This window comes from Mycoplana sp. ABR4_002, from assembly GCF_056159645.1.
In genome coordinates, this window is the sequence record NZ_JBSWVO010000003.1 from 55,872 (window position 1) to 113,542 (window position 57,671).

The 57,671-nt window shown below is 59.1% G+C and carries 52 protein-coding genes and 3 pseudogenes (2 of these 55 cut by a window edge); 28 read left to right on the plus strand and 27 right to left on the minus strand.

Annotated features, from left to right (window positions below; all coding sequences use genetic code 11):
- A protein-coding gene (gene traA, locus ACXAGF_RS22625; RefSeq protein ID WP_475019807.1) for a Ti-type conjugative transfer relaxase TraA crosses the window boundary here: on the minus strand, positions 1-374 show its 5' end (the start). It extends 2,935 nt beyond the left edge of the window; the window shows 374 of its 3,309 coding nt (coding positions 1-374); it begins with the start codon at positions 372-374; the stop codon falls past the left edge of the window.
- Between the two features lie 257 nt (positions 375-631).
- Between traA and traC the strand changes: the two genes are divergently transcribed.
- Genes traC through traG form a run of 3 tightly spaced genes read left to right on the plus strand, consistent with a single transcriptional unit; the run spans position 632 to position 3,069 of the window.
- Positions 632-928, plus strand: a complete 297-nt coding sequence (gene traC / locus ACXAGF_RS22630; RefSeq protein ID WP_475019808.1) for a conjugal transfer protein TraC — start codon at positions 632-634, stop codon at positions 926-928.
- A 4-nt stretch (positions 929-932) separates the two neighbouring features.
- Positions 933-1,145, plus strand: a complete 213-nt coding sequence (gene traD, locus ACXAGF_RS22635) for a type IV conjugative transfer system coupling protein TraD (protein WP_475019809.1) — start codon at positions 933-935, stop codon at positions 1,143-1,145.
- Complete coding sequence (traG, locus tag ACXAGF_RS22640) at positions 1,132-3,069, plus strand: Ti-type conjugative transfer system protein TraG (protein ID WP_475019994.1); 1,938 nt, start codon at positions 1,132-1,134, stop codon at positions 3,067-3,069. Before traD ends, traG begins: the two co-directional genes overlap by 14 nt.
- Before the next feature lie 139 nt (positions 3,070-3,208).
- Here traG and ACXAGF_RS22645 read toward each other — a convergent pair whose 3' ends face one another.
- From ACXAGF_RS22645 to ACXAGF_RS22660, 4 genes are all read right to left on the minus strand, one after another.
- The gene (locus ACXAGF_RS22645; protein ID WP_475019810.1) at positions 3,209-4,378 is read right to left on the minus strand and encodes a DMT family transporter; all 1,170 of its coding nucleotides are present in this window, start codon (positions 4,376-4,378) and stop codon (positions 3,209-3,211) included.
- Positions 4,379-4,382: 4 nt separating this feature from the next.
- Positions 4,383-5,621, minus strand: a complete 1,239-nt coding sequence (locus tag ACXAGF_RS22650) for a type III PLP-dependent enzyme (protein WP_475019811.1) — start codon at positions 5,619-5,621, stop codon at positions 4,383-4,385.
- Between the two features lie 26 nt (positions 5,622-5,647).
- On the minus strand, positions 5,648-8,245 hold the full coding sequence (locus ACXAGF_RS22655; RefSeq protein WP_475019812.1) for a bifunctional diguanylate cyclase/phosphodiesterase: 2,598 nt from the start codon (positions 8,243-8,245) through the stop codon (positions 5,648-5,650).
- Positions 8,246-8,556: 311 nt separating this feature from the next.
- Positions 8,557-9,462, minus strand: coding sequence for a LysR substrate-binding domain-containing protein (locus ACXAGF_RS22660; protein WP_475019813.1), 906 nt, complete (start codon positions 9,460-9,462; stop codon positions 8,557-8,559).
- 128 nt (positions 9,463-9,590) lie between these two features.
- Between ACXAGF_RS22660 and ACXAGF_RS22665 the strand changes: the two genes are divergently transcribed.
- On the plus strand, positions 9,591-10,421 hold the full coding sequence (locus tag ACXAGF_RS22665; RefSeq protein WP_475019814.1) for a pirin family protein: 831 nt from the start codon (positions 9,591-9,593) through the stop codon (positions 10,419-10,421).
- A 69-nt stretch (positions 10,422-10,490) separates the two neighbouring features.
- Positions 10,491-11,117: an isochorismate family cysteine hydrolase YcaC gene (ycaC, locus tag ACXAGF_RS22670; protein WP_475019815.1), complete on the plus strand. Its 627-nt coding sequence runs from the start codon at positions 10,491-10,493 to the stop codon at positions 11,115-11,117.
- 519 nt (positions 11,118-11,636) lie between these two features.
- On the opposite strand, the gene ACXAGF_RS22675 is transcribed toward ycaC, so the two are convergent.
- The 5 genes from ACXAGF_RS22675 to ACXAGF_RS22695 all read right to left on the minus strand — a co-directional run bounded on the left by ACXAGF_RS22675 (position 11,637) and on the right by ACXAGF_RS22695 (position 18,268).
- Complete coding sequence (locus ACXAGF_RS22675; protein ID WP_475019816.1) at positions 11,637-12,296, minus strand: hypothetical protein; 660 nt, start codon at positions 12,294-12,296, stop codon at positions 11,637-11,639.
- 616 nt (positions 12,297-12,912) lie between these two features.
- Positions 12,913-14,796, minus strand: coding sequence for a PAS domain-containing sensor histidine kinase (locus ACXAGF_RS22680; RefSeq protein WP_475019817.1), 1,884 nt, complete (start codon positions 14,794-14,796; stop codon positions 12,913-12,915).
- 383 nt (positions 14,797-15,179) lie between these two features.
- On the minus strand, positions 15,180-16,688 hold the full coding sequence (locus ACXAGF_RS22685; protein ID WP_475019818.1) for a sensor histidine kinase: 1,509 nt from the start codon (positions 16,686-16,688) through the stop codon (positions 15,180-15,182).
- A gap of 132 nt (positions 16,689-16,820) precedes the next feature.
- Complete coding sequence (locus tag ACXAGF_RS22690; protein ID WP_475019819.1) at positions 16,821-17,078, minus strand: hypothetical protein; 258 nt, start codon at positions 17,076-17,078, stop codon at positions 16,821-16,823.
- A gap of 977 nt (positions 17,079-18,055) precedes the next feature.
- A complete protein-coding gene (locus ACXAGF_RS22695; protein WP_475019820.1) occupies positions 18,056-18,268 on the minus strand; it encodes a hypothetical protein in 213 nt (70 codons plus the stop codon).
- Positions 18,269-18,593: 325 nt separating this feature from the next.
- Here ACXAGF_RS22695 and ACXAGF_RS22700 point away from each other — a divergent pair.
- A protein-coding gene (locus ACXAGF_RS22700; RefSeq protein WP_475019821.1) for an IS5 family transposase occupies positions 18,594-19,348 on the plus strand; the annotation gives its coding sequence in 2 pieces (ribosomal slippage) (positions 18,594-18,924 and positions 18,924-19,348; 756 coding nt in all).
- Positions 19,349-19,426: 78 nt separating this feature from the next.
- Positions 19,427-19,684, plus strand: a complete 258-nt coding sequence (locus tag ACXAGF_RS22705) for a DUF982 domain-containing protein (RefSeq protein ID WP_475019822.1) — start codon at positions 19,427-19,429, stop codon at positions 19,682-19,684.
- Here the strand turns inward: ACXAGF_RS22705 and ACXAGF_RS22710 are convergent.
- The gene (locus tag ACXAGF_RS22710; RefSeq protein WP_475019823.1) at positions 19,681-19,956 is read right to left on the minus strand and encodes a DUF982 domain-containing protein; all 276 of its coding nucleotides are present in this window, start codon (positions 19,954-19,956) and stop codon (positions 19,681-19,683) included. The genes ACXAGF_RS22705 and ACXAGF_RS22710 overlap by 4 nt on opposite strands.
- Before the next feature lie 330 nt (positions 19,957-20,286).
- Between ACXAGF_RS22710 and ACXAGF_RS22715 the strand changes: the two genes are divergently transcribed.
- Positions 20,287-20,553 carry a WGR domain-containing protein gene (locus ACXAGF_RS22715; protein WP_475019824.1) on the plus strand — a complete coding sequence of 89 codons (267 nt, stop codon included), beginning with the start codon at positions 20,287-20,289 and terminating at the stop codon, positions 20,551-20,553.
- Between the two features lie 385 nt (positions 20,554-20,938).
- On the opposite strand, the gene ACXAGF_RS22720 is transcribed toward ACXAGF_RS22715, so the two are convergent.
- The 4 genes from ACXAGF_RS22720 to ACXAGF_RS22735 form a co-directional block, all read right to left on the minus strand.
- A complete protein-coding gene (locus tag ACXAGF_RS22720; RefSeq protein WP_475019825.1) occupies positions 20,939-21,250 on the minus strand; it encodes a DUF736 domain-containing protein in 312 nt (103 codons plus the stop codon).
- 725 nt (positions 21,251-21,975) lie between these two features.
- Complete coding sequence (locus ACXAGF_RS22725) at positions 21,976-22,902, minus strand: ArdC family protein (protein WP_475019995.1); 927 nt, start codon at positions 22,900-22,902, stop codon at positions 21,976-21,978.
- 282 nt (positions 22,903-23,184) lie between these two features.
- Complete coding sequence (locus tag ACXAGF_RS22730) at positions 23,185-23,769, minus strand: hypothetical protein (RefSeq protein WP_475019826.1); 585 nt, start codon at positions 23,767-23,769, stop codon at positions 23,185-23,187.
- Between the two features lie 808 nt (positions 23,770-24,577).
- Positions 24,578-26,314 carry a ParB N-terminal domain-containing protein gene (locus ACXAGF_RS22735; protein ID WP_475019827.1) on the minus strand — a complete coding sequence of 579 codons (1,737 nt, stop codon included), beginning with the start codon at positions 26,312-26,314 and terminating at the stop codon, positions 24,578-24,580.
- Between the two features lie 531 nt (positions 26,315-26,845).
- On the opposite strand from ACXAGF_RS22735, the gene ACXAGF_RS22740 reads away from it, so the two are divergent.
- Complete coding sequence (locus tag ACXAGF_RS22740) at positions 26,846-27,151, plus strand: hypothetical protein (RefSeq protein WP_475019828.1); 306 nt, start codon at positions 26,846-26,848, stop codon at positions 27,149-27,151.
- A 191-nt stretch (positions 27,152-27,342) separates the two neighbouring features.
- Here ACXAGF_RS22740 and ACXAGF_RS22745 read toward each other — a convergent pair whose 3' ends face one another.
- Both ACXAGF_RS22745 and ACXAGF_RS22750 read right to left on the minus strand, forming a co-directional pair.
- Entirely contained in the window at positions 27,343-27,984 is a 642-nt protein-coding gene (locus ACXAGF_RS22745; RefSeq protein WP_475019829.1) for a DUF1419 domain-containing protein, read from the minus strand.
- Positions 27,985-28,169: 185 nt separating this feature from the next.
- A complete protein-coding gene (locus tag ACXAGF_RS22750) occupies positions 28,170-29,081 on the minus strand; it encodes a DUF3991 and toprim domain-containing protein (protein WP_475019996.1) in 912 nt (303 codons plus the stop codon).
- Between the two features lie 897 nt (positions 29,082-29,978).
- Here ACXAGF_RS22750 and ACXAGF_RS22755 point away from each other — a divergent pair.
- The 7 genes and pseudogenes from ACXAGF_RS22755 to ACXAGF_RS22785 form a co-directional block, all read left to right on the plus strand.
- Positions 29,979-30,584: a septal ring lytic transglycosylase RlpA family protein gene (locus ACXAGF_RS22755; protein WP_475019830.1), complete on the plus strand. Its 606-nt coding sequence runs from the start codon at positions 29,979-29,981 to the stop codon at positions 30,582-30,584.
- Between the two features lie 306 nt (positions 30,585-30,890).
- Complete coding sequence (locus tag ACXAGF_RS22760; protein WP_475019831.1) at positions 30,891-31,100, plus strand: dodecin; 210 nt, start codon at positions 30,891-30,893, stop codon at positions 31,098-31,100.
- Positions 31,101-31,293: 193 nt separating this feature from the next.
- On the plus strand, positions 31,294-31,749 hold the full coding sequence (locus ACXAGF_RS22765) for a transposase (protein ID WP_475019832.1): 456 nt from the start codon (positions 31,294-31,296) through the stop codon (positions 31,747-31,749).
- A gap of 103 nt (positions 31,750-31,852) precedes the next feature.
- Positions 31,853-32,422: a hypothetical protein gene (locus tag ACXAGF_RS22770; protein ID WP_475019833.1), complete on the plus strand. Its 570-nt coding sequence runs from the start codon at positions 31,853-31,855 to the stop codon at positions 32,420-32,422.
- Positions 32,423-32,658: 236 nt separating this feature from the next.
- Positions 32,659-33,081, plus strand: coding sequence for a SyrB-like regulator (locus ACXAGF_RS22775; RefSeq protein ID WP_475019834.1), 423 nt, complete (start codon positions 32,659-32,661; stop codon positions 33,079-33,081).
- Positions 33,082-33,267: 186 nt separating this feature from the next.
- Entirely contained in the window at positions 33,268-33,738 is a 471-nt protein-coding gene (locus ACXAGF_RS22780) for a hypothetical protein (RefSeq protein ID WP_475019835.1), read from the plus strand.
- A 15-nt stretch (positions 33,739-33,753) separates the two neighbouring features.
- Positions 33,754-34,066: pseudogene (locus ACXAGF_RS22785) on the plus strand (aldehyde dehydrogenase family protein); the annotation flags it as partial.
- A gap of 31 nt (positions 34,067-34,097) precedes the next feature.
- Here the strand turns inward: ACXAGF_RS22785 and ACXAGF_RS22790 are convergent.
- Entirely contained in the window at positions 34,098-34,778 is a 681-nt protein-coding gene (locus tag ACXAGF_RS22790) for a GntR family transcriptional regulator (protein WP_475019836.1), read from the minus strand.
- A 55-nt stretch (positions 34,779-34,833) separates the two neighbouring features.
- Between ACXAGF_RS22790 and ACXAGF_RS22795 the strand changes: the two genes are divergently transcribed.
- From ACXAGF_RS22795 to ACXAGF_RS22845, 11 genes are all read left to right on the plus strand, one after another.
- Entirely contained in the window at positions 34,834-35,478 is a 645-nt protein-coding gene (locus ACXAGF_RS22795; RefSeq protein ID WP_475019837.1) for an amino acid synthesis family protein, read from the plus strand.
- Positions 35,453-36,244 carry an alpha/beta fold hydrolase gene (locus ACXAGF_RS22800; RefSeq protein WP_475019838.1) on the plus strand — a complete coding sequence of 264 codons (792 nt, stop codon included), beginning with the start codon at positions 35,453-35,455 and terminating at the stop codon, positions 36,242-36,244. Before ACXAGF_RS22795 ends, ACXAGF_RS22800 begins: the two co-directional genes overlap by 26 nt.
- A 35-nt stretch (positions 36,245-36,279) precedes the next feature.
- Positions 36,280-37,200 (plus strand): flavin reductase, encoded by a 921-nt coding sequence (locus ACXAGF_RS22805; protein WP_475019839.1) that lies wholly within the window; start codon positions 36,280-36,282, stop codon positions 37,198-37,200.
- Positions 37,201-37,203: 3 nt separating this feature from the next.
- Positions 37,204-38,241 (plus strand): LLM class flavin-dependent oxidoreductase, encoded by a 1,038-nt coding sequence (locus ACXAGF_RS22810; RefSeq protein WP_475019840.1) that lies wholly within the window; start codon positions 37,204-37,206, stop codon positions 38,239-38,241.
- An 8-nt stretch (positions 38,242-38,249) separates the two neighbouring features.
- Positions 38,250-39,713 (plus strand): aldehyde dehydrogenase, encoded by a 1,464-nt coding sequence (locus ACXAGF_RS22815; RefSeq protein ID WP_475019841.1) that lies wholly within the window; start codon positions 38,250-38,252, stop codon positions 39,711-39,713.
- A gap of 5 nt (positions 39,714-39,718) precedes the next feature.
- Positions 39,719-40,048 carry an NIPSNAP family protein gene (locus ACXAGF_RS22820; protein ID WP_475019842.1) on the plus strand — a complete coding sequence of 110 codons (330 nt, stop codon included), beginning with the start codon at positions 39,719-39,721 and terminating at the stop codon, positions 40,046-40,048.
- Between the two features lie 33 nt (positions 40,049-40,081).
- Entirely contained in the window at positions 40,082-41,092 is a 1,011-nt protein-coding gene (locus tag ACXAGF_RS22825; RefSeq protein ID WP_475019843.1) for an ABC transporter substrate-binding protein, read from the plus strand.
- Between the two features lie 68 nt (positions 41,093-41,160).
- Entirely contained in the window at positions 41,161-42,012 is an 852-nt protein-coding gene (locus ACXAGF_RS22830; RefSeq protein ID WP_475019844.1) for an ABC transporter permease, read from the plus strand.
- Positions 42,013-42,014: 2 nt separating this feature from the next.
- Positions 42,015-42,815 carry an ABC transporter permease gene (locus ACXAGF_RS22835; protein WP_475019845.1) on the plus strand — a complete coding sequence of 267 codons (801 nt, stop codon included), beginning with the start codon at positions 42,015-42,017 and terminating at the stop codon, positions 42,813-42,815.
- Positions 42,812-43,888: an ABC transporter ATP-binding protein gene (locus ACXAGF_RS22840; protein WP_475019846.1), complete on the plus strand. Its 1,077-nt coding sequence runs from the start codon at positions 42,812-42,814 to the stop codon at positions 43,886-43,888. Before ACXAGF_RS22835 ends, ACXAGF_RS22840 begins: the two co-directional genes overlap by 4 nt.
- Before the next feature lie 247 nt (positions 43,889-44,135).
- Positions 44,136-45,914 (plus strand): SLC13 family permease, encoded by a 1,779-nt coding sequence (locus ACXAGF_RS22845; protein ID WP_475019847.1) that lies wholly within the window; start codon positions 44,136-44,138, stop codon positions 45,912-45,914.
- Between the two features lie 810 nt (positions 45,915-46,724).
- Here ACXAGF_RS22845 and ACXAGF_RS22850 read toward each other — a convergent pair.
- The 7 genes and pseudogenes from ACXAGF_RS22850 to ACXAGF_RS22880 all read right to left on the minus strand — a co-directional run bounded on the left by ACXAGF_RS22850 (position 46,725) and on the right by ACXAGF_RS22880 (position 55,501).
- The gene (locus ACXAGF_RS22850; RefSeq protein ID WP_475019848.1) at positions 46,725-48,326 is read right to left on the minus strand and encodes a DUF1254 domain-containing protein; all 1,602 of its coding nucleotides are present in this window, start codon (positions 48,324-48,326) and stop codon (positions 46,725-46,727) included.
- Between the two features lie 62 nt (positions 48,327-48,388).
- Positions 48,389-49,996: a DUF1254 domain-containing protein gene (locus tag ACXAGF_RS22855; protein ID WP_475019849.1), complete on the minus strand. Its 1,608-nt coding sequence runs from the start codon at positions 49,994-49,996 to the stop codon at positions 48,389-48,391.
- Between the two features lie 788 nt (positions 49,997-50,784).
- Positions 50,785-52,413: a chaperonin GroEL gene (groL, locus tag ACXAGF_RS22860; RefSeq protein ID WP_475019850.1), complete on the minus strand. Its 1,629-nt coding sequence runs from the start codon at positions 52,411-52,413 to the stop codon at positions 50,785-50,787.
- 62 nt (positions 52,414-52,475) lie between these two features.
- Positions 52,476-52,778: a co-chaperone GroES gene (locus ACXAGF_RS22865; RefSeq protein WP_475019851.1), complete on the minus strand. Its 303-nt coding sequence runs from the start codon at positions 52,776-52,778 to the stop codon at positions 52,476-52,478.
- A gap of 221 nt (positions 52,779-52,999) precedes the next feature.
- Positions 53,000-53,120: pseudogene (locus ACXAGF_RS22870) on the minus strand (IS30 family transposase); the annotation flags it as partial.
- A 287-nt stretch (positions 53,121-53,407) separates the two neighbouring features.
- Positions 53,408-54,174 (minus strand): IS5 family transposase gene (locus ACXAGF_RS22875; RefSeq protein ID WP_475019997.1). Its coding sequence is split into 2 segments (ribosomal slippage): positions 53,408-53,571 and positions 53,571-54,174, totalling 768 coding nucleotides; the frame shifts between segments, so codons are not numbered across the junction.
- A gap of 289 nt (positions 54,175-54,463) precedes the next feature.
- Positions 54,464-55,501 (minus strand): annotated as a pseudogene (locus ACXAGF_RS22880) (IS110 family RNA-guided transposase).
- A 530-nt stretch (positions 55,502-56,031) separates the two neighbouring features.
- Here ACXAGF_RS22880 and ACXAGF_RS22885 point away from each other — a divergent pair.
- Positions 56,032-56,316 carry a hypothetical protein gene (locus ACXAGF_RS22885; protein ID WP_475019852.1) on the plus strand — a complete coding sequence of 95 codons (285 nt, stop codon included), beginning with the start codon at positions 56,032-56,034 and terminating at the stop codon, positions 56,314-56,316.
- A gap of 162 nt (positions 56,317-56,478) precedes the next feature.
- On the opposite strand, the gene ACXAGF_RS22890 is transcribed toward ACXAGF_RS22885, so the two are convergent.
- Together ACXAGF_RS22890 and ACXAGF_RS22895 are read right to left on the minus strand one after the other, a co-directional pair.
- Positions 56,479-56,700 (minus strand): hypothetical protein, encoded by a 222-nt coding sequence (locus ACXAGF_RS22890; protein WP_475019853.1) that lies wholly within the window; start codon positions 56,698-56,700, stop codon positions 56,479-56,481.
- Between the two features lie 15 nt (positions 56,701-56,715).
- On the minus strand, positions 56,716-57,671 hold the 3' end of the coding sequence (locus ACXAGF_RS22895; protein ID WP_475019854.1) for a S8 family peptidase. Its footprint extends 1,420 nt past the window's final position; 956 of the gene's 2,376 nt are visible here — the last part of the coding sequence; its start codon lies off the right edge, out of view — the gene reads right to left on this strand; it ends in the stop codon at positions 56,716-56,718.

Consider the following 57,671-nt stretch of genomic DNA (forward strand, 5'->3'; position numbering starts at 1 on the left):
GCTGTGATGTGCCTTGCGACAAAATCCCGGACAAGCTCGATGTTCTGCTCGACAGAGAGTTCGATCGGCAGGGCGATGGTCACGTCCTTGGCAAGCTGCGCATCGGAGCGCTTCTCGAAGTCCTCGACCCTGTTCCAGAACGCTTCCGAGGCGCCCGACACCGAGCGATCAGCCATCATCGATCGCAGCCACGCCGGCGCATCGGATGGAATGACGAACTCCTCGTGAAGCAATCCCTGCTTTCGGGTGTAGTCGATCGTGCGGGCTTCGCGCTCGTAGTCCATCCTGGCGCAGTGCCGGTAGGCCGCCGACAGCACGGCGCTGCGGCCGGAGCCGCGGGCGACGATGCTGACGGAGAAGTGCGGGACGGCCATGGGCGGCAACGGCTCCTTTGATCGAGCGAACTCAATGCGTTCGTCGGGAGCGGCGAGCCCGCCAGGGAGCAAAACAGAGCGTCGCCACCAGCGACGTATAATTGCGCCCTTCGGATCCGCTCCTTCGGAACGGCCGGGATCATTCACCAGGCCATCGCCCTTAGCGATTGCAGGATTGACCGTAGTGCGCTCCGCCCTCGGCCCTGAGACCCTGTGCCTCAGCAGCACCGAGTTCAGAACCGGGGAGACGTTCCGACATGAAGAAGCCATCCTCCAGGATCCGTGAAGAGATCGCCAAACTGCAGGAGGCGCTCAAGGCCGCGGAGGCCCGTGAAGCTGAACGGATCGGCCGGATCGCGCTCAAGGCCGGCCTCGGCGATATCGAAATTGACGAGGGCGAGCTTCTGGCCGCCTTCGAGGAGATCGCAAAACGGTTTCTCGCAGGCAAGGGAAATGCGACCGGAAAGAAAGACGCCGGCGCAGCAGGCTGTGCCGTTGTTCCCCCCTCGGCGCTCGCGTCTGGCGCGCCTCAGGGCAGCGGTGGTGAGGCTTGAGCGGATGGCACGAACCATGACCTCCGACGTCCGCAAGAAGGACACACGCGACAAGATCGAGCTTGGTGGCCTGATCGTAAAGGCGGGTCTTCGATATGAGAAGCGGGCGGTCCTGCTCGGTGCCCTGATCGAGCTTGGTCGTCGTTTGAAGGACGATGCAGATGAGCGGGCAAGGCTTATGGCAATCGGTGCGGAGGCTTTCGGTGGCGGCAAATAGGATCGTTCTTGCCATCGTGCCCCTGGTGCTGATGACCGTCACGGTGTTTGCGATGACCGACATGGAAACATGGCTGGCCAGCTTCGGGAAAACCGAAGCGGCAAAGCTCACGTTAGGACGAATTGGGATCGCGGCACCGTACGTTTCTGCGGCCGCAACCGGACTGGTATACCTCTTTGCATCTGCTGGATCACCGAGCATTCGCATCGCCGGCTGCGGCGCGAGCATTGGAAGTGCCGGAGCCCTCCTGATTTCAGTCTCAAGAGAGGCGATGCGGATTGCAGCGTCTTCCGCACATGAGCCGGAAGGAAGGTGGGCGATCTCTTGCCTCGACCCGGCAACCATCATTGGCGCGTCCGCTGTTTTTGTATTGGGGTGCTTTGCGTTACGTGTAGCGATGGTCGGCAACGCCGCCTTCGCCCATGCTGCGCCGAAGCGGATCAATGGCAAGCGGGCGGTCCATGGCGAGGCCGATTGGATGAAGCTCGAAGAGGCCGGAAAGTTGCTTTCCGACGCTGGCGGGATCGTGGTCGGCGAACGGTACCGGGTCGATCACGACAGCGTCGCCGGCATCTCTTTCCGACCCGACAATCAAAAGACCTGGGGGGCAGGGGGACTGTCGCCACTTCTCTGCTTCGACGGTTCGTTCGGATCATCGCACGGAATCGTATTTGCCGGATCGGGAGGTTTCAAGACAACGTCGGTGACCATCCCGACATCGCTCAAATGGGGCGGCTCCCTCATCGTTCTTGATCCTTCGAACGAGGTTGCTCCGATGGTATCGAAGCACAGGGAAAGCGCCGGACGCCGGATCCGGATCCTTGACCCGCGCAAGCCTTCCACGGGTTTCAATGCACTCGACTGGGTGGGGCAGCATGGCGGCACGAAGGAGGAAGACATCGCATCGGTCGCGTCCTGGATTGTGAGCGATAGCGGCCGTCCCAGCGGCGTCCGGGACGATTTCTTCCGCGCATCCGGATTGCAGCTTCTGACAGCGATCATCGCCGACATTTGCCTCTCCGGCCACACACCGAAGGAGCGGCAGACACTGCGCCAGGTGCGCGCCAATCTTTCCGAGCCCGAGCCGCAGCTTCGTCAGCGGCTTAAGGATATCTACAGCAATTCGGGATCCGCTTTCGTCAAGGAAAACGTTGCGGCATTCGTCAATATGACGCCGGAGACATTCAGCGGGGTCTATGCCAACGCGATCAAGGATACGCACTGGCTCTCTTATCAGAACTTTGCCGCACTGGTGTCGGGCTCGACGTTCCGAACGGAGGACATTGCCTCGGGCGAGACCGACGTCTTCATCAATATCGACCTGAAGACACTGGAGACCCATGCTGGCCTCGCGCGCGTCGTCATAGGCTCGTTTCTCAACGCCATCTACAATCGCGGCGGCGCAATGGAAAGCCGCGCGCTGTTTCTCCTCGACGAGATTGCGCGGCTTGGATACATGCGCATCCTTGAGACGGCCCGAGACGCAGGCCGCAAGTACGGCATCTCGCTGACGATGATCTACCAGTCGATCGGGCAGCTGCGAGAGACCTACGGTGGTCGTGACGCTTCAAGCAAATGGTTCGAGAGCGCAAGCTGGATAAGCTTCGCCGCTATCAATGATCCGGAAACCGCCGATTACATCTCCCGACGCTGCGGCATGACGACTGTCGAGATCGACCAGGTCAGCCGAAGTTTCCAGTCGCGCGGATCGTCTCGGACACGTTCGAAGCAGCTGGCAGCACGACCGCTCATTCTACCCCATGAAGTTCTCTGCATGCGAGCGGACGAGCAGATCGTCTTCACAGCAGGCAACCCGCCGCTCAGATGCGGCCGGGCGATCTGGTTTCGACGGAGCGACATGAAGGCTTGCATGCAGCGAAGTCGATTCAGTCGGCTTAACGTGGCCCCTGAACCCACGCGATAGCAATCGCCACCCACAAAGGCGCTTTCGGGCGCGAGTTTCCTCCAGGCGATCCTTGCATGATTGCCCCCTTTTTTTGCCTGCCCATCCAGCAGTGTGAGAGGTTATCCTACAGGAGGCCCAGGACGGGCGGGCAAAAGGTTTATGCCGCCAAAGTTGGGTGATCAACCGGCTCACTACCCGGCAGTTGCCGCGATTGAGCCAGGCCGTCTTCGATCGCAAGCAGGTACCGAAGAGCCAAGAGTAACTCGTCAAGTTCTCGATCATGTAGTTTCCGACCAGCGGTTGCTTGGCCGAACTCGGCAAGTCTTTGGCAGACTAGAACCTTGATTGCTGTAAATTCGCTCTCAGTCGAAATTTTGCCTACCTGCTCAAGCCATGCCAAACTCTTCGAACCCGATGTTTCCTCCACTTTGGCGCGAACGCCTTGTCCCCAAAGGCTGGCGCTGGCGATTACGGCTCCTGTCACCACCAATATGCCGGACCAAAAAAGAGACAGCGTCAGGGCTGCACCGGTGAACAGGGCCACGATGACGGCGCCGATGAATGGCTCGACATAGGAGAATGCGCCCAGTGCCTGCATATCCCCCTTCTTGAGCCCGTAGTCCCAGAAGTAGATCGCCAGTCCCATTGGAAATATTCCGAGCCCTGCCATTGCGGCCCACTCCATGATCCCGGGTGGGACCCACGTCTCAAGAAGCAAGTGCGCACTAAATGTAGCAAGGCCAGACGCCGCATAGAACATTCCCAGCGCGGTCGACGGAACATCCGGCAGCAGCCGTGCAACGACAGAGTACAGGCCCCACATGGCAGCTGCGATTCCGATGAGCGCTAGATAGAACATTGGCGAGTCTGTTTCCGCAGCGTCGCCCCCTGTTTCCACGAGAAACATTACCCCTATGAATCCTAGAGCCGCACCCACGATGTGCCACCATCGCAAGCGCTCTCCTGGCAGAAACGCGGAGGCTAGCACGATCATCAGAGGCGTCGTCGACTGTAAGAGCGCAGCAGCAGCGGGCGGAGCCTGCTGGGTCGCATAATAAATGCAGCTATGGTACCCCACGAGCGAGCCGACGGTTAAGAACCAGACCCGAGGGGGTTGCCTGAACGCCTCCAGCGGGTGAGAGCCGGTGATCAACCAGACAATCGGTGACATGGCTGCAGCAAAGAAGAATGCTATTGCCACGGTTTGTAGTGGAGGCACCGATGTCGTCAGAGTGACCAGCATTGTCTCGGTAGCCCAGAGCACGACGCCCGCTGCACCGACGATAGTGGCCATAAGTCTTTTAGTGTTGATCGAGCCCATAGACATAGGCCTATTCTCCCAAGGCTACGATCTGGTCGGCGAAAAAGCCGTTAAACTTCGTCCTCATCGACAGGCTGTAGGCGCCCATCATCCCAAATTCGATCCAGTCGCCTTCTTGGACATCGTTTGGAAGCGAAAGCGGCGCACCCAGCACGTCATTGGAATCGCAGGTAGGGCCGTAAACCTTGAAGTTTGCCATGGATGCAGCGGGCCTTGCATGCTGGCGTATCAGACGGACAGGACGGCGCTCTTTCGGATGAGTGAGTTCCTGGAGTGTGCCAAAGACGCCATCGTTGAGGTAGATGGCTTGGTCTCGACGTACAACGACTTGGGCAATCGTCTTGCCAGCCTCAGCGACCAAGGAACGCCCCGGTTCACAGAGCAGGATGCAGCCGCGGGGAAGATCGATACTGTTGCGAGCATCGACAATCCGGGCGAAGTAGTTCTCGATCCCTTGCACCCTATCACCTGGATAAGGTGCAGGAAAGCCACCGCCCACATTAAGGACGCTCAACGAAACGCCAGCGTTGCTAGCGACTTGTCCAGCAAGTGACATCGCGGCAGAGAATGCTTCGGGCGCCAGACATTGTGAACCAACGTGGAAAGAGATGCCTGCCTTGACGCCATACCCCTTGATCATCTGCAGCAAACGAACCGCCTCGCGCGGCTGCGCGCCGAACTTCGTAGAAAGGACATAGCGGGCGTCGGCAGGCTTGGTGGCCAATCTCACCGCAATTATGAGATCGCTGCTGGTGTCGGCAACCTGCAAAATCTTCTCTACTTCGTTCTCGCAATCAACCGTGTAGAACCGAATCCCGTAATCGAAAGAAGCGTGGCGAACCGCCGGCCTCGACTTCGCGGGATTATTAAAGAACTGTCCGGCAGCCTTTCCGAAAAGGCCGTGGATCAGCCTTACTTCGTCGAGGGATGCGACATCGAAATCGGTGATCCCGCTCTTGAAAAGGGTTTCAAGAACTGCCGGATGCGGATTGCACTTTACCGCGTAAAGGGCTCGACCTGGGAAAGCGCTGAAACGCTTGGCAGCCACCTTCAGCTTTGACGGTGTGATGCAGAAGACGGGTTCGGTCGGCTGAAGTTCTGCAATGATTGCATCCACGCTATCGAACTGTGGAAGCGGCGGGCCGACCAAGCGAGATCTATCGATGATCGGCCTACTGGCCTCTACACGCTCTAACAGATGATGTGCACCGTTGAAGGCGTGGTCAAAGTGACGCGCGTTATTCATCATGGAACCTGTTGTCTTAGAGATCGATGTTAAGCGGCGGCGTCCGAGGACGCCTGGTCCTCGTCCCCGACCCAATCGGAAAGAAATTTTTCCAGTTCCTGCGCCATCACCGGCCGACTGTAGAAATATCCTTGAAGCTGATGGCAACCTTCTTCAGTCAAAAAGCTCGCTTGCTCTGCAGTCTCGACGCCTTCGGCGGTTGTGACCATGTTCAGACTTTGGCCGAGGCTGATCACGGACTTTACGATCGCTCCGGACTTGTTGTTCATGTCGCCAATGAAGGACTTGTCTATCTTGATTTTGTCGAACGGGAACGAGTTCAAATAGCCGAGAGACGAGTACCCTGTTCCGAAGTCGTCCATAGCGATTTTGACGCCGATTGCTTTCAAGGCGCCCAGTATTGCCAGCGCGGAATCGACATCGTTGATCAAGACGCTTTCGGTGATTTCCAACTCGAGACGATCCGGCTTAAGTCCGGTTTTGGCGAGCACATCTTTCACCAAGGTAACGAGTTCTCGGCTTCGGAACTGAACGGGCGAGAGGTTGACGGCTACACGAAGGTCAGGCCATTCCAGCGCCTGGCGGCAGGCAGTCTCCAGGACCCACTCGCCAAGGGAGATGATCAACCCGGTTTCCTCGGCAAGAGGAATGAACTCCGATGGCGGTACAAGTCCACGCGTGGGATGCCGCCAACGTACGAGCGCCTCAACCGCCGTGACCCTGTTGTCGTTAACGTCGATCAGCGGCTGGTAGTGGAGTTCAAGCTGGTTTTTCAGTACTGCCTGGCGAAGGTCGTGTTCAAGCGCCTTTCGCTCCTGAAGTTCCCTGTCCATCTGGGGCTCGAAAATACGGTAAGTGGCGCGCCCAGCCTGCTTCGCTCTGTAAAGAGCTATGTCAGCGTTCTTCAGCAAGCGTTCGGGGTCTTTCTCCGCGGTTTCACAGACAGCTATCCCGAGACTGACACCTACGTACAGCTCCTGACCCTCAATCTCGAATGGCATGCGCACAACATCGATCAACCTCCGACAGAGTTGCTCCGCTTCGAAAGGCTGATTGACGCCCACTTGAATGATCGCAAACTCGTCGCCGCCCAGACGGGCGACTGTGTCCGTCGGCCGTACACAGTTGAGCAGCCGTTCTGATAGCTGGCGCAGCAGAATGTCGCCGGCACCATGCCCGAGCGTGTCGTTGACCTCTTTGAAGTGGTCAAGGTCAAGGCAGATGACTGAAACTCGGGAACGGTTTCTACGGTGGCTTGCTAGCGCCGCATTCAGCCTCTCACGAAACAGCACTCGGTTCGGTAGTCCGCTCAGCGCATCGTGAAGCGCCAGGTGACTTGCGCGTGCCTGGGCCTCGACCTCCTCGGTGATGTCGGTGGCAGTACCGCGGAAGCCAACAAATTCGCCGGACGCGTTGTGGATTGGTCGACCGGCCAGACGACACACACGCGTCATTCCGTGCGCGTCCTTATAGAGGCACCGAAGGTCTCTGAACGCGTTGCCATCTGAAGTTTCTTCAAGAAGGCGTGCCCATCCGTCAGATCCGCTATCACTTTCGAAGAACTGCGGAAGCGTCTTTCCGAGTATGTTCGCAGCGGCAATTCCGGTAACCTCGGAGAACCGCGCCGACAGAAACATCATCTGAAGTTGAGGGTCGCATTCCCAAATCCAGTCCGATGCCGCCTCAGCGACGTCCTTGAACCGAGCCTCGCTTTCCTGCAGCGTCTGCGCGAAGGCAGCCACGGTTTTGGCTGAATCCTCAAGCGCTTTCGTAGAGCGGCGAATGTTCCGAACGACCAGTACAGCAAAGACGGCGAGAATAAGCACACAGATTGCAAGGGGGGGAGCAAGCAGGCGCAGAAGTTTGTACCCTGGTTTGGCTGGTTGCCAGGTGATCGTACCAAGGTTCTCTCCATCGAATGAGGCGAGACTAAGCGACGCACCTGCTTCGTTAACCGCTTCCGGACTGAATGCAACGCCCGTCAAGAGATAGTCTTGGCTCATTCGGCTGAGAAAGGTGTTGTTGATCTTCTTGGCAAAGATCAACAACGACAGTGTCTTCGGGTCTACGGAAGCCTGCTCGATCGACGGCGGCAATATGGTTGTTGCAGCGACGAACAGGACATCGCTACCACTCTTGAGCATTCCCTTTACCGGTTCGACATCCGCGCGGGCTTGATCGAGCAATCTGGATAGCCCTTGCGGGAAGAATGAATGAGCACTGACCCGCGCTGGCATTCCCTCAATGACGGAATAGACTGTAGCACCATCGCTGTTGACAACGAACGCGGCCTCGTAGCCGAGACCTTCAAAAATATTTGCTCCGATGTTTCCATCGGTACCCGCCCACTCCACATCCACTGCCAGATGAAGATTGTTGTATACATCCTGCCAGACGGCATAATCCTTGAGATTTCGCGCGATTTCGCGTGTTTTTACGGAGATCGCTGTCTGGGCGAGGCGAGTAGAGGCTTCTACCTCAAGTCTATTCTGCCGATCCGCGCTAACGACCAGGGAGGCCAAGACGAGGACGATAGAAATGACAAGTATACACGCCATCGGTACGACGACGTGCTTCGTGGACCGATAGCCGTTGAAGCGGCCTAGCCGAACTTGTTGAGAAGTCATCTGCAGCCCCCGGACAACCAATGGCTGCAGCTTCAGGAGAAACTTCAAAATTTTGCGTTAAATCAAATTATCTCGACTTTTCATGGTTAGTGTTCGGTAAATCAGCAGACCAAGAATAAGAGCCAGGCAATGGACAGCCCGCGGCGCGGATGACATTGTCGAGAAGCCCTTCGTCATCGACGAGATCGCGCGCAATTGGCGTTTGAAAGGTCTAAGCGCAGCGTATTCCTGGCGATGGTTCGCTGCCGTCGCCCGGCGCGAGCCTTTTCCTGACCGTGGCATGAGAGACAGCTTGCCGCGACTGCGGTGAACTATTTTCGTATATTGAGACGCTGGTATTCTCCAGCGACGTGATCGATAAATGCACGGGTTGCAGGCAACAGGCCCCGCCGCGTCGGATAGACCATATGGATCGTTGCAGGACGAGGCCTCCAGGCAGGCAGAAGGTCTATCAAGGCGCCCCTGGCTATATCTTCATCGACGACCATAGAAGGAAGCTGAACGACGCCCACCCCGCCTCGTGCGGCGCGCAACAAGGAGATCATGTCTTCTGTCACCAGTCGTGGTCTGTGACGGACAGCGAACTGCGCGCCCTCCGCATTCTCGAGGCTCCATTCGTGGTCGCCATGGTTCTTGCTCCAAGCCATGCTCGGTAGCGAGGACAAATCGGCAGGTGTGACCGGCGCTTTCAAACCTGCGGCAAGCGAAGCAGACGCAACCAGCTTCTGAGGACTTGGAGCCAATTCACGCATAACGAGTTCGCTATCCAGCGGTGGGAAGCGAACGCGGAAGGCGACATCAAAACCTTCGCCAATGATGTCTACGCGGCGATTGGTGTTCTCCAGATGGATCTCTACGTCCGGGCAGGACTCCATGAAGCGGACGATCATCTCCCCCACGTGAAAGAACAAAAGGGTGGCAGGGCAGCTTACCCGGACAATGCCCCGGGGTTGACTGCGCTGGCTGTCGATGAGCGCCTGCGCCGCCTCCGCTTCCACCAACATTGCGACGCAGTGCCGGTAATATCCCTGACCGAGATCCGTGACAGCAAAACGTCGTGTCGACCTCTGGATAAGTCTGACCCCAAGCCTTTCTTCAAGGAGGCCAATACGCCGGCTCAGGCGGGAACGAGGAATGCCGAGGTGGCGGGCGGCCGCTGCAAAACCGCCCTTGTCCACCACCTGCACGAAATATGAAAGGTCATTTAGATCCTGCATCGACTGTCCTGTATTTAGGACAGACTGGCACCAAATTCGCCACTTCTCAACCGGTTGGCTTGAGCGACAATGCTGTCGCACAGACGAACCGCCCGCAAATGGCGGCATCCAACCAAAGAGGCGAAGGCATGAGGCAGATCATCGGCATCTACACCGCCCCACGCCCGCATTGGGTGGGCGATGCTTTTCCAGTCCGAACAATGCTCTCGCACGATGATCAGGGCCTGCGCATCAGCCCTTTCCTTCTGCTTGAACATGCAGGCCCGACGGCATTCAAGCCCGCCACTGCAAGGCTCGGCGTGGGACCGGGTCCTGGGGGCGGAACTGTCACCATCGTGTATGCCGGCGAGATTGAGCATCGTGGCTCATCCGACCCAGGAGACCTGATTGGCCCTGGCGGCGTAGGATGGACGACATCAGAGAACCTTCACGAGGGACACCGTTCCCCTGCCGCTGCCCGCGAAGGCGGAACTTTCGAAATGGTACAGTTGTGGGTCGATCTTCCAACGAAGGACAGGTCGGCTGAGCCTCGCCTTGGGACTCTGCTGGCCGGCGAAATTCCAACCGTCGCGCTGCCGCAAAGAGGTGGCAGTGTTCGCGTAATTGCCGGGAGCCTTGAGGAGGCAAGAGGACCAATGCGAACGTTTGGTCCCATCGACATATTGGATGTTCGGCTGCGAGCGGGCGGAACCATCGAGTTTGACCCGCCTGCTGGTCGAACTTTCTCGCTTGTCGTCCTTACCGGCGAAACCGCGATCAATGGCGGTCAGATCGTCCGGGAAACACAATCTGCCATCTTCGCACCAGAAGGCGACGCGGCGGCCGTCGTGGCAACAGTCGACACCAAGTTACTCGTCCTGAGCGGAGAGCCCATGAAGGAGCCTGCTGTAGCGCAGGGGCCGTTGGGCGTGAACACGGTCGATGAGGTCAGGCAGGCGATACGTCCGCTTCGGCAATAGAACGAGAGATCCACTTTGATCCAGTGGCGGGCTGAGCTCCCCCTCCACCAGCCAGAAAGGAAATCAAAAATGAACAAACCCTATGTAAGGCTTGATAAGAGCCAGGCTGCAATGTTGCTTGTCGACCATCAAACGGGCCTGTTGTCGCTGGTGCGCGATATCGAGCCGGACCGCTTCAAGAACAATGTTCTGGCGACCGCGGCCCTTGCCAGGTATTTCAACCTGCCGGCCATCCTGACCACGAGCTTTGAGGACGGGCCAAACGGACCACTGGTGCCCGAACTGAAGGAGGCTTTCCCCGACGCCCCATTCATTCCCCGGCCCGGCCAAATCAATGCATGGGACAACGAAGACTTTGTTGCGGCGGTAAAGGCGACGGGGCGTAAGCAGCTGATCATCGCGGGCGTTGTCACTGAAGTCTGCGTTGCCTTCCCAGCTCTCTCGGCCATAGCGGAAGGCTTCGATGTTTTTGTCGTGACCGATGCCTCTGGCACATTTAACGATATCACGCGTAACGCGGCATGGGATCGGATGACGCAAGCCGGCGTTCAGCTCATGTCGTGGTTCGCTGTTGCCGGTGAGCTGCACCGCGACTGGCGCAATGATATCGAGGGGCTCGGCACCCTTTTCTCCAATCACATTCCCGATTATCGCAACCTGATGACAGCATACTCGACCATGGCGAACCGCAAATAGCGCAAGGTCCGAAAGGGGCCAGGGACTTTCGAGCCCCTGGCCCCTTTCGCTATAGCATCGGCAATGCCTTACAGGCGATCGACAGTTCGGTTCGTAACACCAGGTGCGAAGTTTGGAAGGCTTTCCGCGGACTCAGACAGACCGGCTCGCTCAATAAATCGACGAAAATTCACTTCTGCGGCAACGAGAGGACTAAAGTTGCTTCAGGCAGCGTTGTCACCGTTCCGGCGGCGACAGCCTCTCAAGGCGGCCGCCTTCACAATTGGAGTTCTCCTTGCCATCGCACGGCGCCCCTTCTGGGCAGTTTGCTGGCTGTGCTGCCAATTCCTTCTGGGTAGCGCGATGAACTCCGCTGGCGTGTCGTCAAGCAGCGCACGAACCGATGCGTCATAGAGTTCTAAAATTTCAATCCAGCGGAGTTCATCACCACCATCACATCGCCCCCGCTTGCGCCGGCTGGCGGGGCTTTTGCCCCGCCAATCAGCTTGCTGTTTCACAGTTTTGCACTGCCAGCTTTGTCTAGCACGGTGGATAGGGATAGTACCCACATGCTGGGCGCGCGTAAGGATAACCGTAAGCTGCGCCGGCAGCCGCCCCCGCATAGAACGCCCCACGACGCATTGTACGGCGAGCCACGCCAGCGTACGAAAGTGGCGTCAGGGGCCTGCCGATTATGTCGATGAAGACAGATGCGGCACCATCGGCATTTTTCAGATCGCCCTCAAGAACCTCGACGGTGAACGTAAGCTTGTCACCTTCAAGCTTGGGCGTGTTCAGCACGACAACGGCATCGTTAACCGTGGAGCCTTCCTTGTCGAAAACCGAAACAGTAGCATTGGGCGGGTCCTTTCCAAAGCTGTCGTCACCAACATCCCAGTCTGCAATCAGATGTTCTGTAAGTTCGTGGCCCGCGGCTCTGACCGGACGATCCGCGAAGACAATGACGCTTGGGGGGACACCGTTGAGCGTGAGAGTATCGCCCTGCAGCGTAGCGCTCTGTGCGTTCAGGACATAAAGCGAAGGCACGATTTCCGAATGTTCAACTTTCGGCGTTCCTATCTGCTTCGAACCCGGTTGGTGAATTGCTTCCTGGGCTCGCAAGATTTGCGGCGCAACGAAAGTGCAAGCTCCAATCATCGCGAATATGGCGAGACGTTTGATACGCGGACGTAATCCCATTTGACTGCTTCTCCGTTGGCTTTGGGGGGTTATCGGCAGACAGTTCGTAGGCGTTTACCGACCTGCCAACCAGGCCGGTTGGTAATCTTCGATAGAGCCAATAACGGCGCCCACTCAGGCGCCGCAGCGGCATTTTGCCCGGCCAGTCTTTGCGGCACAGCGCACTGCGGTCCCGTAGCAGCGGCGCCAAAGGTAAATCCTAAAGCGAAGAGGCATTTCAACTTAGTCACCCAGTGACGCATTCCGGCCTCCTGTTGTCGATGGGCCAGGTACATACGCGGGGAACATTAGTACGTATGTGTGACGGGTATGCAAGCCAGAATTGCGCGCCCACGGTTTTCGAGGGAGCATTGGACGAGGGAAATCCTTGCTGGCGGAACCGGTGCGAATGGCGCAGAGCGAGTATGATTCGGTTGCCTAGGTTCACCGCGAGCAGACCGTGCCTGACGCGAACGCCTTAGTTCCATGTGCCGAGAAACACAGAACCGGCTTTGACAACCCGGAGGCCTAGGTGCGCATCGATACACGCAGAAAGGAGGAGCGAGGACACTCATCAACCGCATGCGGCTCCGCCCCACCGACTATGTGCCGCGGCGCGCATCAATTTGTCGATAACCTAGCTGGCGCCCTGAGTTCCACGCCTTACCTTCATCGTCATCGAGCATTGGTAGGCGGGATTATGTTCAACTTCGATAGTCCCGGAGTGCTTCCTCTCGACGAGTTGCGACAGGAGTTTCATTCCAAACCCTGAGCCCTTGCCGACCTCGCTGGCACCGACGAACTCGTCCCTCCAGACCACTGTCAACTCGTCAGCCTGGTCAATGCCGATTCTTAGAGACCACGAAAGACTGACGTATTTGTCATCTCGGCCGAAGGCGCCGTACTTTGCCGAATTGGTAGATAGTTCATGCCAGACCAGACCAAGGTCAAAGCAAAGCTCGGCGGGCAGGGCAAGGTCACGGCCGGAAATCTTGACCTTAGGCAGGAACGGCTCAAGCGCTTCATCCGCCAGGGCGCGGATGCTGGTCTTACCCCATCCGCCTTGAGATATCATCATGTTTGTTCTCGCCATGGCGGCGAGCCGCTGGCTATAGGTGCTTTTTGCTTCTTCGAGGTCCGGCGTATGACGGAGAGTTTGAAGAAAAATCGAGTTCGCCAACTGCAAGAGGTTGCCGGATCGATGCGCCATTTCCCTCAACAGAAGCGCGCGGTGCTCCGAGGCCTCTTCCTGGCGCCATCTTGCCGCAATCACGTTTGCCACCGCTACAAGGAAGTCGAGGTCGGCCTGTTCAAAGGCCCGATGTTCGGCGCTATGGACGCCCAAGACGCCGAATGGTCGACTTGCAGAGCCGGGAATGGGCACACTCATCCCGCTTCGAACCCGATGCTCGCGAAGCAACGCTGGTCCGCTGAACCTGTTCTCTGTCTCAAGATCGCTTACGATGATGGGAGTTCCAGCGAGCAATGTATAGCCGGCCTGCGAGTCCTGATCGATACCGACTGTAGCCTTTCCGACCAACCCGTCCCTCCAGCCAACGCCTGCGCGAAGAATGAGGTGATCGGCGTGGTCAGATAATTGGAGCACCTTTGCCATAGAACAGCAAACGGCGGCGCCTAATAGTTCGGTCGTCCGTTGGAGCACGGCCTTGAAACTGGGCTCGGTGAGCGCCAGGGAGCCAATCTCGGCCAAGGCGCTCTGCTGGCGAAGCCGTCTTGCCATGGCCTGCGAAGACTGGTGATGCTCTGTCATGTCGCGGGAGACAACGACATACCCCCGCGGCTGCCCTAATTCGTCAGGCAAGGCGGTCACGATCTCATCCCAAACGGTCTCCCGGCCCGAAGAGCTGACATAGGTACCGGAAAACCGTCCGGAACCGCTGGCGAGCGCTTCATGTGCCGCCTTGACAGCAGCGTCCCGCTCGCCGCCCTGCCAGAAATCGAAATAGGAGAGTCCTTCCGCTTTCGACGGATCATCGATTTCAAGGCTCACGCACCCGCAAGCGTTGATTGATTGAAGTCGCCCCTCAAGATCCAGCACCTTGATGCAGTCAAGACTGCTTGAAAGTACACGTTCGGCAAAAGACTCGCTTCGATTGCGGGCGCGCTCGGCGTTTCTGATGGCGGTGACGTCGACCATGGTATTGACCGCGCCAACCAAACTTCCGTCAGTCGCAACAATCGGTCGTGGATTGACAAGAATCTGGCTCCTTGTGCCGTCAGGCCGCTCAACCACAATCTCAACTCCAGTGATCTCGCGGTGCTCCTTCAGACAGATTGCCATCGGGCAGAGATCATGGGGCAGGACTTGCCCGTCTGTGTCGTAAATTTTCCACGAACCGCACCACTGGGTCTTTCCGATGATCGGACGCGCGCCCCACAAGGCAACGGACGGCTCGTTGAAATAGGTAATCATTCCGGAGGCATCGGTCGCATATATCGCCGCGGAGCTGATGCCGAGAATATCCTCAGCCGAGGGAGCCAATGGCCGCCACTGGTGCACGAAAAGACCTCCTCAACAACGTTGCGGAGGAGAAGGTATCATTTCGGCAGGCGGCAGAATAGCGACGAATTAAGGGGTGGGTTTTGGCTCGCCGCTGTGTCGGCTGTCGGACTGGCGAGGCCAATCGGGCGATCGGCCCCGTCCCATTTCACTTGACCAACTCGATCTCGCTTGGCCGCCAACTTCTGTCGAAAAAGGGCTCGAGCGGGCTGTAGAGACGCAGGACCGCAAACCAGCCCTTCTTCGGCTCGGTCTGCCGCGTGCAACGCCATCCGGCTGCTCGGGTGTAAGCCAGTCGGTCGTGGCACCATCCTGTGAGGACAACGCAGGGGATCGGGGGCTGGTCAGTGTCCATGCACAGGGGCCAACCACCCGGCACCGCCTTAACCTTTCTGGTTCATCGACAATGATGCTGACGGAATGTGGATTTCGCATTCCAGTCCTTCTGGTCGGTATCGACATTCCGCGTCTCCGCCCAGCCCGCGCGCGAAGACTGATCGGATCATCCGCGAACCAAAGCCCTCCGTCGATGGAGGACAAACGGGGGGGCCATTTCGCTCTTTCCATCGGAGAAAGAAGTGTCCACTCTCCCCCTCAGGTCCATAGCCCCAGGTTATTTCGACTGTTCCGCGATCATTGGAGAGGGAGCCATATTTGCCGGCATTGGTACAAAGTTCATGAATTGCCAGAACAAATGGCAGGACAATCTGAGCAGGCAACTGCACAGGTGGCCCCATAAATACGAACCGATTGTCATCGGCATTGAACGGCGAAACAACAATATTTTTGACAAGCTCTACAACCTGAACCCCTTCCCAATTCGTATTTGAGAGAAGAGATTGAGCATTTGCCAAAGCGACAAGCCTCTTCTCAAAATCGGTGTAGGTAGCCTCATCCACATCTTTCCGAATCGTGTTTGAGGCAATCGAGACAACGACTGAAAGCAGGTTCTTAACGCGATGAGTTACTTCCTGCATGAGCAGATTTTTTTGCTCTCGTGCGTGGTCACGCTCTATCGCCAGAGCCGCAATTTTTACCAGCAATTCGACGATGTCTCTTTCCTGTTGGGAAGGTGCCGCAGACTGGCGTTGGTAGATCGCAAAAGTACCCAGCACGGCGCCATTCTGCGACAGGATAGGGAAGGCCCAGCAGGACCGCAGATTGTACTGCCGCGCCAGATCCCGATAGTCTTCCCAGAGTGGGTCCGTCTCTATGTCACTTACGACGACAGCCTTTGCCTCGAACGCAGCTGTCCCGCACGATCCTGCCTTCGGTCCAATCTCCGCCCCGTCGATTGCCTTACTGTAAGCCTTCGGAAGATTAGGAGCGGCAGATACGTAAAGCTTCTGACCATCGGATGACAGCAATAAAATAGAGGCCAGGACATCTGAGTACTGCTCAATCGTCTTGACGATGCTCTCAAGGGATTCTTGAAGCGGCCTATCAGTCGCGATCAGTCCCAATGTTCGATTCTCTGCTTCTACAAGGATCTTTTGGCGCTTCACCAGTTCTTCGCGATCCTGGATGCGTCTCATAAGCCGACGGTACTCGTAGGAAATCCAGATTATCAGAGACGAAGACAACACAAACTGTAGAAGACCCAAGGGGCCGAATGCCGCTGGAATCTGGTGTTGGAACGCGACCCACGATCCGGCGAAACCGAGCAGGAAACACAAGAAGCCTGCTGAAGCTCCACCCAGAATCGAGCTCATCATCGTGGCAACGAGAACCGCCGCGAATGGTGGAACTGATGGATCAATCAGCCCAAGCGCCAAACGCACGGCAAGCGCCGCAGCGGCAAGCAACGCTGCAAGGCCAAATGCCCGCAGCGTTCCCGGCTCGACAGTGTAGATCGGAAGGCGATCGAAAACCCTCGTGCCCGCGCGAGGCATCGCTCTCCCCTCAGCATGTTTGAAACATACACAACGATAATACGACCGTGATGACCACGCAAGACAGCCGGAAACCGCCAGCGCAACTTGAGCTGCACGTGCGCGGGCCTTGGCCCGCCGACCTCCCGGCGGTCAGGTTATGGGTGAGGGCTTGCCCGATATCTTGAACGAATCCAGAATTTCTTCTTTGATTGCCAAAAGGTTGCGCTGCCCCTGAGAATAAAGGCGGATGATGGCACCGCCGAGCGCCTCGGCAGCCTCACTGTGGCGAGAAACGCCGCATTCTCGAAGACAGTCGTCAAAAACGCGTTGAAGCTCGTTCAGATCGTCGGGACCGAATGCTCTGTCGAACTTGCTGCCACCTGAATATGGATCGATGGACTTTGACACCATACTCCCTCCCTGTGGGGGCGAGAGTTGCTATCTCCCAGTCGTTCCGGCCATACATATGGAAGCGATGAGCAACAGTGCGCTATTTTTGAGGCTGCGGCTATCAGATTCGACATATCGCAACAAGATTAATCATGCTGCGCCGTGCGAACTCCCTCCAGCCCTCATGGTTGCGGCTCACAAGATTGAGGCGATGCCAGCCCGACACCGGTCCGATTTGCTCTGCGTACGGCGACAATCGGCAGCTAGTATTTGGCTAGAGGAGCTGCAGGAAGGGCATATCTGCGCTGAAGCGCTCGATCAGCCCGGAAGGCGGTAGCGTCCCATTCGCTGGCAATCTCGGCACTCGATCTCGAGATGTTCAGCCTTCAGGCCAGCAAGAACCGGTGGATGTGAACTTGGACGGCGATGGTCGATGAGCGGCGCCGCCTTGCCGGTGTTCCTTCCTTTTCTCTGCAAAGAGTATGGACGTCAACAGGGCCCCTGATCGCGGGCTAAAATCTAAATCGCCACAATTCCATGCTAAGCTTTGGAAATTAGGAGAGTTTCAATGACCTTTAAACCTCACGCCAGCGACTTCGCCGGCCCCGAGGACCTCCGAATGATGCAGGGAGTGTTCGACGAGCTTTGCGCCCGAGACCGGGTAAGCCGTCCATCCGAAGCTGCGGAAGATTTGGCTAGGCGGATCATGCGTCTCTTTGAGATGGGTATTCGTGATCGCGCCAGGTTCCTCGCCCTGAGCCCCTTGGCCTCAGATTCCCTATGACGTAGCTGTGTCAAACACACTAGGCGGGACGTGAAACCCACGCGGAGGGTCGCGACCCGGCGATTATAGGTTAGGGTCGCCGGGTCGCGTGTATGTGGCTCGTGTGGGGCAAACCACGGAGGCCAATGTACTCCTTCGCCAGCCTTCCGGCGATAAGCTAAATCTAGCCAGATCGGCTGCGACGTCGTCGAGCAAGTGCGAGACAAGCAGGCTATTTGAGCGCGGCCGGGTCCGCATCTACCTGCTGCAACGCTCGGGGTGCTTCGTCAGTGTCACCTTCGCCCTTGTTGCGTTTCATTCGCACTTCCGCCTGTTCCAACGCCATCGACAGGAGGTGGCTCAGTTCCTGCAACTGATCGCGGTCCTCCTCCGCCAGTTCGATCAAGTCTCTCAGTTCCTTGGCGATATAAGCGAACTTGTCCATGGATTGCCCCATCCGGAGTGAGTTACAGAACCATCCGCAAGTTAGAGAGCCCGGCACGTTCGCAATGCTGCAGACGTTGTGCCGAACCCTCCGCTCCCCTAGCTCTAAAAAATACCAGGAGATGTTTCGTCGGGCCTCGGCGCTTGGAGGGGACTTCCGTAGAGAGGCCGGGGCCCTAACCGTCCGACCGCAGGACGGCTGCCCTATAAACGACGCAGGACGAACTTTGTTCCCTCGCCACTTCTCTAGGCTCGAAACCCAATCAAATTGTTGATGGGATTAGCTATCCATGATTCATTGCCTGCAGAAGCAGGAGTGTTTGACCATGGCAGGCGAATTCTGGCTTGATGACGATCAGTGGGCGGTGATTTCGCCGCTGCTTCCGACCAACCAACCCGGCGCTCATCGTACTGACGACCGCCGGGTCATCAGCGGGATCATTCACGTCTTGCGGTCCGGTTGCCGGTGGCAGGATTGTCCATCCTGCTACGGGCCTTCGACAACGGTCTATAATCGCTTCCATCGCTGGTCAGCTAGAGGGATATGGCGGCGACTGTTTGAAGCTCTGGTGCAAACGAACGATCGGGACATCCATATGATCGATAGCACTACCGCAAAAGCACACCGTTCTGCCGCTGGCGGAAAAGGGGGGCGGATGCCGAAGCAATCGGTCGATCGAGAGGCGGCAGAACGACAAAAATCCATGCTGTTGTCGATGGTTGCGGCCGTCCAGTTGCGTTGCGAATAACGCCTGGGCAACGCGGTGATGCACCCGTTGCCATCCCGCTCCTTGAGCCCTTGCCGCCAACACGGCTCTGCGCCGCAGATACGGCTTACGACAGCGACGCCTTGCGCAGCTTCCTGATAATACGCGGCACGGAACCAGTCATTCCCAATAATCCAACCCGAAAGAGGATCAGACCGTTCGACCCGGTCGCCTACCGAAGACGGAATATCATCGAGCGGACATTCTGCCGTCTCAAGGACTGGAGGCGTGTCGCAACCCGATACGACAAGCTCATGATAAACTTCGCCGCAACCTGCTACATCGCAGCTATCGTCACATGGTGGATCAATTGAGTCTGGAGCCTAGACCGTTCCTGTCACAAAGCGGAACTCCATTCGTTGGTAGGCATTTACTGAACAAAGGGGTTCCCGATGGCCGCACGAAATCTGAAAAAATGGCGCAAGGCTGTGCTGGTGGAAATCGAGTTCGAAGAGGCGGCGGCCGTCCTGCAGATTGACAATACACGAGAGGCTGCCGAATGCCTGATGGAGCTTTGGCCCACGTTAGACGGGCCGGCATTCCATCGTGCACTGCTTGTCTGCCGTGGGGCATTGGAGGGTAGGATCGACGACGCAGGTGCGCGCGACGCGGCCGCGGAAGAGGCCGAGATCCTGGTGCCAGTCCACTAGAACGACGACTTTCGTGCTTGATCTGACGCCAGTGGCAGGCCTGCCTCCAGGCAGGCTGATATAAACGCTTCTCGGGCAACGGCCAGGGGCGCGCATTGGTTGATAGCTTCGCGACAAAGGCGAACCGCTCGATCATGATTCGGTGCATGACCGATTGGCCATTCATTCTCAAGAAAGTCGAGCGCTTCGTAGGGAGATGAAAACGTGTGCTGGATACCGCTCTGAAGGCGAACGGTAAGCGGGACACACCAAAGTTGATCCGATGGATGCATACTCTTCCTCCTCTTGATCGGGCCATCTCAGGAGTTGGCCATCAGCCGGGCGGCCAGAGGGCATTGCGTTGTCATCCTGAAATGGTGTGAAACTGCAACATCAAACGCTGCGAGCGGACGTTGGTTCCGGGGATGCTCAAGGTCGTGTGGAGTTCCGTGCGGAAGCCGAATGGGTTGCAACAAACTGTCGCCATCAGCAGAGTTGCAAGGGTTGGTGGGCATCCCGAAAGCGGACCGCGGCCTCTTCACATCACTAAAGTGAATCGGTCGGATCCAAACGATTCAAAACACTCGTTGGACGCGGAATCCGGGAAGCACGATCATGCGGGCATGATTACCCAGCGCTACCGACTCTACATTGAAAGAACCGACGAGACGAGGAACGTGGCACGCTTTTACGAGATGTCCATCGAGCCGAGCCTGTTCGGAGATGCTTGCCTGACGCGGCGTTGGGGCCGCATTGGGACGAAGGGACAGATGATGATCCGTCATTTTGAAGCCGAGCACGATGCCGTCGTCGTGTTCCTCAAACTCCTTCGACAAAAAAGGGAGCGCGGCTACACGGCTGTCTTACGTGGCGCTCACGCCAATCGCTAACGCATACCGTTCGGCTCGGCCATTGCGGCACAAGTTCCGCAACTTCAAGATCACCCTCGAAGCGTCTGACCGCGCTCAATGCCATCGATAGCAATGCGCAAGTTAGCCCACGGTTCGACGACCTGGATGCCGGGCTTATAGGTCATATCGTGCCTATTTGGCGCCTTTTAAGCGCTGCCCGCGGTGGCAGCCAGGGACCGCGGATGGGACTTGGGAAACCGTTCATCTTTCAGGCGGCATCCTCGCTTGGCATGAACGTGCATCTTGAGCAGCGTCCAGTTCGCCGCATGGCTGTTCAAACAGCCGGATCTGGCTCGGTTCGGGGTCTGGATTGGGTTTCTCGACAAGGAAAGAGGCCCCGCCTTCGGCGGAGCCTCCTGATCACTCAGTCCCTGACCTGGCGTGACCAGATGAGCTGGTAGCCGTCCTCACCTTCCACCTCGGAGAGGGTGGCGTAGATCGGAGCCGGAAAGCTCGGGCCGTCGAGTTTGACCGAGAGGTAGTCGCGGTCAGTCTGTTCCGAGCGTTTCTGCCAGGCCGCGCCAAGCTCCACGGCGCCGGCGTAGATGCGGAACTGCGGACCCTTTTCAGAGGCGTTTTCGACCCGGGCGATGCGCGCCTTTACGTTCAATGCCAGGGTGCGGATCGAACCGGTGAAGCCGCTTTCGGTGCTAGTGAAGGTGCCGATGGTTGCCATTGTCGTATTCCTTTCTTGTGTATCGGGCCGCGCCCATCGCGGCCTCGATGGCAGTCGCAAGGACCGGTGACGATCGGACCGCACCCAGCCGGGGTCCCATCGCGTGCAAGCGATGGGGTGGTGATCGGGCCGCAATGAAATGGAGGACGGCAAGTCGAAGATTTGTTGGTGGGAGAGGAGGAGGGCTGCCGGGGTCCCGCTCGACCCGTCGAGTGGGGTGGCTCCCTCGGGGTTAAGAAATCTGAGGCTTGCCGTTGCGGGAGGACGATCGAGGCGAAGCCGATCTCCGGTCAGACATGCCTCATCGAGCCCGCATATGGGTTGCCCGGAGCTCCAACGCCAAGGGATATGGCGATGGCATTTTCGACCGACACTTGCGTGCAACTACGAGCGGCAACGAGCAACGAGCGCCTTTGGCACCTGCAGGAGCGTTGTCTGCGCACACATCAATCGGGAACATCAACCTCCGTCTTGAGCTGCCCATTTGCCCAGCATGCCCGGAGCGATATTGTTGCGCTGCGAATCGCCGCCTGGAGGATCAATGCGTCAGCAGACAAAACCGTTCATCGTTGAACGAAAGCCATCCCGCAAACCTAAGCCGGATCCTCGAAAGCCATCAATCTGGGGACGGTTGGACGCTGACATCGCCCAAGGCCTCGAGGACCAAAGGGACAAGGATCAGTCGGCCGCCACCAGTGGTGACGACCGCACCTGATCGGTCGAGCTCAGGCGGACCTTTCAAACTGCCCGGCTTCCGGCTGCAATGCGTGCAAGAAGCTGACAGCGCGCTGTGCGTGCGCTGCCGCCTGAAAGATCGCGCGCTTGTCGCCGGCAAGCACCGACAACCACGACTGAAGGTAAGATGCGTGGTCAGGCCGAGGCTCCATCTCGGGAGCGATGCCGAGATCCGCACATAAAAAACAGCTGCCGAGCTCGGCAATCAGCTCTTCCCGCGCACGCTCTGTCCGATCCTTGGCATATCGGGAAAGGTCGCGCCCGACCCGATGGGGCGCCGCTGTCCAATGGGTGGCCTCGTGACTGAGCACCGCCGCATATCCCGCCGCGTCACGAAACGCTTCGAAGGGTGGCATCTGGATATAGTCCATGACCGGCGAGTAATAGGCCCGGTTTCCGCCATGACGAATGACGGCGCCGGTATTGCGGAAGAAGCGATCGGCGATCTCGATCCGTTCAACCGGGTCGAGCACCTTGGCCGGCGGTGCATAATAGCTGTCGGGCAATCCGTCGATCTGCTCGACATTAAATACCGAATAGGCCTTCAAAAACGGGATTTCGCGATCAACTTCAATGCCGTTTCCGTCCTCTTCGGACTTGGTGAAGCGGCTGGCGAATACGACAAGCGAGCCGGTCTCGCCCTTGCGGACGGCTCCTCCCAGTTCGAGCGCCTGTTTGAAGGTCATCCACATTGGCGAGACAAAGCCCCGAACTGTGCCCTCCGACCACAGCAGAAGCACGTTCACCCCCGAATATGGCAAGCCGTTGTGGCGCAGCGGCCGGGTAATCCTGCCCCGGGTGTTGGTAGCGCTCCATGGCTTCATCCAGGGACGCACGCCCTTTTCGAGATCCTCGACGATCCGGTCGGTGATCCGTGTGTAGATGTCAGCCCGGTCCGTTTCCGCCTTCCTGCTCATATCTTCCATCTCCGTTTCAAGGACCGCGCCTATCGCGACCCGTCACGGAAGTCCGGTGTCAGGGGTCGGTCGGATGGCCATGCACCGGAAAGGCCGCAACGACGTGAAGGACGGCGAAGCCGTTGCATGGGCAGCGCCGCTCCTGCAGGACCACCGAGCGGGACGGGTCGCGATGGCCAGGTCGCCGGTCTTCCATTTCGACAGGAGAAAGGTCGGTGCCTTCAGGCAACGGCCCTTTGAGGGAGTCGAGAAGATGGCGGGGCTGATGCCCCGCCGATGCGGCTATCCGAATGCCGCCAGCTGTGCCTCGGCTGTCTTGCGGTCGAGCGAGGCACCCTGGCTTTCTACCCTGCGATCGAAGGGCTTCCATATCTCGCCGACAACCTGTTCATAGGCAGCCACCGCGCCCTCGGCGGCCATGCGCAGGGCGTGGGACTGGACCCCCATGTCGGCTGCAAACTCGCGTTTGCGCTGTGCGGCGCTGTCATAGCCGACGGGGCCATCGAGATCCTCGTCACGGGCGTCGTTCGACGCTTTGGCCGTTGCATCGCGCGCTGCGGTCACTGCGCGCGAATAAAACTGCCCTGCGCCATGCGCCGATCCGACGAAGGCTCCGACGATGCGCTGCAAATGAATCTGCATGGCCTTCCCGCCCAGGCCTTCCGAGAGGCTTTCGGCGGTCTCGACGATCAGCCGTCCATGCAGGTTGCGGATGCCATCGCTGTCGACGACTGCTGTGCCGAAGCTTTCCGCGATCTTGAGGGCCTGGGCGGTATCGGGGCAGGTGAGGCGGACCATTTCGAGGGTGACGCCTTTGCGCAGAGGCGGTCGCGCGTTTGAGGGTCGAGAGGTAGCGGGCTTGGCCATGGCAGGTTCCTTTCCTGGCTCGCCGAAGCGGTTCCGGCCCCGTGCCGGTCTGCCCTTCGGTGCGGTTGACCAGAACCGGCAAGGGACGGACGGCTTCACAGGTCCGGGCCGGCTGAACAAGCAGGGCAGCCTTGCGGGCAAGCAGGTTTCAACCTGAGCAGAGCGCAGGACTGCCCTTGCGCGGAGAGGCTGGTCCGGCCGCCCCGCGGCGCACCAGCGGCCTTGAGACCGACCGGCCCCCGGTTCAGACCGCAACGAACAAGAAGGGCAGCGCGGCCCGGGAGGCCGACATCGACCGAAAGCCAGTTGAAGCCGACATGGCCAGCCCGCCATCACACCAACCGCAGCGAAGGGACAGTATCGCGCCTGTGTTTCCGGTCTGGCGGCCTATGTCGCCCGCAGACGTTGAGGGGAGCGCGAGATGGCCGATGATCCGGTCCGCTGCGCCAGCTCACCCTTGATGGCATCCGCTCGCTCCAGCTTTCGAAAGTGAGTGCCGTTGCAGGAGATGCGAGGCTGCATCCGGTCCAGCGCGGCAAGCTCCCTTTCATGTCCCGGTCGTCTCGGCACGTGGACCTGAACCTCCGCCTCATCGGCGAACCGGCCCTCATGACCCGTAAAATTTCCGCGTCAGCCTCCTCTATGGCCGGCGCACCGCCCACGCCCTGGCCAGGAAAGAAGAGCTATCCTGTCCTGAAACATGGCGAGGACCTGAACTTCAATAGGCGAAACGGCCAAACCGCCGGCGCTTCCGGCATACTCCACCCCCGACAGATCGAGGGTGGAAACTCTGTGCAAGGCGGCTGGGTCAGGCTGCAGCTGGCCTATCGAAATCAATGCCGCCTTCCTCACCAAGAGAGTTTACCGAACTCTGCGGATCGTTTTCGGAAACCTCGAGCTCTCCGTCGGACACTTCGTCGGCGGCGGCATCGTCTTGAGCGCCTCCACCGACAACGTCCGAGGCAGTCCCCGCGCGGACCCAGTCGAGCATCTCAGCGGCGGGCGGCGCGAAGCGGGCCGACGGATGGACGAAACGCTCGGTCGCAAAATGCTCCAGGAGCGCCCTGCGGGTTTCACGAACCTTGGGCCGCGGCTGGATGGACGCCTGCGCGCACGACGCGTCCAGAGCCTGGCGTGACAGGCACAAGAGAAACGCTTCCGAACCCATGTTCGGCAGGTATTCGTCAGCGCCGATGACTTCTCCGGCAACCCGCGAGACCATCCCGCTGTTGGAGATACCGCGACGGCACGACAGGGCGTCGATCAGAACCGAGCGCACGGCAACCCGGAGCGTGTCACGATCGAAGGCTAGCTTGCCAGCCTCATTAAAGAGACTGACCGCATGGCGGGCAAAGCGCTTGCCAGCATAAAACGTCCCTTCTGCACCGGAGTCGACCCGAACATTTGACCCGGCGAAAGCTAGGACCAGGAGCGCCATCAGCATCTCGTCCTTGATCGGCGCTCGGCCCAGCGCGTCATGCAGCGCGTCGGTGCGAAAGTCGCCGATCATGTCGTGGCCTTTCTGGGTCACATCCGGCCGAACCTTCGGCATCGCCATCTCGTCGGCAGGCTCACTGCGCTCTGAAGCGCCGCCGTCGCCGGCACCTTTTTTCTTTGCCGTGTCGGGTATCCGGTAGTGGACGGTCTGGATCTTCCCGTCGCGGTCGAGATAGAGCGCTGTGTGGTCGGCCTTCGACGGCTTGCCAAAGACCTGGTTTGCCTTCTTCGGCAGTTCCGGCTGACCCCAGCTATTGACCTCGACGATTGCACCACGCTTCGGAAGATTGCTGGTCATCCACTCGTGCTGGGCGCCGAGGAAGCCCTCGACATTTGTGGTATAGCGGCCGTCCTGATCGGCAGGTGCAAAAAGATCCTCCACCCATTCGATGCCGTAGGCTTGAGCAAGATCATCGCCGAAGCTCGCATCCTTTGCATACATCCGCTTCGTGGTCAGCGCATTCGCAATCTGCCACCAGGATGCCGTGTCGCCCTTCTTTGGCTTTTGCGCCTTCCACACCTCCTTCTGGTCAAACTGGTCAGCCGCCGCGATCACACGCAGCTGCTGTTCGGATGGCATATCGCCAAGCGCCATCTGGTCGAGCATCGCAGGCAGCACGTTTGCAAGAAGGCGCAGCTTGCGGATCTGGCGAAGAGGAAGGGCGAGCGCGACGGCAATCGCCTCCTCGGTCCAACCGAGAGCGACGAGCCGTTCGACGCCGCACCACTGGTCGACCGGGTTCAACGGTTCGCGCACGCTGTTTTCGACCATGGACCGCATGGCGCCGTTGTCGCTGGCAACATCAGCCACGAGAATCTCTATTTCTTCAAGCCCGGCGGCAATGGCCAGCCGGACCCGGCGATGACCAGCGTCGATGATATAGCCGTTGCCGCCGTCCGGTTCGGGCGCCACGACCGGTGGCTGGACAATGCCAACGGCCTTGATCGTGGCAAGCATCAGAGCGTCGGCCTGCGAAGAGGATTTCGACTGGCGCATCCTGTCTGGATTTTCCTTCAAAGCTCGGGGATCAACCTTGATGATCTGCATCGGTGCTATCCTTTACGGAGGTTTCCGGGCCGGCACCTTGCCAGCCCTTCCTGTCTTCCCTTTTCCTCGAAGACATCTCCCGGACCGCCGATCGGCTGGACTGCCGCAACTGCAGCCGAGCATCCCTGCTACGAAGGACAAGCGGGGCTAACGAGCCCTGCGCAGGACAAGTGGCCGGGATCGCGCTGGCGGCGGTTGAGCAACAGCGCCGGCTGGGCGGCCGATCGGCGACCTATTCCCTTTCCTCTCTTCATCATTTCTTCGTTTCTGCTGTCTTCTCAGCGCCAATGACGGACGCTGCGAATGACGCCCGGCGATACGGCTAGATCAGAACGCGATGAAGGGCGCCGACCCACCTGGCCCGTTTCCAATCCTGGGCGATATCGATCGCCAAGGCAGACGCCGCTGTCGGGACATCATCTGAACGGAAAGTTTTGCTCACTTGTTGATGGGGTGAGATTTCAGGTCGCGACCCGGACACCCCCCTGATAGATGTCGCCGCCTGTCCTTAAAAGTTCGAGTCAGGGTTTGATGAACAAAGGCTACGAAACCCGGAAACTCATCGCACAGCGTGCCATCGATCGTGCAAACTCCCGCGGTGCTCCCATCGACCGGGATCCTGACTTCATTGCCTTGCTGGACGAATGGGTTCGTGGCGATATCGATATGGACATGCGCGAGCGGTACCTCGGCATTCTCGCCCTTCAGGAGGCAGAGCGCCGCGAACGCCAGACGCGGGCAGGCCATGTCGAATTGCCCCGGCGTCGTCGGCCGTCGATCAGAAAGAAAAAGGGCCGTCGGAGTAAACCGCGGCCCGTAAAGTGTGGAGATCTGTAACCTCCAGAGGGGAACAGCTGAGCGGCGGAACTGGGAGGAGACCGCCAAGTGCTTCAGCTATACGCTTTATGCTCTCTTTTTCATCGGAAGGCACCTATTATTTGTGCATCGCAGCTATGCAGTGACAACGGCGCTCTGATCCGCCATGCCAACCACAAGCTGGTCCCCGATGCCCCTCAAGCGACTTCGCTTCATCGCGGGTTGATCCGTTCTGGGCAGAACTCTGACCAGGCCGCCTGCGTTGATGGGAGGTGGCGCAGATGCACCGGCAGATTGGCCGAGATCTCATCATCGGTGAGGGCGTCCAGCAACTTCACGAACGCGCCTTCCTTGCTACCGTAGAGCGTGATCGTGCGATGGCTCTGCATCGACGCTGGCCAAAGCTCGCCGGCATGGCCGCGATAGTCGTCGGCGGTCATGCTCCAGATATGCTCGAGCCGTTCTTCGCGCGTCATCACACGTACCGGCCGGCTTTCGCGCGAAATGATTGCCGTTCGCATGGTGCCCACAGATGTCCGATCAGACAGGTCGCAATAGGCATGAAACCAGCGCCTGGCCTCACCGATCCTGAGCGCGAAGAAAACCGAGGTCACCGAGCCGGCCATGAACTCGCGCATGGCAAAGACAGGTCCACGCATCCACAGCGGAGGCAGGATATCCAGCATGTAGTCATAGAGATCTTCGTCGATCTCAAACCATTCGCCGGCATAGATTGCCGACTGGTCGGCTTTGAGCCGGTTGGGACGCCTGGCATGACGGTCAAACATCCGGAACATCTCGTGACGTCTTGCGGCGCCTTGGAAGACTTTTCGGGGAGAGGGGATCGAGGTCATCTGTAGCTCCTAGTGGGGTTTGGACCGAAGGCAGCCGCTGCCCTGTGACTTGGCATCCTCTTCAGTCCGCATGACCCCTTCTGCGCAGCCGGCCTCGCGTTCGGCCGGGTCAAGGGCCGGCCTCGCCGGGCGGAGCCACCCTTGACGCGGCCGGCGCGTATGCGGCACGCCACTTTTTCCCTGCCCTACCTTCTTTGCTGCCTGTCATCCTCCCGGTTCTGAAGGGCCTCGTTCCAATCATCCGCCGGTGGCCTGAGACGCTGCCAGTCACAGCCGGAAGCCTGGGCAATGACACGCAGCCGGTCCGCGTAGACATCTCCTTGAGGATTGGCATCGGTAGCTGCGACAAGCTTCAGGCCCGGACGTCCGGCAAGCGTGATGAGCGCATCGTCAGTCGCCGGGGACCAGCCGCCACCGGTGCTGAGGTAGAGCGTGAGCTCGCGAAGGCCCTCGAACGCGGCAAGGCTCATTGCATCGATCGCAGCCTCTGTGACGCAGAGGCGCGTGGCGGCGCGATCCCCCAGCCGAAACAGGATCTTGCTCCCACCGGTCGCAAAGCCACACCAGTCGGGCCCTCGCTCCTCCCAACCCACGACACGCCCGTTGCTATCGACATGGGCCGCCCACATGCTGCCGAAGGGCCCCTCGCGCAGGACGCCCTCTCGGATCGCCTGACGGACAACTGCGGTGGGAATGGATCGCACCCGGCACAGGTAACGCCAGGCAGCAGATCCGGGCGAGGGGATGGGCCGGGCCCCCCACCGTTCGTGAAGGCTTCCGTCTTTCGCCGAGGGTCGCGATGGCCTCCACTCCGGCCGGGACAGTCGAAACCCAACAAGCGAGGCAACTTCTTCGGTCGCAGACGGGAAGGAAAGGCCGCCAAGAAACATTGCAAGACCAAAGACGTCGCCCTTGCGGTCGCTGAACGGATCAAACCATCCGCGTCCGTCATGCGTTACGATGATGATATCATTGCCCTGGCGATATTTCATGACGCGAGGGGTGCTCTTCTTGAGATCAATCTCGTAACCCGTTCGCTCCAGAACAGCTTCGCAACTCACCTTGGCGCGCAGCGCCTCCAATTCTTCTCGCTTCATCTTCACCTCAGCCGCTCCGCGGCTCTCCCCTTGTTTCCTGCCCACACTTTGCGGGTCACTGTCAGCCCGCCGCGAAGAGCGGAGGGTGCAAGGGCGCGGCGAGCAATTGACAGAAGTCGCAGTTGAGAGCCGCGGCGAAGCTTCCCTTGCGCCCGACAGGGCGCCAGCGGCAGGGAAAGCGGGGCTCAATGAGACCCGCGCGGGTAATACTCATGCAGGATCTCAAGATCGTCTTCGTCATCGAGTTCGTCGGATGGAAGGACGCCGAACTCGTCTCCGGATCTGAAAAGGGTGATCGGGACCATTAGATCATTGCAGAGGTGGAACGCGTGGGACTGAGCGAGGGAAAGGTCGTATGCCATGTTCGAGTGCTCCATCGAAAGCGGGCCAATCCCCGCTGATGGCTGCTCAAAGGAACAGGGACGGTCGCGATCACCGCGAAGACGGAGGCGGAGCGGCGGCAGCTTGGCTCGCAGACCCCTTGAGGGTTGATCGACGGAGACCCGGACATGGTCCAGGTCGCCATCTTCAAAAGCGGGATTGGATTGCTATCGCTGTTGCCGCCCGTTCGATATCGAACCTGCCGATGTATTGCCTCATCTGGCTCGTGCCTGCAGCAGGGGTTCTTCGCAAGCAAGCAGACGCCGTCCAGATCACCGGCGACAACCGCGATGCAGTTCCCGAACATATCGGCATTTGGGAATGGGCTGATCTCGAAATCTCAGCCTGCGACACCATCAGAAAACTCATTGTCACTGGCCTCAGAACGCCGGCAGACGTGACGCAAGGGTCGAGATACGCACATTTGACCGACCCGATCAGCACAAGAGGAGGCGGCCTGCTCTCAATAACCCCGCCTTCGAGACAACGGGATAGGCAATCGAGACGAGGAGCGAATTGATCTCCTTTATGCCCCGCATCGTGTCTATGTGGATGGAACCGCTGCAGAAAACGACGTCTGCGCAGGTCTTAGACGACTTCGTCGACGAAGAACGGGAGATGTTCTGCAGGGTTTCACCGCGCGAACAAGAGAAGCCGATTCCTTCGAATGGGACCAGGGAACCATTTTCGCCCTCAACAGTTGCCTCCAAAATCACTTGCGGCCGGGAAGGTTACAAGGTGTATTTTCGATCATCAGTCCCGGCTTGCGTTGTGGCATTTGCTGTTTTCGTCAGCCCCACCTCGAACGCTTCAGATCTTAGCTGCGGCCGAGCTTCCTGGTATGCCATTAATTCGCGCACCGCTTCCGGTGAACGCATGAACCCTGCCAAACTGACCGCTGCACACAAGTCGCTCCCCTTCGGCACCACCCTGAGGGTCATCAACGTGCACTCCGGATGGAGCGTGGTCGTCCGCGTCAACGATCGCGGCCCATTTGTCAAGGGACGGGTACTCGACCTTTCGAAGGCGGCCGCGTCACAGATCGACATGATTGACGCCGGCCATATTGAAGTTTGCTTCCGAAAACTAGCGTCCTTCGGAACCGACAGGACTGCCAATTAGGATAAATGTTTGGGGAGGTTGCTGCACTTGGATCGGAGAGAAGACTGGGCTCATGCGGCTATGTCATCGTTGTGCAGATGATATTTTGGTGACTATTGGTGTCCGCGACTGACGGCGGATCCGAGGTCCGCCAATCCATTCCCTCATGGTGGAAGGCCTGAACACAGCCGAGCCGGGTTGACGTATCCAAACGCGGATCTCCGGGGTCGTTTGACATTCAACGCAGATTCCCCGATCGTTATTGAAACTGTCCGCAGATCGCCCCTGTCACGCCATTTCCATTCGAAATCCAAACAGGAGGATACTATGACCGACCACGTCTACAAGAAAGTGGAACTTGTCGGAAGTTCAAAGACTTCCGTGACCGACGCGATCGAAACGGCGATTTCCAGGGCTTCCAAGACGATGAGGAATCTGGAATGGTTTGAAGTCGATCAGATCCGAGGGCACATCAAGGATGGCGATGTCGCGCATTATCAGGTGGTAATGAAAGTAGGCTTTAGGATTGACGACTGACATCGTCAGGCTCTTTCCTTAAGGATCACCTTGCCGGTCCGAACTGTCGATCATGCGGAGCATGCATGCTCGTTCAATTCCATGACCAGGCAACGACTCCAGACAGACTTGATGTTACGCTTGCCGCATGTCAAGCAGACCCTAGGCATTGCCGATCTGAATTGGCGATGAAAACTTCACCAGGAACAAGACGATGGCAGATGAGCAAAACCTTGAATTGAACCCCGCGACTGATGAGGGAAGCGTTGGCGCAGCCCCCATCAGTAAGGTGCGCAAAGCAGCCGTTGCCCGCAAGACCGGCGCAAGGGCGACGCGCGCGGATATCGAACAGGCCGGTTCTGTTCCATCAAACAAAAGATCTCGTCGCTATTCTGCAAGCGAGAAGTCTGAATTGCTTGATCAGATTGAAGCCCAGATAGCCAACGGGAGCACGCTGAAAGCGGCCGCCAAGGGAGCAGGCATTTCAGAGCAAACCTACTATCAGTGGAAACGTGCGGCCTCGGCAAAGGAAACGGGCGAGGACACCGGAACCGAAACGTTGGCGGACCTCATCAAACTCGAAACAGAAAACAAGCGGCTGCGCGAGCTGCTTGCCGAAAAGCTGCGTGCCGAAAACGCTGACCTTCGCAAGCGTTTGGGGATGGACTGAGGTCCGTGCCACCACGTTCGCCTTGAAGAAGCCCGCGAATTGGCGTAGGTCGCCCCTTGCGCATTCTCTGAATAGTAGATCGATCCCGGGGGATCTAATCTGAATGAAAGCACGACGGAATTTCGTTGTAGAATTCAAATCCGGTCGGCGATCGCAAAGATCAAAGAACGCATCCATCTGGGGCGACACCGATCTCAAGGCCATCGCTCTCGAGGTCGAGAAGCAAACACCTCACACCTTCGAGCAGCCGGACCGCTTGATGGCGACAAGAGAGCAACTGTCCCCGCCGCATGTGGGCGATATTGTTGTTGCAGGCGGCCATCAGGGGGCTGAGCCGGCCGTCACGATTGCGCCCGTCGAAGAGCTTGCTATGCCGGTTATGGCTGTTGAACCTGCCGAGCCGCAGCTTCAAGCCGCACCCGCGATCGAGGAGACAGAAGATAGTTTGCCAGCTGTTGTGCACAGCCGACCGAAACGATCTGCCGCTCCGGTGCCTCAATCCCGGTCGAACATTCCCAAGCGCCGCGTCCGGGACGCAGCTTCCCATTTGTCGACCGATAAGGATGAACTGCTAGAGCTCGAAAGCGAAAATCTGCGCCTGAAGGTACTGTTGCGCTCTCGGCTTGAAGCGGAGAATGCCCGACTAAGGTCGATGCTCGCCCGCTTTTCGTAGCGGATACGTAAAACAGCCTGAGTTGCATGTGGGGCGAAAGGCGCGGCTGGCGGGCCTGCACTCACGCGCAACTCGTCAAGATCGCGATCCGATCCTGAATTCAGCCCATGCGCTTGCAGGCGAAGGTTTGACGATACGCTTGCATTAACATCGCCGATTTCTTGATGTAGCTCGATTATTGACTCTGCACTCCGGCCATTGGAAAAAGAAACCCTGTTCCAGAGGGGAGACGGCGCATGGCAGACGAGAACAATACAGGCAACAATACAGAGGTGACGGAAACGAGTGCGCCTGCGGAAACTGCGCAGCCCAAGAGGGGACGTCGACCGCGGCAGCAGAAAGCCACATCGGAAGCATCTGCTGCAGCACCGGAGGCAAGCGCTGCTCCGGTGGGCAGGGGACGCAGAAAGCGGACAGGGAAGCCCGCCCAGATCAAAGCTGCAGAACTGAAAGAGGTCGTCGCCAAGACCAAGGCAAAGGGCAAGGCGGCAGGGAAAGGACGGACGACAAATCAGGCGACAAAGGCGCCGGCTCCAATCCTGGACGACATTGCAGACCTTCTTCAGCTGGAGCAAGAGAATGCGCGCCTGCGCAAGGCGCTCGCCGATAAACTGCGGGCTGAGAACGCCGATCTGCGCAAGCGGCTTGGACTTGCATAATCGTGCGGCAAAGGGGCCCGACGCGCGTTGCGTGGTCGGCCTCGATTTTCTCGGCAGCGGGTGAGCCTTAAGGCCGAGGCATTGATTCCCGGCGAACGCTCGAGGTGACGACGCATAATGAAATCACCATGGAAATTCCTGGTTCAGCTGGCGTCTCGGGGGAGAACCACCGAGACGCCAGAAGGCATGGAAGATACCGATACCGCGAAGACGAACGAGGCGGCACCGGCGCAGGATGAAATACTGTCAGCACGCTATCCTGGCGACGACATTGCGCCGCCACTGCAGGACGCTGACGATGTGGCCGATGACGTCGATGCCAAAGCGGCGGCGAGCGATGCTGTCGAAGCTGCCAGTAACAGTGGACCAAGCACTTCGGCCGATCTTTTACGGCCCGATGATCGCAAGTTGTCAACGGAACGCGCCCTACCTTCCGAGCGCCTCCCTGTTCGGCAAACACGGGCCAGGGAAACAAGGCGCAGGAGTGATGCGGTAGTTGATGCGGCAGAAGGCGCTTCGGCGCCGCCGGTGAGATTCGTCGATGAGGTCGCCCTGCTTGACGAAGAAATCAATCAACTGAGACGCCAGCTGGCGGCAAAACTATCGCTGCAGAATGCGCAGCTTAGAAGGATGCTCGAACGGTTCGACGCATCTTGAACTGACGTCTCGCAACCGTACTACGAAACCGCCGCCCGCATGAACAACGAGCGAATTCGGCAACGGCACTGCAATTTTTTGCCAGCGACGGCAATGCCGCACGTGAGTTCGCGCACCTGATCCAGTCGGCATGGTCGGCATCAACGTGCCAATCCCGGTACCGATGGCGTTCCACTCCTTCGGAGGATGGAAAGACTCGTTGTTCGGCGACCACCACATGCACGGTCCCGAAGGCGTGCGCTTTTACACCAAACTCAAGACGATCACCTCTCGCTGGCCCACTGGCATTCGCTCCGGGGCGGACTTCGTAATGCCGACGATGCGCTGAGGTGAGTTTGCCAGGAGCTGCACCTACAAGGTCAGGCCAGGATCGTTTTCGCAATCGCGGCCGCCGCACTGACATGGGCGCGGCAGGCAGCGGCAGCCGCTTCTGGATCGTTCGCATCAATGGCCCCAAAAATCTCGCGGATCTGCGAAGGGCCCGATTCCATTCGGTTCGCTGTCGAAAGGGTCATGACGCGCAACCGAGAAATACGGCTGTTCAGGCGACTGACGATCTCCCAGGCGATGTTGTGCCCACCGGCCTCAAAGACGATCTTGTAGAATTCCGTCGTGGCATCCAGCACCCCGACGGGGGAATTCTGCTTCGACGTCTGCTCGAGTTCAATCATCGCCTTTCGCAGGCGCGACTTTACATCTGGTCCGGCCACTCGCGCACAATCGGCAACTGCGGTCGATTCCAGCGAGGCCCGGATTTCGTAGATCTGGCGAGCGTCGTTCCAATCCAGCTTGGCTACGATCGGACCCTGTTTTGCCAGCATTTCCACGAGGCCTTCTGCCTCAAGATGGCGGATGACCTCACGAATGACGGATCGTGAAACGCCAAGCTGATCACAAAGCGTGCGCTCCACCAGCCTCTCACCGGGCTCGAACAGGCCGCCGATAATGGCGCGGCGCAAGCGATCGAGCGCGATTTCCCGAAGTGTTGCGGGCGGGGTTTCGATGCGGAGAGCCGCGAGGTTTTCGGCGTTCTTTGTCATGCCTGTCTTCATAGCCCCAAAAAAAGATCCAGACAATGGGTTGACACGTTGTCCGATGGTATACCAACATATACGCAGATGGACGACAGGAGGATACCCAGTGACGCTGGTCCGGAAAACGCTGCTGCATGTCGAGACAACCTACGTGGAGGGCGGCAAGGAGGCTGCCGGGCCTTTGAAGCTGATTGCGGCGATGGCGGTTGTAAAAAACCCCTGGGCGGGTCGTGGTTTCGTCGAAGATCTCAAGCCGGAGATCCATACTGTCGCCCCCATCCTCGGCGAGCTCTTGACCAGGATGATCATCGATGAGGCAGGTTCCGGCGAAGCGGTCGAAGCCTATGGCAAGTCAGCCGTCGTTGGCCTCGATGGTGAAGTGGAACATGCATCGGCCCTCATACACACCCTTCGTTTCGGCAATCACTACCGCAACGCCGTCGGTGCAAAGTCCTATCTTGCCTTCTGCAACACGCGTGGTGCGGCGAATGCTCCGATTATGATTCCACTGATGGACAAGAACGACGAGGGGCGGCGCTCGCACTACCTCACCATTCAATGCGCGATCCCGGACGCCCCGGCAGCGGACGAGATCGTCGTCGCGCTCGGCGCTTCCATCGGCGGCCGCCCGCATCACCGCATCGGCGACCGGTACCAGGATCTCAAGGAGCTGGGTCACGATGTTGCGAACCCTGCCGCGATCTAGGACGCCTTCGGGCGCAGCCTACCTGGAGTTGGGCGAGGGGGAAGAAACCCTCGTCCTCATCCACGGGGTCGGGATGCGTATCGAAGCCTGGCAGCCGCAGATCGATCAGCTGGCAAACGATTTTCGCGTGATCGCGGTCGATCTTCCAGGTCACGGCTCATCGGATGCGCTTGAGGGCGCACCTGGATTGCCACGCTACGTCGAATGGTTCCGACGCTTCCTGGAGGAAACGGAGCCAGGGGTGGTGAATGTCGCGGGTCACTCGATGGGTGCGCTGATCGCAGGTGGTATCGTTGCGACAGCGCCCGAAAAGGTGAAACGCGTCGCACTGCTCAATGGCGTTCATCGTCGCGGGAAGGACGCGCGCAAGGCCGTGGAGGCGCGGGCCAGGGAAATCGGCTCGGGCGACTTTGACAGGGTGGCACCGCTAGCGCGCTGGTTCTCTGAAGATGAAAAGAAAACCGAAGCGTATGCACTGGTACGGAACCTGCTGCGGACGGTCGATCCATCGGGCTATGCTGCGGCATATGCAGCCTTTGCCGGCGGAGACGCCACATATGCGGATTGCTGGCCGCAGATCGAACGCCCGGCACTGTTCCTGACAGGGGATGGTGACCCGAACTCCACCGCCGACATGGCGCGGGAAATGGCCGCCGCCGCTCGCCGAGGACGGGCCGTGGTGATCGAGGGGCATCGTCATATGGTGAACCTGACAGCGCCTGACGAGGTGAACCGTGCGCTTGCCGACTGGCTGGCAGACGGTTGAAAATGTTCGGTCCTCAAGGACCACGGGAGGAAACCATGACATCAGATGCAAGAGCGCTACGCGACGCCTTTGGGGCATTTTTGACCGGTGTCACCGTTGTCACGACTGTTGACGATGCGGGCGCGCCGATCGGCTTCACCGCCAACAGCTTTACCAGCGTTTCGCTCGATCCGCCGCTTCTGCTTGTGTGCCTGGCCAAAACCTCCCGCAACTACGCAGCTCTCACCAGTGCCAGGGGCTTTGCCGTCAACATTCTGTCGGAAGGGCAAAAGGACGTTTCCAACACGTTTGCGCGTCCGGTCGAGGATCGCTTCGCATCGGTCAAATGGCAGAGCGGTCCATTCGGATCGCCGGTCTTTGGCGACGTTGCCGCATGGTTCGATTGCACGATGCATGAGGTTGTCGATGCCGGCGACCACGTCATCCTTATCGGCCGGGTCGAGGGCTTCGACAACAGCGGCAAGGCCGGTCTCGGATATGCGCGCGGCGGCTATTTCACACCGGCTCTTGCCGAAAAGAGCCTGCTCGCCTCGACCGAGCGCCTCTTCCTCGGGGCGGTTGCCGTCCGGGACGGCGAAATCCTGCTGGTCGAGGACGGCAAGGGGGGCTGGACGTTGCCCTTTGTGGAGAAGGCCGAGGGTGACGGGATGGAGGTTCTCGAGCACCACATCGCCAGGACCGTGGGCCTGCCGCTCACGACCGGGCTTCTCTATTCCGTCTACGAGGACACCAAGACGGGCGGGCAGCATGTCGTCTACCGGGGCGAATTGGCTGCCGGCGCGGCAAAGAGTGGCCGGTTCTTCCCCATTCAGGCTCCGCCCGTGACAGAGATCGCCGACAGCTCCGTGCGCGATATCGTCAAGCGCTACGGGGCGGAGAGCATGATCGGCAACTTCGGCGTCTACATTGGAAACCAGGAAAAGGGCCGGGTGCACGCCGTGGCCGCAAAGGGGTAAGCCATGAAATTCTCCCTGTTCGTTCACATGGAGCGGCTGGATGCCAGCCAGAACCATCAGGAACTCTATGAAGAATTCATCGCGCTATGCGAGATCGCGGACAAGGGAGGCATGCATGCCATCTGGACCGGTGAACACCATGGCATGGATTTCACCATCGCACCGAACCCGTTCGTCAATATTGCCGATCTTGCGCGCCGCACCAAGAATGTGCGCCTCGGCACAGGCACAGTGATCGCGCCGTTCTGGCATCCCATCAAGCTTGCCGGTGAAGCGGCGATGACCGACATCATTACCGGTGGCCGTCTCGATGTCGGCATCGCGCGAGGCGCCTACAGCTTCGAGTACGAACGTCTTGTGCCGGGCCTTGATGCCTGGGGGGCCGGCCAGAGGATGCGCGAATTGATCCCGGCCGTGAAGGGACTTTGGGACGGCGATTACGCCCATGACGGCGAATTCTGGAAGTTCCCCAAGACGACCTCCGCGCCGAGGCCGGCACAGCAGCCGCATCCTCCGATCTGGGTCGCGGCAAGGGATCCGAACAGTCACGAATTTGCCGTCGCCAATGGCTGCAACGTGCAGTGCACGCCCCTTGCAAACGGCGAAGGTGAGATTGGCAGCTTGATGGAACGCTTCAATGCGGCCTGTGAAAAGGCGCCGGGCGTATCGCGGCCGAAAATCATGCTGCTGCTGCACACCTATGTCGGATCTGACGAAGCCGATATCGCTGAGGCAGCAAGGCAAGTGAGCACCTATTACAACTACTTTTTCGCCTGGTTCAAGAACGAGCGCCCGATCACTCAGGGCCTTATTGAACGCCTGAGCGAAGAGGAGCTCGCCGCAAACCCCAATCTGACCCCGCAGAAGATGCGCGAGAACATGCCGATCGGTACGGCGGGCGAGGTCATCAAGCGCCTGAAGGTCTACGAGGACCTTGGCTATGACGAGTACTCGTTCTGGATCGACACGGGCATGAGCTTTGCCCGCAAGAAGGCGTCGCTCGAGCGATTCATCTCCGATGTCATGCCGGCATTTGGGTGAGGTCGAAAATGCAGAATTTCCAGCAATATATAGACGGCACGTTTGAAGACGGCGCGGCGCGGTTCGACTCGATCGATCCTTCAACCGGCACGGTCTGGGCGAGGATGCCCGAGGCACGTGAAGAAGACGTAGACCGCGCCGTGATGGCTGCACAGCGCGCTCTTCTTGAAGGCGCATGGCCGGCCATGACCGCCACAGCCCGCGGCAGGCTGCTCTGTCGCCTTGCAGATCTTGTGCAGAGTAACGCTGAGAGGCTCGCCGAACTCGAGACGCGCGACACGGGCAAGATCATCCGCGAGACCTCCGCCCAGGTCGCCTATGTCGCGGACTATTATCGCTACTATGCCGGTCTTGCCGACAAGATAGAGGGCGCCACGCTTTCCATCGACAAAGCAGACATGGATGTCTGGACGCGGCGCGAGCCGGTCGGTGTGGTGGCAGCCGTTGTCCCGTGGAACAGCCAGCTTTTCCTTTCGGCGGTGAAGATCGGTCCGGCCTTGGCCGCCGGCTGCACGGTGGTTGTCAAGGCGTCGGAAGACGGCCCAGCGCCGCTTCTCGAGTTCGCAAGGCTTGTGCAAGAGGCGGGCTTTCCGGCCGGGGTCGTCAACATCCTGACCGGCTTCGGCCCGACCTGCGGCAGCGCGTTGACGCGGCACCCGGGCGTCGATCACATTGCCTTCACCGGCGGCCCTGCCACGGCCGCTGCAGTGGTGCGCAACTCGGCGGAAAACCTTGCGACGACCTCACTGGAACTCGGCGGCAAGTCGCCCTTCATCGTGTTTGCCGATTCTGACCTCGAAAGTGCTGCCAACGCGCAGGTCGCCGGCATTTTTGCCGCAAGCGGCCAGAGTTGCGTTGCGGGCTCACGCCTTATCGTCGAGGCATCGGTGAAGGACCAGTTCCTTGCCATGCTGAGAGCGAAGGCTGAAGCCATCCGGATCGGATCGCCGCTCGACATGGCAACGGAAGTTGGCCCGCTTTGCACGAAGCGACAGCGTGAGCACATCGAGACGGTCGTTGCAGCCTCGCTTGCAGCGGGTGCGAAACTGATTGCCGGCGGACGGGCAGGAGAGGGGGGCGGCTTTTACTATACCCCGACCATTCTCGATTGCGATGGCGTTTCCGCCGCTTCGGTGGAGACGGAACTCTTCGGGCCGGTGCTTTCGGTTCTCTCTTTCACAACGGAGGAGGAGGCGGTGCAGCTGGCAAACGCGACGCCGTACGGGCTCGCATCCGGCATCTTCACACAGAATCTTGCGCGTGCCCACCGCATGATCAGGCGCATCCGCGCCGGCATCGTCTGGGTGAACACCTATCGTGCTGTCTCGCCGATTGCACCATTCGGCGGGTACGGACAGTCGGGGCAGGGGCGAGAAGGCGGACTTGCCGCAGCACTCGACTACACCAGGACGAAAACTGTGTGGCTCAGGACATCGGATGATCCGATCCCCGATCCCTTTGTGATGCGGTGAGCGCCATGTTTGTCGAGATCCGCACCTACAGACTGAAAAACGGCGGCATCCCCGACTACCTCAAGGCGGTCGGCGAGACCGGCATTGCAATCCAGAAAAGGCATCTTGGCAATCTCGTTGGCTATTTTTCGTCGGAGATCGGGCCGATCAACGAGATCGTCCACATCTGGAGCTTTGAGAGCCTGGACGACCGGCAGGCTCGCCGCGCGCGTCTTGCCGCCGACCCTGACTGGCAGGATTTCCTGCCCATGATCCGCGATCTGATTGTCACCGCGGACAACAAGATCATGACCCCGGCTGCCTTCTCGCCACTTGGCGGTACTGCGCCGGTCTGAGACCAAATTCAATTCAACCGGGAGGACGGAAACATGAACAGCAGACTGACCGTGGCGCTTCTTTCGACGACGCTCTTCTTTGCGGGACACGCCGCGGCTGAAGACATGGTCTTCACCAGTTGGGGTGGCACCACGCAGGACGCCCAGAAAACCTATTGGGCGGATCCCTTCACGGCGCAAACCAATGTCGCTGTCACCCAGGATGGCCCGACGGACTACGGCAAGATCAAAGCCATGGTCGAAGCGGGCAACGTGACCTGGGACGTCGTCGACGTCGAGGGCGATTATGCCGTGCAGGCCGGCGATGCCGGTCTCCTCGAAAAGCTCGACTTTTCCGTCATTGACAGGAGCAAGCTCGATCCGCGCTTCGTCACGGACTACTCGGTCGGAAGTTTCTACTATTCCTTCGTGATCGGCTGCAACAAGGATGCTGTCGAGGCCTGCCCGAAGACCTGGGCCGACCTGTTCGATACCGAGAAGTTTCCCGGCAAGCGTGCCTTCTACAAGTGGTCGGCGCCGGGCGTGATCGAAGCGGCACTCCTGGCCGATGGCGTGCCAGCCGACAAGCTCTATCCACTCGATCTCGACCGTGCCTTCAAGAAGCTTGATACGATCAAGGCCGACATCGTCTGGTGGGACAGCGGCGCGCAGTCGCAGCAGCTTCTTGCATCCGCCGAAGCGCCGTTCGGATCGTTCTGGAATGGTCGTTTGACGGCACTTGCCGAAACCGGTGTCACTGTCGAAACGTCGTGGGCGAACAACATCACGGCTGCAGACTCCCTCGTCGTGCCGAAAGGCGCGAAAAACAAGGACGCGGCAATGAAGTACATCGCTCAGGCCACCAGCGCCTCCGCCCAGGCTCAGTTTGCCACCGCAACTGGCTATGCGCCAATCAACCTCGAATCCAGCACGTTGATGGACTCGGACCTGCGCAACTCATTGCCGGACATGCAGGCCGACAGCCAGGTCAATGCGGACATGGGCTATTGGGCCCAGCATCGCGACGACATCGGCACCCGCTGGTACGCGTGGCAGGCGAAGTAACGCTAACTCCCAAGACGATGCGGACCGGTTTCTTCCGGTCCGCATCCCGACCCAACGGATGATCGACCATGGCTGTTACGGTAGCGACGGGCGCCGTCAATAAAAAGCGTGCCGGCACGCTCGGCTATCTCCTGCCGGCATTGCTGCTCATCGTTTTCTTCTTCATCGTGCCGGTGCTGATGCTGCTGATGCGCAGCGTGCTCGAACCGGAACCGGGCCTGCAGAACTATGAGGCGTTGCTCGGTTCGACGACATACCTTCGCGTCTTCCTGAACACCTTCATGGTGGCGGGCGTCGTCACGCTCGTCTCTATCGTCATCGGCTATCCGGTCGCCTGGCTGCTCGCGATCATGCCGGAAAAATGGTCACGTATCGTTCTGGCGATCATCATCCTTTCGATGTGGACGAACCTGCTTGCCCGCACCTACGCCTGGATGGTGCTGCTTCAGCGAACCGGCGTCATCAACAAGACCCTGATGGGGCTTGGCCTGATCGACAAGCCGCTCGCGCTCGTCAACAACCTTGTCGGTGTGACGATCGGCATGACCTATATCATGCTGCCATTCGTCATCCTGCCGCTGATGGGCGTCATTCGTTCCATCGATCCGGCGATCCTGCGGGCCGCAGCGCTCTGTGGCGCCGGCAAGATGCAGTGCTTTGTCCGGGTCCTTCTTCCTCTGTCGTTGCCCGGCATCGCGGCCGGTGCGCTGATGGTCTTTGTCATGTCGCTTGGCTATTTCGTGACGCCCGCACTGCTTGGTGGCACGTCCAACATGATGCTTGCCGAACTCGTCGCACAGTTCGTCCAGTCGCTGGTGAACTGGGGAATGGGTGGCGCCGCGGCCCTGGTGCTGCTGATCGTCACGCTTGCGCTCTATGCCGTTCAGCTTCGTTACTTCAATCCGGCGCGGGGGGCATAAACATGCTGCTCGACTTCGACAAGCTCGGCGGCCTGCGGACTTTTCTCATCGCCCTCGTGGCGCTGGTCTGCCTTTTCCTCATCCTGCCGATCGTCTTTATCGCCGCGCTCTCGTTCGGCTCGTCGCAATGGCTGATCTTCCCGCCGCCGTCCTGGACGTTCAAGTGGTACCAGGATCTCTTCGCCGATCCGCGCTGGCTGTATTCGGCGCTGACGAGCCTGAAGATCGCGGCGATCGTGACGGTTCTATCCGTTGTCATCGGATTTCTTGCTGCACTCGGTCTCGACCGTGGTCGCTTCGCCGGTCGGGATTTCTTGCGCGCGCTGTTCCTGACGCCAATGATCCTGCCCGTCGTCGTACTGGCCGTTGCGCTATATGCCCTTTTCCTGAAGCTTGGTCTTGCAGGAACGACCATCGCCTTCGTCATCGCCCACCTTTTGATCGCTCTGCCCTTCTCGATCATATCGATCGGCAATGCACTGGAAGGTTTTGACCGTTCGATTGAGGACGCCGCCGTCCTGTGCGGTGCAAATCCGTGGGAAGCACGGCTGCGTGTTACGGTTCCAGCCGTCAGCCACGGCATCTTCGGTGCCGCCGTCTTCTCCTTCCTCGCCTCCTGGGACGAGGTGGTACTGGCGATCTTCATGGCGAGCCCGACACTGCAGACCCTCCCGGTCAAGATCTGGACGACGCTGAGGCAGGATCTGACCCCTGTCATCGCGGCCGCTTCCACACTGCTCATCGCCTTCACGATCCTCCTGATGATCGTTGCAGCACTCCTCCGCAAGGGACGAAAAGCATGACCCAGCCCTTTCTCAGCATCCGCGGCATCCGCAAGTCCTTTGGCTCGGTGACCGCCGTGAAGAATGTCAGCATGAATGTCGCCGAAGGCGAGTTCATGACCTTCCTCGGACCTTCGGGTTCGGGGAAGTCGACGACGCTTTACATCCTCGCCGGCTTTCAGGATCCGACAGATGGCGATATTCTGCTGAAGGGCCAGAGCCTCCTGTCGACGCCCTCTCACAAGCGCAATATCGGCATGGTCTTCCAGCGCTACACGCTCTTTCCGCATCTTTCCGTCGGCGAGAACGTAGCCTTTCCGCTGCGGATCCGGCGTCGCCCGCAGGCCGAGATCGCCGAACGCGTGAAAGCTGCTCTGAAGCTTGTGCATCTCGATGGCTTTGAGGATCGCATGCCGTCCCTGATGTCCGGCGGCCAGCAGCAGCGCGTGGCGCTCGCCCGTGCCCTTGTCTATAATCCGCCAGTGCTCCTGATGGACGAGCCGCTCTCGGCGCTCGACAAGAAGCTGCGCGAGGAAATCCAGTTCGAGATCCGCCGGATCCATCAGGAAACGGGCGTTACCATCCTCTACGTTACGCATGACCAGGAGGAGGCATTGCGCCTTTCCGATCGCATCGCCGTCTTCAGCCAAGGCGAGATCGACCAGATCGGAACAGGGCCAGAACTCTATTCAAACCCGGCGACGCGCTTTGTCGCTGGCTTCATCGGCGATAGCAATTTTCTCGATGCAACAGTTGTTGCAAGCAATGCCGGCAAGGCCAGTCTTTCGCTGAGCGATGGCGCTGTCGTCGAGGGCGTACCGCTGCATGGCACATCCACCATAAACGGCAAGGCTTCGCTGATGCTGCGCCCGGAACGTCTGTCACTGTCTCGAGCCTCGGTCGCCTCGGGTATTGCGGTGACGGTGCGGGACATCACCTTCCTTGGCAACAATGTCGAGGTCAGCACCGCGACACCTGCTGGCGTCGGTCTGTCCGTACGCCTGCCGTTCGGTCATGAAGCGATCTCAAGCCTTTCGCGCGGGGAGAAGGCCTGGTTGACCTTCGACACCGCGTCCGTGCACGCCTTCGCATGAAAGGCGGCCGAGGGCATCACGCCCAGCAGACTGACGTTAGAAAGCCGAAGCGCTGGGGATGACAAGCACTGCTCAATTGTTTAGTGCACTTGAAACGGTTCCTCATCGAACTTGACCCGTAAACCTCATTGCGTGTCCTCGCCAATTGTGAGCGATCGATCGCGCGGTCAGGATAGAGGCGGTTAAGCGGTGGCCGGTAGGCATTGTTGCGCTGCCGGGCCGCCCGGAGCGTCCGGGGGGCAGGGGCTTGATCGATCTTTTTGCGCAACCACACATCGCAGCCTACGTGACGTTTGTCGTTCTGGCCATCATGTTCGTGCTCTTTGCCTTGGAGCGCTTCCCCGTCGAGGTAACCGCCATGATGGGTGCAGGCGCCGTAGTTGTGCTTGGCATTGTCCCAGCCGATGGGGTGCTCAAGGTGTTTGCAAATCCCGCACCCTGGACCATCGCTGCGATGTTTATCGTTTCCGCGGGTCTGGTTCGAACAGGGCTCATTGGCAGCTTTGCCTGGTTTGTGTCGCGCCGGGCCGCCGAAAACCGCATGATGGTAATCTGCCTCGTCGGGCTTGTCGTCGCAGGCGCCTCAGCCTTCACCAACAACACGCCGCTCGTCGCTGTGATGATCCCGGTGACTGTGCAGCTTGCCCATTCGATGGGGCTCTCGCCTTCAAAGCTCCTGATCCCGCTCTCCTACCAGACCGTTCTCGGTGGCATGATCACCATGATTGGCACTTCGACAAACATTCTCGTCGATGGCGTTGCGCGGGCGCAGGGGCTTGCGCCATTTGGGCTATTCGAGATCGCGCCCCTTGGCATTGCGGTGACATTGGTCGGCTTTGCCACCATGTGGGCGCTGGTCCCGAGGCTTTTGCCAAACCGCGAGTCGGTTTCGGAACTCCTTGGCCCGAAAAAGCGCATGAAGTACTTCACCGAGGTCCTGGTTCCGGACGGCTCGCCACTTGTCGGCTCCCTGGCGACTGAAGTGTCCATCTTCAAGCGCGAGGGGATGCGAGTGATCGACGTGATCCGAGGCGACGAGAGCCTCCGCCGTCAGTTCCCGGACGTAACCTTGGCCGAGGGCGACCGGGTCGTCCTGCGCACCGACATGCAGGAACTCCTGGGCCTGAAGGACTCAAACAGCGTGGCGCTGGTCGATCGCGTGAGTTCCAAGGCCACAGCGACGGTAGAGGCCCTGATCCTGCCCGAGTGCCGCATGGTCGGCCGCTCGCTCGGACAACTGCGACTGAGGCGACGCTACGGCGTCTACCCGCTGGCGATCCACCAGCGCAGCCATAACATCGGAGGTCAGCTCGACGACGTCGTGGTGCAGGTCGGCGATACGGTCTTGCTCGAGGGTGCACCCGAAGACATCCGCCGCCTTGCCGCAGACATGGACCTCGCTGACTTCAGTGAAACAACCGACCGCCCCTTCAGGCGCGAGCGCGCGCCCCTGGTGATCGCTGTGCTGGTGGGTATCGTAACTCTCTCCGCCCTTGAGGTGGCACCCATTCAGATCCTGGCGATGCTCGGGGTCGTCGTGCTGCTTGCGTCCCGCACCATCGAGCCCCAGGAGGCCTACGCCACAGTCAGTGCGCCGCTTCTCATCCTCATTCTTGCCATGCTGGTCGTCGGCGAGGCAATGGACCGCTCAGGCGCGGCACAGCTGGTCGTCGACGCGTTGTCACCGTGGCTGGCCGGACTGCCGCCGCTCGCAGTACTCTTCGTGCTGTACTTCCTGACCCAGATCCTGACCGAGCTTTTGTCGAACAACGCCGTCGCAGTGATCGTGACGCCAATGGCAATCTCGATCGGCCAGAGCCTTGGGCTCGACCCGCGTCCCCTGGTGGTAGCCGTCATGTTCGCTGCGACACTCGCGTTCGCCACCCCCATCGGCTACCAGACGAACACGATGGTCTATGCGCCTGGCGGATACCGCTTTGCCGACTTCACACGCATCGGGCTGCCGCTGAACATTGCTACAGGCATCACGGCCTGCCTCCTCATCCCCGTTATCTGGCCACTGTAGCCGCATTTTGTTCGGATCCTCCCCACACCAGAGCGGGAACGTTGAGAAGGCAACATATCTACCGAGAATTGTTTCCCTCGGTTCATTGCATGGCCAATCTGAAAGGTGGCTAGGTGTCGCCGTGTCCCAAATCCCTTTAGGAGGCAGAGGCCTACTCGGTTTGGCTGACGGAACCGTTCTAACAAGATCTGTCAGCCAGCCTCAGGCAAGACAATTGGTATATCAATACATCTGCTCAATCCCGCACTTGAGCACGAATGCGTCAGTCTCACCCCAGCCCCAGCGGGTGGGGCTGACGTCTCTGGCAAAGAAGTGGCGCAATTAGCCTTAAAGCCGGCAGCACCATGTTGGCAATGCTTCTCGGAAACAAGAGCGACGCCGCTTGTGGTGCTGCCCACTGCTCTTTAACTGAGAGACCCGACGCTTACCCCCGTAAAAGTCGCGGTCGATACATCTGACCGCCTCCTCAACAAATGATACAGTCTGACGGAATGCTATCGGCAGGTCTCTGAAAAGAATCAGCGATTTCGCGCGAGGAGCTAGAGAGCTTGGCGAAGAGCTACGATAGCTCTCCCCGGTAAGCGCGGTCAGAAACCGAAATCCGCATTAATGGGAATTTCACCAGGATGTTGCAGATTCGCGGCCCGCGCGAAAGGTATTGCGTTCGCGTGTGCTTTTTTGGCTTCGGGATGAAACATCCTGCTCGCCTGTGGTTGGTGCAGGTCCGCGCGGCTCTTGGCTCTTCCGCCGGCCCTCAGGGCTCACTTGACTGGAACAGGCGGGGCCGGTCGTGAACCGGCCCCGTCGATTCTATTTCACCAGTTCGATCTCGCTCGGCCGCCAACTTTTATCGAAGAACGGCTCGAGCGGGCTGTAGAGGCGTAAGAGGGTGAACCAGCCCTTCTCGGGGTCGGTCTGGATCCAGTTGCCGCGGGCCACGTCTTCCGGCTGCTCAGGCGCGAACCACACGGTTGTCGAGCCATCGGCGTTCGCTTCCGCCGCGGGCGAGGGGAACGACTGGCTGCCGGCACGCGGATATTTCTGCGGCGTCGCCAGCATCGACCGGCTCTGGTTGTCATAGAGCGTGAACGACCAGAATGCGGCGGCGGGAATGCCCTTCGGCAGCGTCACCTTGTAGGTCTTGGCGCCATCGAAATAGTTGCCGTTCGCGTCCTTCATGGAGCCCAAATATTGCGAGCCGACCTGGGTCAGCCGCATGACCATTGCCGGGGTGATGCCGGTGGCAATGTAGAAGAACGCCGTCCGCGCTTGCATCCGTCGGTAACCACTCGGCGGAAGCGGCTTGGCGCCCTCTGCCGTGATCTCGGGTGGCGGTGTCTCGAACAAGTAGCCGCCCGCGAACAGGGGATTCCACCACTGGGAGTCCTCGTAGTAGTAGACGCCCGAATATTCCGGCTCGAAGCCGAGTGTGCGGCTCGTCGCATTGGCGAGCGCTACAGCTTCGGTCAGGATCTTCTTCATCCGCTCGTCCGGCGCGAACGGCTCGCCCTTGACGATCCCGACTGCGGCGATCGGCCCCATCAGTTCGGGGTCCAGAACGACTGCCGGCTCGGCCTGCACCAGGTCGTTCAGCATCTCGTAGTAGCTGTAGTCGTTCGGGGGCACGGTATTGACCGCGAGCCCGGTTCCCTCGTGGAAGACGGCAGCCTTGGGCTCGGCGTCGCGGCCCAGCATGACCCCACCCTCGAGGAACCGGCCGATCGACATGCCGACTCCGCCCTCAGCGTATGGATAGAGCTTCGTCGTCGCCTTGATCTCTTCTACCACGGGCGCGGGATCGTCGTTCTGCAGGAAGGAGCGGCCGAGCACCAGAACCCGGTTTGTCCGCGAACGGGCAACGTAGTATCCGCCATCGGGCAGAAACCCATCGTAGCCGGGTCCGACCAGGAGATACTTGCCGCCTTCGCCGCGGTCCGGGCCCGGGCGGCCGAAATCCGTCACCCAGCGAAACCACATGTCGTCAATCGTGCCGAGAGCACCGGGGGGCGTCTCGAGCACCATCGGTCCGTCCGCCAGGTTTACGAACGCGAAGTAGTAGATCGTGTCGGCATTCGCCGTCAGGAAGATGGAATTCGCATCCATCAGCTTTGAGAACAGGACGAACTCGTTGTCCTTGATGCCGGCAGACTCCATGCCCTGACGAATCGCTTCGACGCTTACGCCCTGGAAGGTGTCGGTGAACGCCCGGAAGGCATACGTGAAGTCGAGATTGTCATAGATCGCCTTAGCGGTGCCCGGGTCCGGCACGCCATCCTTGAAGGTGAGCGTACCGATCCGGGTCTCCACGCTGTCGGGCGTGGTGATCGCCTGGGGCATCTCTGCCATGGCGCCGCCAGGCGTCCCAGCGGTGACCAGCGCGACCGCAGCGGCCGCAAGCATCTTGTAAAGCATGGGTCTGTCCTTCTCCCGATTCAGGATGGAATGGGAGCGGCGGTTGCCCGCCGCCTCGCGGTTCACTTGACCAGCTCAACTTCGCTCGGCCGCCAGCTCTTGTCGAAGAACGGCTGGAGCGGGCTATAGAGGCGCAGGATCGTGAACCAGCCCTTCTCGGGGTCGGTCTGGATCCAGTTGCCGCGGGCCACGCCTTCCGGTTTCTCCGGCGCGAACCAGATCGTGGTCGAGCCGTCGGCGTCCGCCTCGGCCGCCGGAGACGGATAGCTCTGGCTGCCCGCGCGCGGATAACGCTGCGGCGTGTCGAGCATCGAACGGGACATGTTGTCGTAGACCGTGATAGACCAGAAATTCTCCTCCGGAATGCCCTTCGGTAGGGTTACCTTGTATGTCTTGGCCCCATCGAATGCATGCTTGTCAGCATCCTGCATGGTCCACAGATAGGTCGAACCGATTCCGGTCAGCCGCATCGCCATGGCGGGCGTGATGCCGGTGACGCCGTAGAAGAAATTGGTGCGCGCGTTCATGGTCCGATAGCCGGTCGGCGGGAACGGCTTGACGCCTTCTGCAGTGATTTCGGGGATCGGCGTTTCGAACTCGTAACCGGTCTGGAACAAGTAGTTAATCCACGACGAGTCGGGATAATAGAACCAGCTCTCGTCGCGCGGATGCATGAACAGCGTGCGCGACGTTGCGTTGGCGAGCGCCAGCGCCTCGGTCATGATCTTCTTCATCCGCTCGTCCGGCGCGAAGGGCTTGCCCTTGACGATGCCGATCGCTGCGACCGGCCCCATCAGCTCGGGATCGAGCGCGGTGGCGGGTTCGCTCTGCACGACCTCGTTCAGCATCTCATAGAAGCTCCAGTCGTTTGGCGGCACGGTGTTCATCACCTTGCCGCTGCCTTCGTGGAACACGGTGGCGGGTGCCGGTTCGACGCGGCCAAGCTTCGCCTTGCCGGCAAGGAATTCGGCGATTGGCGTGCCAACGCCGCCCACTTCGTATGGATAGACCTTTGTCGATTGCTTGATCGTCTCCACCACCGGCTTGGAATCGCTGCCGTTCTCGAGGAAAGAGCGGCCGAACCACAGGACCGTGTTGGTGCGCGCCTTGGCGACATAGAATCCGCCCTCTGGCAGCGGCCCGTCATAGTCCGGCCCCACGATCAGGTACTTGCCGCCAAGGCCACGGTCGGGACCGGGTGCGCCGATGTCAATCACCCAGCGGAACCATGCGTCCTGCACTGCGCCGAGGAATTTCGGCGGGGTCTCCAGCACGATCGGCCCCTTGCTGAGGTCGAGATAGCCCATCACGTAGATAGTATCCGCGTTGGCCGTCAGGAACAGCGACTTGGCGTCCATCAGTTCGGAGAAGACGAGCACCTCGTTCTCCTTCATCCCGATGTCCTGCATTCCCTTCTTCAGGGCATGGATACTGACACCGCGCATGTTGTCCATGAAAGCGCGATAGGCATAGGTGAAGTCGAGATTGTCGTAGATCTTGTTCGATGTGTCCGCGCTTGGAACCCCATCCTTGAACTCGAGCGTACCGATACGGGTCTCCACCTCGCCCGGCGTGATGAGGGACTCAGGTACCGCCGCCGCCTGGGCCAAAGCGATGCCCGCCTGGGCGGCAAAAAAAAGTGCACCTGCGCAAATGTACAGTCGCTTCATCCAGTCTCTCCTCGCAAAACTATCGACATATTCCCGACGTAACGCCGGCACATCTGAAACAAAACAACCGCAATTGCGTGCAGGCTACCTTCGTAGGCCCGAAATTCGAGAAGCTCCTGTCGATCCTAAGCCTTGACCGTTCTCCCCATTAAAATATGCGCTGCAGGCCAAAATCAAGGACGAGCTCGAGCGCTCTAGAATGATGAAGGCGAGATAAATAACTAGTGACAGCTGCACGGATGAAGAAAGCCGCCGCAACGGGGGATAAGCTGGAGCGCTTCAATCAGGGTTTCTTCAGCGCAATCCCGCTCTGCTGCCAGATCTTGTTGCGAATGACTACATGATCCAAAATTTGGAATCGTCCCTGTATGATTCACGTCATAAAAGGAAGCAAGCGCGGAAGGCAAGGCCGCAAATGGCGTGTCGTGATGTTCGATGAAGCCTGGCAAAATCGCATTGGCGACTCCATGTGGTTCGTTCCGGCATGCAGCTTGGTGGCGAAACCGCCACACGATCGACCAAGGGCAATCGGTCACCCAGAAGGACGACTTCCTAGAACGACAGAAGAGCTTCTCATCGACCGAGCCTTTCGTCGTATTCCATCCACTTGTGCAGGTTCGGTGCCCTGAAGCAGTGTTCAAGGGGGCACGGTCCCGACTTCTAGCGACCCTCGGGTCCAACCTCAACGGAGCTTCCTGCCACCTTGCGCAGTCCAAACTGCCAGACACCACACCCACTTCGGCGTAGCGCCCGCTTTGCTTTACGATCTACCTAGCGTCCGCGTGCCGTCAGAAGTCCATCCCGCCACTTGGCATCGGCGGGAGCGGTGCTTCCTTCTTCGGTTTCTCGGCAATCATTGCCTCGGTAGTAATCAGCAGGCCAGCGACCGAGGCAGCATCCTGCAACGCAGTACGAACAACCTTGACTGGGTCGATCACTCCCTGATCGTAAAGATCGCCGAACTCGTTAGACTGGGCGTTCCAACCATAGCCAAAATCGGTCCTCTTGCGCAGCCTGCCGACGATGATCGAGCCTTCGGCACCCGCATTCTCGGCGATCTGGCGCACCGGCGCCTCAAGTGCCCGGCGGACGATCTCAATGCCGTGTTTCTGATCGACGTTCTCCGTCTGAACGCTGTTCAGTGCCTTGACGGCTCTCAGCAAAGCCACACCACCGCCAGGCAGCACGCCTTCCTCGACCGCCGCCCGGGTGGCATGCATGGCGTCGTCGACGCGGTCCTTGCGTTCCTTCACCTCAACCTCGGTTGAGCCGCCAACGCGGATGACGGCAACGCCGCCAGCAAGCTTGGCCAGCCGCTCCTGCAGCTTCTCACGATCGTAGTCCGATGTTGTTTCTTCGATCTGCGCCTTGATTTGGGCGACGCGGCCCTGAATCTCCTTTTTCGAACCTGCGCCGTCGACGATCGTTGTGCATTCCTTGTCGACGTCGACCTTCTTGGCGCGTCCAAGCATGTCGAGCGTCACATTTTCGAGCTTGATGCCGAGATCTTCAGAGATTGCCGTCCCGCCAGTCAGGATTGCGATATCTTCTAGCATAGCCTTACGGCGATCGCCGAAGCCAGGAGCCTTGACGGCAGCGATCTTCAGACCGCCGCGCAGTTTGTTGACGACGAGTGTCGCCAGCGCCTCGCCCTCGACGTCCTCGGCAATGATCAGCAGTGACTTGCCCGATTGAACAACGGCTTCAAGAACCGGAAGCAGCATCTGTAGGTTCGAGAGCTTCTTTTCATAGATGAGGATATAGGGTTCCTCGAGCTCCACCCGCATCTTGTCCGGGTTGGTGATAAAGTACGGCGAGAGATAGCCGCGGTCGAACTGCATGCCTTCGACGACCTCCAGTTCTGTCACCGCAGTCCTGGCTTCCTCAACGGTGATGACGCCTTCATTTCCAACCTTCTCGACGGCCTCGGCGAGGAACCGACCGATCTCGGTGTCGCCATTGGCCGAGATCGTGCCGACTTGGGCAATCTCGTCGTTTTTGGTGATCCTCCGCGCATTTGTCTTCAACTCCTCGACAATGGCGTCTACGGCCTTGTCGATGCCGCGCTTCAGATCCATCGGGTTCATGCCCGACGCCACAGCCTTCGCGCCTTCCTTGACGATTGCCTGGGCGAGCACTGTAGCAGTGGTGGTGCCGTCACCAGCCATGTCGCTTGTCTTCGAGGCGACTTCCCGCACCATCTGAGCACCCATGTTCTCGAACTTGTCCTCGAGTTCGATCTCCTTGGCGACCGTGACGCCGTCCTTGGTAATCCGCGGTGCGCCGAACGATTTGTCGAGAACCACGTTGCGGCCCTTCGGGCCGAGCGTGACCTTGACGGCGTTGGCCAAGATATCGACGCCGCGCAACATCCTCTCGCGAGCGTCGGAATGGAATCTGACTTCCTTGGCGGCCATTTTTCTACTCCTTCCTGAAGCAGCATTGCTTGACTGACATAGGTCCGGCACTCGGTTGCGTCTCACGCTACCGCGTCGATCTCGATCACGCCCATCACGTCAGATACCTTCATAATCAAAAGATCCTCGCCATTGAGCTTGATCTCGGTGCCTGACCATTTGCCAAATAGAATGCGATCCCCCGCATTTACATCGAGCGGCTGCAACTGCCCACTGTCGTCGCGGGCACCGGGACCGACAGCAACGACCTCACCTTCTTGTGGCTTTTCCTTCACTGTGTCTGGGATGATGATGCCGCCGGCCGTTTTTTCCTCGGCCTCGATGCGGCGAACCAGAATACGGTCATGTAAGGGACGGAACATCATGTCGCTCTCCTATTCAAAGAGCCTTTTGAGAGGTCCCCCACGGCGCACTCAGTGTGAATCCGACGCGGGCGCGACCCCCTTCGGCATCGAACACAAACCGATTTGGCTTTTGCTTATTCGTGTTTCAAGAGGGGAATGACATTTTTTTGGCACTCGGCCACATGGAGTGCTAGCAATTTGAATTTGTAGTTCATTTCGGGTGAGGAGGTGCTGGCGGTAGAGCCCATTGCATAGTCTTCCTTGGAATAGATGAAGCGATAGATCGATTTCCGGACAAATGCGGACGGGACTCACACCATCGGCAACCAGGCGACCGACGATCTGCTCCGGCGACCAATGTGCCTTCACATTCTGCACCTTCTCGAGGGAGGTATTTTGTCCAACCGTACCGGAATCGCAGAATCAGACCTTCCAGAGAGAGGAGCCAGCTGCTTAGATGGAGCAGGTTCGCCGGATTGGTCCTCACGATCCTCCCAGGCCACGCTCATCCAAGCGTGGCTTTCTTGCCCCGCCATTGCGCGGGGCTTCTTTTGCAACCGCTGGCAGATAGTCGGTCCTTTGTAGAGCTAGATCCGGATCGCGGCCTCGAAATAGTGACGAAATTCCTCAGAGTCGGACTCGAAAAGAGCTCAATAATAGCAATATCTTGAGAGGCGGCGCGTGATGAGGCGTATGTGGGCGATCATGATCCATGCCTCGGCTGAAGCGATGGATTTCTCGAAGTCTTTTGCCAGCCTGCGGCATCTGCCGAGCCATGCGAAGGTGCGTTCAACGACCCATCGGCGCGGTAGACCTCGAAGCCCTTCGCCTTGTCGGATCGCTTGATGATTTCCAATGTCCAGCGCCCGATTTTCTTCAGTCGCCGTTTCAGCTTGTCGCCCGCATAGCCGCCATCGGCAAAGACGTGCAGCAACCAGGGCCATCGGTGGCGGATAGATTTCAAGAGGTCCGGAGCACCGTCCCTGTCCTGAATGTCAGCGCTGTGGACCATGAGACCGACCATCAGGCCGAGCGTGTCGACCACAATGTGGCGCTTGCCTCCCTTGATCTTTTTTCCGGCATCATAGCCCCGAAGGCCGCCGCTTTCGGTGGTTTTCACGCTCTGGCTGTCGATGACGCCTGCCGTCGGGCTGGCCTCCTTGCCTTCCAGCTCGCGCGCTTCCATCACGAGATGGCTGATCCGGCTCCACAGACCCAGTGCTCGCCATTCGTAGAAATAGCGCTGCACGGTTGAACAGGGCGGGAAGTCCTTCGGTAACATACGCCACTGGCAGCCCGTCGAGGCGATGTAGAGCAGAGCGTTCAACACCTCTCGCAGATCCGTGGTGCGGGGACGCCCGACACGTCGCGCCGCCGGCAGAAAGGGCTGCACCAGGCCCCATTCACGATCCGTCAGATCGCTTCTCTATTCGGCTGGTAAAGGTCAAGCGCTTTCGAACTTTCCGCTTCTCCGGCTTCTGGTGTCTTTCGCAGGGTCTCGCTTCTCTCCGGGATCGGCCTTTTGGCCCTCCCACCATGGGGTTAGAGTGATGAAGTAAAACAATCTTGCATGCGTTCTGAGCGTCACTATACGATCGAACAAAGCGATCTTCGAACTTACTTCACCATCGTCCTGCGACGGACATCTATCCGCCGGATTGCGGAATCCGTTATCTCCTATTATGCCGCGCCGTTATCGAGTGAGATCAGCTGGCGGCCGGCAAATCATTCCGCGTCCAGCAAAATTCGGTGCCGTCACTCATCATGCGATGCATGATGACGGCCAGCCTGCGGGCGAGCGCGACAATGGCCTTTCGCATGCCGCGCCGTTTGGCGATATTCATCGCCCAGGCCTTCAGCCATGACCATTTTTTCACATTGATCATCAAGGTCTGGGCAGCTTCGTAAAGCAGCGTTCGCATCATCGCGTCACCGCACAGCGATATGCATCCAACACGCTTGCTTTCCCCCGACTCGTTGAGCTTCGGGGTCAACCCCAGTATCGGTCCAACAGCCTTCGAGTTCTTGAACCGCTGCGGAATGTCGATGGTGCTCGTGAACGCCAGCGATACGACGGGACCGACACCGGGGATCGTCATTAGCAGCCGGCACATAGCATCGTTGCGCGAGATGTCCAGAACCTTCTTGTGCAACCGGGAGAATTCCTCACGCAACTTACGCCTCGCTGTCAGCAGCGGCTCCATGATTTCCTGAAGATCAGCCATGTCATTGACCAACTCGCGAAATCACTCCTCGAATTTGACCGCGCCAACGTTCCCGACCTTCAGCCCAAAATTGCGCAACAGTCCGCGAATGTCGTTTTCAATGGCGATCGCTTTTTCCTGCAGCAGCTTGCGCGCCGTTAGCAGGGCCCTTCGTTTCTGGCTCGCCAGCGTTTTAACGTGCACAGGGCGGTACAGGTTGACCCGCATCATCTGCGCAATGCCACGGGCATCATTGCGATCGGTCTTGTTCGGCTGGGCCTTCAGGAAGGCTTTTACATGGCGCGTTTCGATGCAAATCACCGGCACGCCGGCCCTGGCGAGGGCCTCGAATAGCCATTGCGATAAAGGTCCGGCTTCCAGGCCAACCCGCTCAGGATTCCAAGCCGGATCTCGCAACATCGCGATCAGGTCATCGGGGTGGCTGGGAACCTTCACCTCTCGGCAAATCTCGCCCGTTTCGTCGACAATGCAGATGGCGGTCTCTTTCACCGAGACATCAAGACCCATATAATGCTTCATGCTGCGCTTCCTTTCCGATGCTTGTGGCTGTTGCAAAACATGACCACGTTTACCATCGCTCGAAGCGCAGCACCTTCTCCTACCACCGCCGTCTAAGGGTGAGGCTCAAGCCGAATACCCCATCTTGCATAACGGGTCGCGCGCCGGGCATAGTGCCGACGGGTGATTTCAGTCCAGGCCATCGTGAGCTCCATCGAATCTTTGCAAATCCGACGGAATCACAACCTATTGAAATCACCCACTTCTTTTTGAGGCAGGCACTCAGCATTGAATGGCAGTCGGCGCCCCCGAGCGGTCGAGTATTGGAGTATCCTTGACCTCGGCGGTCGACCGGGGTTGGCTGAGGAGTGGGTTGCAAGGGTTGAGATCTGGTTATGTTATACCATTACCCGAAATCAGGTAAGACATATTATGGAACTAACATCCGGTTTCGCGAGTGTTGCTTTTTGCAGGCACCTGCAGAACACCGAACTGTTCCGTCTCGGTGTTGCCGACGCTCCCGGTTCATCCAACCGAGGCAGTTCAGGCTCATGCTCGTCCAGGCCGATCGACACGATCCGATTGAAATCCGCCGCGGATATCGGGCGCACTCGCCTCGCGCGAAAGCCAAGGCGGGTGTGGCGCCAAAACCGATCGAAGGATTCCCAACGCCGCTATTCGATTGGACCGATGATCCGCCGGATTTCCAGCAAGCACTCATCAATCATATGCGCCGGCATGGGACTCCTATCGGCATCTGCATCGCGCTGTCGCCGGCGAGAACGGAACGGCTGACCCGCTCTCTACAACGCGATCGCCGTAAGCCATTCCATTAAAACGCGGATAAAAATCCATGTCGAAGACTTTACGGCATCACTTTGTTTTTGTTTGCAATTCTTCGCGGAATCCAATTGGAAATAGGTTCTGGACCGACCGAAGCTAATATAAGGGGGATAAAAGAGGACTCGTCATGCCAATTCACGACCCCTGCACCCTTCTCAACCGACTGCTAGTAGAACCCAACGAAAGCGCTTTACGGGAATGATGCGGATTCTGATGGAGCGATTGCCAAAAGAAGAGCGATACGTTGATGGCGTTCGGCGCATGGTTCCGCCCTGCACAACCACAAACTTATTCAGGCTGCCGTCGCCAACACCGGCGTTGTAAAGGAGATTGCCGACCTTGAAATCGCCGATGAAGTTTGACGGTATCTCGACCATGTTCACTTTCCTCGACTATGGAGCAGCCAGCTGCGCCGGACGCGGCTGAACCCGGTTTCTCACCTGATCATAGAGCCTGAGTTCGCCGGGCATTGCGAGCGTGACGGCCAGGCCGAATGGCACCAGATCGTCAATGGGCGAAGCCGGATCAGGCTCTCGTTGAATTTTCAGGCGCAGATTCATGCCGTCGGCGACGACCGCTGCCTGCGCCCCGCTCCAAACCCGAGTGAAGACAGTGCCACGATTGGTCTGGTTGCCATCCGGTTGCCAGGCATCCGCCGAAATGCCGAGACCTGCGATTTCGGCTGGATCGAGGAGCTTCATCCTGACAGCGCGATAGGATTTCCGACCAGGAATGACCGGTGTGAACCAAGCCAATGTGGCGGACACCGAATGAGCACGTGCCTGGCCGCCCATCGCAGCGGGAATTGGCACCAGCACATCGACGCTTCGCTCGCGACCGAGTGATCCCACGCACCAGAAGGTAGCGCGGTCTGCAGCACAGGCGACCGCATCATTACTTTCAACCACGCCGTAGCCCAGGAAGCGGCGGATATTGTCTTTTTGACGCGGAGCCTGACCCTGCCCAAACGGCCCGAGAAGTTCTTTGACCAGACCGGCCGCCGCATTCGGCCAGCGCGCCGGGTGCACAAGAAGGGCCTTGATGAGAACAGCCCGCTGAACATTCGTCAGCTGCAGGAACTCCCGGCCGTAAGCGGCCTCCAGGGCATCGTGAATGCGATGTGCTGTGCGAGAGGCCAGCGCGGTTGCCGCACTCGTCCCGTTTGTGTACCCCTCGGCATTCTCAAGGCCGGGACGCGGTGGCGCGGCAACTTTGAGTCCCGCTCCTCGACTTGCGCTCGCTGGCGAGACAGTGATGCTCTCCGCGCTCGCGACGACGCGAAGATGTTCGCGGGCGCCCGGCATCAGGATGTCCGGCTTGACGGAGCCCGCGAAGCCGGGTCCTAAAG

Coding starts and splice junctions, on each gene's coding strand:
- traC (WP_475019808.1), top strand. CDS start 632: ATGAAGAAGCCATCCTCCAGGATCCGTGAAGAGATCGCCAAACTGCAG.
- traD (WP_475019809.1), top strand. CDS start 933: ATGGCACGAACCATGACCTCCGACGTCCGCAAGAAGGACACACGCGAC.
- ACXAGF_RS22645 (WP_475019810.1), bottom strand. CDS start 4,378: ATGTCTATGGGCTCGATCAACACTAAAAGACTTATGGCCACTATCGTC.
- ACXAGF_RS22650 (WP_475019811.1), bottom strand. CDS start 5,621: ATGATGAATAACGCGCGTCACTTTGACCACGCCTTCAACGGTGCACAT.
- ACXAGF_RS22655 (WP_475019812.1), bottom strand. CDS start 8,245: ATGACTTCTCAACAAGTTCGGCTAGGCCGCTTCAACGGCTATCGGTCC.
- ACXAGF_RS22660 (WP_475019813.1), bottom strand. CDS start 9,462: ATGCAGGATCTAAATGACCTTTCATATTTCGTGCAGGTGGTGGACAAG.
- ACXAGF_RS22665 (WP_475019814.1), top strand. CDS start 9,591: ATGAGGCAGATCATCGGCATCTACACCGCCCCACGCCCGCATTGGGTG.
- ycaC (WP_475019815.1), top strand. CDS start 10,491: ATGAACAAACCCTATGTAAGGCTTGATAAGAGCCAGGCTGCAATGTTG.
- ACXAGF_RS22675 (WP_475019816.1), bottom strand. CDS start 12,296: ATGGGATTACGTCCGCGTATCAAACGTCTCGCCATATTCGCGATGATT.
- ACXAGF_RS22685 (WP_475019818.1), bottom strand. CDS start 16,688: ATGCCTCGCGCGGGCACGAGGGTTTTCGATCGCCTTCCGATCTACACT.
- ACXAGF_RS22695 (WP_475019820.1), bottom strand. CDS start 18,268: ATGGACAAGTTCGCTTATATCGCCAAGGAACTGAGAGACTTGATCGAA.
- ACXAGF_RS22705 (WP_475019822.1), top strand. CDS start 19,427: ATGGCCGCACGAAATCTGAAAAAATGGCGCAAGGCTGTGCTGGTGGAA.
- ACXAGF_RS22710 (WP_475019823.1), bottom strand. CDS start 19,956: ATGCATCCATCGGATCAACTTTGGTGTGTCCCGCTTACCGTTCGCCTT.
- ACXAGF_RS22715 (WP_475019824.1), top strand. CDS start 20,287: ATGATTACCCAGCGCTACCGACTCTACATTGAAAGAACCGACGAGACG.
- ACXAGF_RS22720 (WP_475019825.1), bottom strand. CDS start 21,250: ATGGCAACCATCGGCACCTTCACTAGCACCGAAAGCGGCTTCACCGGT.
- ACXAGF_RS22725 (WP_475019995.1), bottom strand. CDS start 22,902: ATGAGCAGGAAGGCGGAAACGGACCGGGCTGACATCTACACACGGATC.
- ACXAGF_RS22730 (WP_475019826.1), bottom strand. CDS start 23,769: ATGGCCAAGCCCGCTACCTCTCGACCCTCAAACGCGCGACCGCCTCTG.
- ACXAGF_RS22735 (WP_475019827.1), bottom strand. CDS start 26,314: ATGCAGATCATCAAGGTTGATCCCCGAGCTTTGAAGGAAAATCCAGAC.
- ACXAGF_RS22740 (WP_475019828.1), top strand. CDS start 26,846: ATGAACAAAGGCTACGAAACCCGGAAACTCATCGCACAGCGTGCCATC.
- ACXAGF_RS22745 (WP_475019829.1), bottom strand. CDS start 27,984: ATGACCTCGATCCCCTCTCCCCGAAAAGTCTTCCAAGGCGCCGCAAGA.
- ACXAGF_RS22750 (WP_475019996.1), bottom strand. CDS start 29,081: ATGAAGCGAGAAGAATTGGAGGCGCTGCGCGCCAAGGTGAGTTGCGAA.
- ACXAGF_RS22760 (WP_475019831.1), top strand. CDS start 30,891: ATGACCGACCACGTCTACAAGAAAGTGGAACTTGTCGGAAGTTCAAAG.
- ACXAGF_RS22765 (WP_475019832.1), top strand. CDS start 31,294: ATGGCAGATGAGCAAAACCTTGAATTGAACCCCGCGACTGATGAGGGA.
- ACXAGF_RS22770 (WP_475019833.1), top strand. CDS start 31,853: ATGAAAGCACGACGGAATTTCGTTGTAGAATTCAAATCCGGTCGGCGA.
- ACXAGF_RS22775 (WP_475019834.1), top strand. CDS start 32,659: ATGGCAGACGAGAACAATACAGGCAACAATACAGAGGTGACGGAAACG.
- ACXAGF_RS22780 (WP_475019835.1), top strand. CDS start 33,268: ATGGAAGATACCGATACCGCGAAGACGAACGAGGCGGCACCGGCGCAG.
- ACXAGF_RS22790 (WP_475019836.1), bottom strand. CDS start 34,778: ATGACAAAGAACGCCGAAAACCTCGCGGCTCTCCGCATCGAAACCCCG.
- ACXAGF_RS22795 (WP_475019837.1), top strand. CDS start 34,834: ATGGTATACCAACATATACGCAGATGGACGACAGGAGGATACCCAGTG.
- ACXAGF_RS22800 (WP_475019838.1), top strand. CDS start 35,453: ATGTTGCGAACCCTGCCGCGATCTAGGACGCCTTCGGGCGCAGCCTAC.
- ACXAGF_RS22805 (WP_475019839.1), top strand. CDS start 36,280: ATGACATCAGATGCAAGAGCGCTACGCGACGCCTTTGGGGCATTTTTG.
- ACXAGF_RS22810 (WP_475019840.1), top strand. CDS start 37,204: ATGAAATTCTCCCTGTTCGTTCACATGGAGCGGCTGGATGCCAGCCAG.
- ACXAGF_RS22815 (WP_475019841.1), top strand. CDS start 38,250: ATGCAGAATTTCCAGCAATATATAGACGGCACGTTTGAAGACGGCGCG.
- ACXAGF_RS22820 (WP_475019842.1), top strand. CDS start 39,719: ATGTTTGTCGAGATCCGCACCTACAGACTGAAAAACGGCGGCATCCCC.
- ACXAGF_RS22825 (WP_475019843.1), top strand. CDS start 40,082: ATGAACAGCAGACTGACCGTGGCGCTTCTTTCGACGACGCTCTTCTTT.
- ACXAGF_RS22830 (WP_475019844.1), top strand. CDS start 41,161: ATGGCTGTTACGGTAGCGACGGGCGCCGTCAATAAAAAGCGTGCCGGC.
- ACXAGF_RS22835 (WP_475019845.1), top strand. CDS start 42,015: ATGCTGCTCGACTTCGACAAGCTCGGCGGCCTGCGGACTTTTCTCATC.
- ACXAGF_RS22840 (WP_475019846.1), top strand. CDS start 42,812: ATGACCCAGCCCTTTCTCAGCATCCGCGGCATCCGCAAGTCCTTTGGC.
- ACXAGF_RS22850 (WP_475019848.1), bottom strand. CDS start 48,326: ATGCTTTACAAGATGCTTGCGGCCGCTGCGGTCGCGCTGGTCACCGCT.
- ACXAGF_RS22855 (WP_475019849.1), bottom strand. CDS start 49,996: ATGAAGCGACTGTACATTTGCGCAGGTGCACTTTTTTTTGCCGCCCAG.
- groL (WP_475019850.1), bottom strand. CDS start 52,413: ATGGCCGCCAAGGAAGTCAGATTCCATTCCGACGCTCGCGAGAGGATG.
- ACXAGF_RS22865 (WP_475019851.1), bottom strand. CDS start 52,778: ATGATGTTCCGTCCCTTACATGACCGTATTCTGGTTCGCCGCATCGAG.
- ACXAGF_RS22885 (WP_475019852.1), top strand. CDS start 56,032: ATGCTCGTCCAGGCCGATCGACACGATCCGATTGAAATCCGCCGCGGA.
- ACXAGF_RS22890 (WP_475019853.1), bottom strand. CDS start 56,700: ATGGTCGAGATACCGTCAAACTTCATCGGCGATTTCAAGGTCGGCAAT.